This window comes from Rhodopseudomonas infernalis, assembly GCF_022271405.1.
In the GTDB taxonomy this organism is placed as follows: Bacteria; Pseudomonadota; Alphaproteobacteria; order Rhizobiales; family Xanthobacteraceae; genus Rhodopseudomonas; species Rhodopseudomonas infernalis.
On sequence record NZ_JAJNAL010000037.1, the window covers coordinates 1 to 50899 of the forward strand.

At 65.4% G+C, this 50899-nt stretch carries 51 protein-coding genes; 31 read left to right on the forward strand and 20 right to left on the reverse strand.

Features of this window, described 5'->3' with window-relative positions; all coding sequences use genetic code 11:
* Window positions 1–14: 14 nt before the first annotated feature.
* The 3 genes from LPW26_RS20265 to LPW26_RS20275 form a co-directional block, all read right to left on the reverse strand.
* Window positions 15–539, reverse strand: coding sequence for a hypothetical protein (locus LPW26_RS20265; RefSeq protein WP_238737434.1), 525 nt, complete (start codon window positions 537–539; stop codon window positions 15–17).
* A 39-nt stretch (window positions 540–578) separates the two neighbouring features.
* A complete protein-coding gene (locus LPW26_RS20270) occupies window positions 579–1088 on the reverse strand; it encodes a PaaI family thioesterase (RefSeq protein WP_238737435.1) in 510 nt (169 codons plus the stop codon).
* A gap of 72 nt (window positions 1089–1160) precedes the next feature.
* Window positions 1161–1850 (reverse strand): HAD family hydrolase, encoded by a 690-nt coding sequence (locus LPW26_RS20275; RefSeq protein WP_319942186.1) that lies wholly within the window; start codon window positions 1848–1850, stop codon window positions 1161–1163.
* A 1317-nt stretch (window positions 1851–3167) separates the two neighbouring features.
* Between LPW26_RS20275 and LPW26_RS20285 the strand changes: the two genes are divergently transcribed.
* Window positions 3168–3500 carry a hypothetical protein gene (locus LPW26_RS20285; RefSeq protein ID WP_238737437.1) on the forward strand — a complete coding sequence of 111 codons (333 nt, stop codon included), beginning with the start codon at window positions 3168–3170 and terminating at the stop codon, window positions 3498–3500.
* Between the two features lie 353 nt (window positions 3501–3853).
* Here the strand turns inward: LPW26_RS20285 and LPW26_RS20290 are convergent, their stop codons facing one another.
* From LPW26_RS20290 to LPW26_RS20300, 3 genes are all read right to left on the reverse strand, one after another.
* Window positions 3854–4795, reverse strand: a complete 942-nt coding sequence (locus LPW26_RS20290; RefSeq protein WP_238737438.1) for an aldo/keto reductase — start codon at window positions 4793–4795, stop codon at window positions 3854–3856.
* Window positions 4796–4900: 105 nt separating this feature from the next.
* Window positions 4901–5743, reverse strand: a complete 843-nt coding sequence (locus LPW26_RS20295) for a lysophospholipid acyltransferase family protein (protein WP_238737439.1) — start codon at window positions 5741–5743, stop codon at window positions 4901–4903.
* A gap of 218 nt (window positions 5744–5961) precedes the next feature.
* A complete protein-coding gene (locus LPW26_RS20300) occupies window positions 5962–6825 on the reverse strand; it encodes an AraC family transcriptional regulator (protein ID WP_238737440.1) in 864 nt (287 codons plus the stop codon).
* A 229-nt stretch (window positions 6826–7054) separates the two neighbouring features.
* On the opposite strand from LPW26_RS20300, the gene LPW26_RS20305 reads away from it, so the two are divergent.
* The 6 genes from LPW26_RS20305 (at window position 7055) to LPW26_RS20330 (ending at window position 14135) form a co-directional block, all read left to right on the forward strand.
* Complete coding sequence (locus LPW26_RS20305; protein ID WP_238737441.1) at window positions 7055–9181, forward strand: molybdopterin-containing oxidoreductase family protein; 2127 nt, start codon at window positions 7055–7057, stop codon at window positions 9179–9181.
* A 73-nt stretch (window positions 9182–9254) separates the two neighbouring features.
* The gene (locus LPW26_RS20310) at window positions 9255–9560 is read left to right on the forward strand and encodes a ferredoxin family protein (RefSeq protein ID WP_238737442.1); all 306 of its coding nucleotides are present in this window, start codon (window positions 9255–9257) and stop codon (window positions 9558–9560) included.
* Entirely contained in the window at window positions 9557–10900 is a 1344-nt protein-coding gene (locus LPW26_RS20315) for an FAD-dependent oxidoreductase (RefSeq protein WP_238737443.1), read from the forward strand. The genes LPW26_RS20310 and LPW26_RS20315 overlap by 4 nt, the downstream gene beginning before the upstream one ends.
* Window positions 10901–11082: 182 nt before the next feature.
* Window positions 11083–12123 carry a TRAP transporter substrate-binding protein DctP gene (dctP, locus tag LPW26_RS20320; RefSeq protein WP_238737444.1) on the forward strand — a complete coding sequence of 347 codons (1041 nt, stop codon included), beginning with the start codon at window positions 11083–11085 and terminating at the stop codon, window positions 12121–12123.
* A 134-nt stretch (window positions 12124–12257) separates the two neighbouring features.
* Window positions 12258–12800: a TRAP transporter small permease subunit gene (locus LPW26_RS20325; RefSeq protein ID WP_238737445.1), complete on the forward strand. Its 543-nt coding sequence runs from the start codon at window positions 12258–12260 to the stop codon at window positions 12798–12800.
* A 12-nt stretch (window positions 12801–12812) separates the two neighbouring features.
* Window positions 12813–14135, forward strand: coding sequence for a TRAP transporter large permease (locus tag LPW26_RS20330; protein ID WP_238737446.1), 1323 nt, complete (start codon window positions 12813–12815; stop codon window positions 14133–14135).
* A 6-nt stretch (window positions 14136–14141) separates the two neighbouring features.
* Here the strand turns inward: LPW26_RS20330 and LPW26_RS20335 are convergent, their stop codons facing one another.
* The 4 genes from LPW26_RS20335 to LPW26_RS20350 all read right to left on the reverse strand — a co-directional run bounded on the left by LPW26_RS20335 (window position 14142) and on the right by LPW26_RS20350 (window position 17778).
* Window positions 14142–15317, reverse strand: coding sequence for a PQQ-dependent sugar dehydrogenase (locus LPW26_RS20335; RefSeq protein WP_238737447.1), 1176 nt, complete (start codon window positions 15315–15317; stop codon window positions 14142–14144).
* Between the two features lie 85 nt (window positions 15318–15402).
* Window positions 15403–15744, reverse strand: coding sequence for a hypothetical protein (locus LPW26_RS20340; protein WP_238737448.1), 342 nt, complete (start codon window positions 15742–15744; stop codon window positions 15403–15405).
* The gene (locus tag LPW26_RS20345; protein ID WP_238737449.1) at window positions 15713–16366 is read right to left on the reverse strand and encodes a glutathione S-transferase family protein; all 654 of its coding nucleotides are present in this window, start codon (window positions 16364–16366) and stop codon (window positions 15713–15715) included. Before LPW26_RS20345 ends, LPW26_RS20340 begins: the two co-directional genes overlap by 32 nt.
* Window positions 16367–16530: 164 nt before the next feature.
* The gene (locus LPW26_RS20350) at window positions 16531–17778 is read right to left on the reverse strand and encodes a glycosyltransferase family 87 protein (protein ID WP_238737450.1); all 1248 of its coding nucleotides are present in this window, start codon (window positions 17776–17778) and stop codon (window positions 16531–16533) included.
* 195 nt (window positions 17779–17973) lie between these two features.
* Here LPW26_RS20350 and LPW26_RS20355 point away from each other — a divergent pair, with 195 nt between their 5' ends.
* From LPW26_RS20355 to LPW26_RS20385, 7 genes are all read left to right on the forward strand, one after another.
* Complete coding sequence (locus tag LPW26_RS20355; protein ID WP_238737451.1) at window positions 17974–19176, forward strand: pyridoxal phosphate-dependent aminotransferase; 1203 nt, start codon at window positions 17974–17976, stop codon at window positions 19174–19176.
* Window positions 19177–19316: 140 nt separating this feature from the next.
* A complete protein-coding gene (locus LPW26_RS20360; protein ID WP_238737452.1) occupies window positions 19317–19838 on the forward strand; it encodes a DUF992 domain-containing protein in 522 nt (173 codons plus the stop codon).
* 264 nt (window positions 19839–20102) lie between these two features.
* A complete protein-coding gene (locus tag LPW26_RS20365; protein ID WP_238737453.1) occupies window positions 20103–20570 on the forward strand; it encodes a DUF992 domain-containing protein in 468 nt (155 codons plus the stop codon).
* Between the two features lie 184 nt (window positions 20571–20754).
* Window positions 20755–22821: an elongation factor G gene (locus tag LPW26_RS20370; RefSeq protein WP_238737454.1), complete on the forward strand. Its 2067-nt coding sequence runs from the start codon at window positions 20755–20757 to the stop codon at window positions 22819–22821.
* Between the two features lie 104 nt (window positions 22822–22925).
* Complete coding sequence (locus LPW26_RS20375) at window positions 22926–23204, forward strand: helix-turn-helix domain-containing protein (RefSeq protein ID WP_238737455.1); 279 nt, start codon at window positions 22926–22928, stop codon at window positions 23202–23204.
* On the forward strand, window positions 23201–24058 hold the full coding sequence (locus LPW26_RS20380; protein WP_238737456.1) for a shikimate dehydrogenase: 858 nt from the start codon (window positions 23201–23203) through the stop codon (window positions 24056–24058). Before LPW26_RS20375 ends, LPW26_RS20380 begins: the two co-directional genes overlap by 4 nt.
* 57 nt (window positions 24059–24115) lie before the next feature.
* Window positions 24116–24739 carry a single stranded DNA-binding domain-containing protein gene (locus LPW26_RS20385; protein ID WP_238737457.1) on the forward strand — a complete coding sequence of 208 codons (624 nt, stop codon included), beginning with the start codon at window positions 24116–24118 and terminating at the stop codon, window positions 24737–24739.
* Window positions 24740–24749: 10 nt separating this feature from the next.
* Here the strand turns inward: LPW26_RS20385 and LPW26_RS20390 are convergent, their stop codons facing one another.
* From LPW26_RS20390 to LPW26_RS20400, 3 genes are all read right to left on the reverse strand, one after another.
* A complete protein-coding gene (locus tag LPW26_RS20390; protein ID WP_238737458.1) occupies window positions 24750–25379 on the reverse strand; it encodes a trimeric intracellular cation channel family protein in 630 nt (209 codons plus the stop codon).
* A 28-nt stretch (window positions 25380–25407) separates the two neighbouring features.
* Window positions 25408–26223: an enoyl-CoA hydratase/isomerase family protein gene (locus LPW26_RS20395; RefSeq protein ID WP_238737459.1), complete on the reverse strand. Its 816-nt coding sequence runs from the start codon at window positions 26221–26223 to the stop codon at window positions 25408–25410.
* A 155-nt stretch (window positions 26224–26378) separates the two neighbouring features.
* Entirely contained in the window at window positions 26379–27518 is a 1140-nt protein-coding gene (locus tag LPW26_RS20400) for an alpha-hydroxy acid oxidase (RefSeq protein ID WP_238737460.1), read from the reverse strand.
* Between the two features lie 160 nt (window positions 27519–27678).
* Here LPW26_RS20400 and LPW26_RS20405 point away from each other — a divergent pair, with 160 nt between their 5' ends.
* The 14 genes from LPW26_RS20405 to LPW26_RS20470 all read left to right on the forward strand — a co-directional run bounded on the left by LPW26_RS20405 (window position 27679) and on the right by LPW26_RS20470 (window position 40481).
* Complete coding sequence (locus LPW26_RS20405; RefSeq protein ID WP_238737484.1) at window positions 27679–27888, forward strand: hypothetical protein; 210 nt, start codon at window positions 27679–27681, stop codon at window positions 27886–27888.
* Between the two features lie 203 nt (window positions 27889–28091).
* On the forward strand, window positions 28092–29444 hold the full coding sequence (gene glmM, locus LPW26_RS20410) for a phosphoglucosamine mutase (RefSeq protein ID WP_238737461.1): 1353 nt from the start codon (window positions 28092–28094) through the stop codon (window positions 29442–29444).
* Window positions 29445–29642: 198 nt separating this feature from the next.
* Window positions 29643–30905, forward strand: coding sequence for an MFS transporter (locus LPW26_RS20415; protein ID WP_238737462.1), 1263 nt, complete (start codon window positions 29643–29645; stop codon window positions 30903–30905).
* A 218-nt stretch (window positions 30906–31123) separates the two neighbouring features.
* A complete protein-coding gene (locus tag LPW26_RS20420) occupies window positions 31124–31969 on the forward strand; it encodes an outer membrane protein (protein ID WP_238737463.1) in 846 nt (281 codons plus the stop codon).
* Window positions 31970–32110: 141 nt separating this feature from the next.
* Window positions 32111–32899 carry an outer membrane protein gene (locus LPW26_RS20425; protein ID WP_238737464.1) on the forward strand — a complete coding sequence of 263 codons (789 nt, stop codon included), beginning with the start codon at window positions 32111–32113 and terminating at the stop codon, window positions 32897–32899.
* Between the two features lie 79 nt (window positions 32900–32978).
* A complete protein-coding gene (locus tag LPW26_RS20430; protein ID WP_238737465.1) occupies window positions 32979–33578 on the forward strand; it encodes a glutathione S-transferase family protein in 600 nt (199 codons plus the stop codon).
* 285 nt (window positions 33579–33863) lie between these two features.
* On the forward strand, window positions 33864–34388 hold the full coding sequence (locus LPW26_RS20435; protein WP_238737466.1) for a PAS domain-containing protein: 525 nt from the start codon (window positions 33864–33866) through the stop codon (window positions 34386–34388).
* Window positions 34363–35667, forward strand: coding sequence for a methyl-accepting chemotaxis protein (locus LPW26_RS20440; protein ID WP_238737467.1), 1305 nt, complete (start codon window positions 34363–34365; stop codon window positions 35665–35667). Before LPW26_RS20435 ends, LPW26_RS20440 begins: the two co-directional genes overlap by 26 nt.
* 94 nt (window positions 35668–35761) lie before the next feature.
* A complete protein-coding gene (locus LPW26_RS20445; protein ID WP_238737468.1) occupies window positions 35762–36109 on the forward strand; it encodes a hypothetical protein in 348 nt (115 codons plus the stop codon).
* A gap of 189 nt (window positions 36110–36298) precedes the next feature.
* Window positions 36299–36592, forward strand: a complete 294-nt coding sequence (locus LPW26_RS20450; RefSeq protein WP_238737469.1) for a hypothetical protein — start codon at window positions 36299–36301, stop codon at window positions 36590–36592.
* A 207-nt stretch (window positions 36593–36799) separates the two neighbouring features.
* Window positions 36800–37972, forward strand: a complete 1173-nt coding sequence (locus LPW26_RS20455; protein WP_238737470.1) for a phosphoserine transaminase — start codon at window positions 36800–36802, stop codon at window positions 37970–37972.
* Between the two features lie 169 nt (window positions 37973–38141).
* Complete coding sequence (gene serA / locus LPW26_RS20460; RefSeq protein WP_238737471.1) at window positions 38142–39731, forward strand: phosphoglycerate dehydrogenase; 1590 nt, start codon at window positions 38142–38144, stop codon at window positions 39729–39731.
* Window positions 39732–39836: 105 nt separating this feature from the next.
* Window positions 39837–39992, forward strand: coding sequence for a hypothetical protein (locus LPW26_RS20465; protein WP_238737485.1), 156 nt, complete (start codon window positions 39837–39839; stop codon window positions 39990–39992).
* A 147-nt stretch (window positions 39993–40139) separates the two neighbouring features.
* Entirely contained in the window at window positions 40140–40481 is a 342-nt protein-coding gene (locus LPW26_RS20470) for a hypothetical protein (RefSeq protein ID WP_238737472.1), read from the forward strand.
* Window positions 40482–40618: 137 nt separating this feature from the next.
* Here LPW26_RS20470 and LPW26_RS20475 read toward each other — a convergent pair whose 3' ends face one another.
* Window positions 40619–41974 carry an esterase-like activity of phytase family protein gene (locus LPW26_RS20475; RefSeq protein WP_238737473.1) on the reverse strand — a complete coding sequence of 452 codons (1356 nt, stop codon included), beginning with the start codon at window positions 41972–41974 and terminating at the stop codon, window positions 40619–40621.
* Window positions 41975–42150: 176 nt separating this feature from the next.
* Here LPW26_RS20475 and mbfA point away from each other — a divergent pair, with 176 nt between their 5' ends.
* Complete coding sequence (gene mbfA, locus LPW26_RS20480; RefSeq protein WP_238737474.1) at window positions 42151–43122, forward strand: iron exporter MbfA; 972 nt, start codon at window positions 42151–42153, stop codon at window positions 43120–43122.
* A 41-nt stretch (window positions 43123–43163) separates the two neighbouring features.
* A complete protein-coding gene (locus LPW26_RS20485; RefSeq protein ID WP_238737475.1) occupies window positions 43164–43838 on the forward strand; it encodes a hypothetical protein in 675 nt (224 codons plus the stop codon).
* 76 nt (window positions 43839–43914) lie between these two features.
* On the opposite strand, the gene LPW26_RS20490 is transcribed toward LPW26_RS20485, so the two are convergent.
* The 6 genes from LPW26_RS20490 to ybaK all read right to left on the reverse strand — a co-directional run bounded on the left by LPW26_RS20490 (window position 43915) and on the right by ybaK (window position 49936).
* The gene (locus LPW26_RS20490) at window positions 43915–44886 is read right to left on the reverse strand and encodes a Bug family tripartite tricarboxylate transporter substrate binding protein (RefSeq protein ID WP_238737476.1); all 972 of its coding nucleotides are present in this window, start codon (window positions 44884–44886) and stop codon (window positions 43915–43917) included.
* A gap of 207 nt (window positions 44887–45093) precedes the next feature.
* Window positions 45094–45999: a DMT family transporter gene (locus LPW26_RS20495; RefSeq protein WP_238737477.1), complete on the reverse strand. Its 906-nt coding sequence runs from the start codon at window positions 45997–45999 to the stop codon at window positions 45094–45096.
* 112 nt (window positions 46000–46111) lie between these two features.
* Complete coding sequence (locus LPW26_RS20500) at window positions 46112–47035, reverse strand: DMT family transporter (protein ID WP_406677999.1); 924 nt, start codon at window positions 47033–47035, stop codon at window positions 46112–46114.
* A 208-nt stretch (window positions 47036–47243) separates the two neighbouring features.
* Complete coding sequence (locus LPW26_RS20505; protein ID WP_238737479.1) at window positions 47244–48530, reverse strand: NAD(P)/FAD-dependent oxidoreductase; 1287 nt, start codon at window positions 48528–48530, stop codon at window positions 47244–47246.
* A 223-nt stretch (window positions 48531–48753) separates the two neighbouring features.
* Window positions 48754–49242: a GNAT family N-acetyltransferase gene (locus LPW26_RS20510; protein ID WP_238737480.1), complete on the reverse strand. Its 489-nt coding sequence runs from the start codon at window positions 49240–49242 to the stop codon at window positions 48754–48756.
* Between the two features lie 214 nt (window positions 49243–49456).
* On the reverse strand, window positions 49457–49936 hold the full coding sequence (ybaK, locus tag LPW26_RS20515) for a Cys-tRNA(Pro) deacylase (protein WP_238737481.1): 480 nt from the start codon (window positions 49934–49936) through the stop codon (window positions 49457–49459).
* Window positions 49937–50239: 303 nt separating this feature from the next.
* Here ybaK and LPW26_RS20520 point away from each other — a divergent pair, with 303 nt between their 5' ends.
* Window positions 50240–50863, forward strand: a complete 624-nt coding sequence (locus LPW26_RS20520; RefSeq protein ID WP_238737482.1) for a class I SAM-dependent methyltransferase — start codon at window positions 50240–50242, stop codon at window positions 50861–50863.
* The last annotated feature ends 36 nt before the right edge of the window (window positions 50864–50899 follow it).

The window sequence follows — 50899 nt, forward strand, 5'->3', positions numbered from 1 at the left end:
GAGCAGTGAGCCTGCTACTTCCACAACCCGAGCAGCGGTCCATCCTTGCCGACGACCGGATCACTCTCCGGCAGCGCCACGTCCGGAATGCTCTTCAGCGCGCGGCGATAATTCGCCGGCGTCGGCCGCGTCACCTGCATTTCAGCGCCGGGCGGATAGCCGCCGACGACTTCGAAATCATGCGACGCGAACAGCCGCTGGTGACCCATTCCGGCAGGCAGCACCGCGACATCGCCGGGCTTCAGCTCGATCGCTTCGCCCTGCTCGCCGCCGAACAGCACCAACGCATGGCCGCGCGCGACGCCGAGCGCCTCGTGAACCGTCGCGTGATAATGCGTGTAGTCGAAGATGCCGTTGCGCCACATCTGATGGCCCCAGCCGTTGCGCGCGAACAGCTGCTCGATCGCCGCCGCCGGATCCGGCCGCGCGACGTCGACCGCGCGCTTGTAGATCAGCAGCGGCAGCTCATTGTTCGGAACCAGCCCGTCGTCGTCGAAACGATAGGCGTGCGGCATTGTCCGGTCGCGGGCGAGCGACATGATCACTCCGGCAATTGTTGTGATGTACCGGGGACAACGTCACGACGCCGCGGCGGTTCCGGTCGGCAGCTCGAACACCAGGCAGGTCGTGGTGGCGTGCGCCAGCAGTCGGCCGCTGCTGTCGGTGATCCGCGCTTCCGCGGTGGCCGCGCGGCGGCCGACATTCAGCGTGCGGCCCTCGGTCCGAACCACGCCGCTGTCCTGGCTCATGCCGCGGATGAAGCTGATCTTGAATTCCAGCGTGGTGTAGCCCTGACCCGGCTTCAGCATGCTCTGCACCGCGAGACCCATCGCCGAATCCAGCAGCGTCGCCGCGTAGCCGCCATGGACCGAACCGATCGGATTGTAGTGCCGCAGTCCCGGCGCCGAATGCATCACGATCAGGCCCAGCTCGGCGACTTCGTCGAACGGCTCGATCGTCTGCATGATCGGCGGTGCCGGCAGCTCGCCGGCGAACATCGCGCGAATGAAGTCGAGTCCCGACATCGACGCCATCACGTCGATCGGCGTCACGCCGTAGTCCCGTTTCCGTCCGCCGCCCGCGTCCATGCCGCTCCTCCGGTTTGAATGATAGTAATCATATCAAACTCGGCGGCCGGACTCCAGTGGCGCGTCCGCGCGTCAGGTGAGCGCGGGCGCCGGCACGAAACGGCCACGCTGCTGCATCGCCGTCAGCACCGCGTGCAGGTCCGGCAGCACCGCGGCGCATTTGCCGCGCGTCGCGGCGTCGGGCTGCAGCATGTCGGGCACCATCAGGGTGATGGCGCCGGCGCTCGACGCGGCCGCGACGCCGACGCTGGAATCCTCGACCGCGACGCAATTTCCCGGCGCGCTGCCGATCCGCTCCGCGGCCAGCAGATACAGATCCGGCGCCGGCTTGCCGTGCGCGACGTCGTCGCGCGTGAGCACGGTGTCGAAGCGGTCGCGGATGCCCGCCAGCGTCAGATGCATGTCGGCCGTCTTGCGCGTCGACGAGGTCACCACCGCCACGCGGCAGCGGGCCTCGCGCAGCGTGTCGAGCAGTTCCAGCGTGCCGGGCTTCACCGGCAGGCCGGTGGCGAAGCGGGCGTCGCGCTTGCGCACGAAGGATCGATTGATGTCGGCGAGCGGCAGGGCGTCGCCGTAGCGCGCGACCAGCAGCGCCTGGCATTCCGGGCCGGGCAGGCCGATCATGCTGTGACAGGTGGCGATCGCATCGGGCAGGCCGAATTCGTTCAGCACTTCGCTGAGGCTGTCGAGATAGACGCGCTCGGTGTCGACCAGCGTGCCGTCCATGTCGAGCAGCACCGCCTCGATGATCCAGTCCGTCACGCGCTCACCTGTCACCCGCTGGCCGGCTGGCTCTGGCCAGCTCGCGCAGGCAGTCCGGGCACAAACAATCCACCGCATCCGACGGCATCGGCAAACTCACCGGCGCCGCCGCACACCAGCACTGCGCATCCATCGTGCACCCAAACTCCACCCCGCACCCGGCGCAGATCAGCCGGCGGGGCTGGGGAGGGGAAGAAGGAAGGCTCGATACCGGCTTCATAGGCTCAGCTTAGCCCCGGGCATCCGTCGGCGTAAGGGTCTTTGGCGTCGGCGACGGAAGCCAGCGTCCTGCCCGGCCCCACCCCCCGTCATTCCGGGGCGCGCGAAGCGCGAACCCGGAATCCCGAAATTCGGACGACGGCCGGCGCCGCAGAACGCTGGGGGATTCCGGGTTCGCTCGCTTTCGCGAGCGCCCCGGAATGACGTGCGTTGGGGTTGGGCGAAGCAGCCTCGACTCTGCCAGCCCCACCCCCCGTCATTCCGGGGCGCGCGTAGCGCGAACCCGGAATCTCGAAATTTGGACGACGGCCGGCGCCGCAGAACACTGCGAGATTCCGGGTTCGCTCGCTGGCGCGAGCGCCCCGGAATGACGTGCGTTGGGGTTGGGCGAAGCAGCGGCGACTCTGCCAGCCCCACACGCCGTCATTCCGGGGCGCGACCGCAGGTCGCGAACCCGGAATCCGGAGCTGATGGGCACCGGGAGGACCAACAACTCGGTACGACTGCCGCCTTGGTTGCACGGCGCTCACCGGGGAAAGGTTGCACGGCGCTCAGGCGGGGAAAGCTTCATTGTCGCGTCAGCCGGCTCTTGACATTCCCATCAACTTCTGAATATATTCCTATAACCTCATCCCATCGAGGGGCGTTTCCTGGGACGCTTGGAGATGTGGGGTGAGGCGGTGGCGCCTGCGGGCGTGGGGCAGACGTTGCCTCGCGTACTCGGGAGCCCCGGGTCGCCGTCCGGGCCCACTACGGGGCTCTGCCGCTGATGCCGGCTGGACGCGGCGCAGGTGAAGGCGGAGAAATCCGCCGGAGGCGGACCTTCGGGTCCGATGCTGCGCCCGGAAGAACGGCCCCGGGGTCAAAAATCGCCACGGTGGAGCGTCGAAAGGCGTTTCCGCGGCCTCTGATCGCCGGCGATCCGGCGAGCATGCTGCGGCACTACTCAAGGTCGCGCCTTTCGGCGCTCCGCCTCCCTCGGCCTGGCGGCCGGCGCGGAGGTCCTCCGAGCCGGCCGCTCTCGCGATCCACCACGCGGGCGAGGATCGCGCATGCCCGCTCCATTTCGTTTCATCACAGACCGAAGGAGATCGCATCATGACGAAGATCGTCGAATGGGACGACGCGTATCTGAAGCAATGCGAGGCAAACGAGCGTCGCGGTGCCGTCGAAGCGCTGACTGATGCCGACTGGCTGGAGGCGAGGCGGCAGCTGTTCCAGGAATTGTCAGACACCTATGCCGGCTACGCTTCTTGCCCGAGCGCCAAATGCCGGCGCGCACGGCGGTGCGTCGGCGATGGCCCGGAATGCTGCGCACAACTGCAGGTCGGAATTCCCGCGGATGTCGAACGGGATTTGTGCGACGAAATTTATCACGAGATTCAGCAGCACCGCCGTGATGCCGCGTGCAGCGGGGACGCCTCACGATGAGGTCCGATGTCGTGCCGACGGCCGGCCGCAGAACCCCCGTCATTCCGGGGCGCGCGCAGCGCGAACCCGGAATCTCGAGATTGGGACGGAGGCTGGTGCCGCAGAACGCTGCGAGATTCCGGGTTCGCTCGCTGGCGCGAGCGCCCCGGAATGACGGGCGTTGTGGTTCGGCGAAGCAACCTCGGCTCTGCCCGTCCCCATCCCCCGTCATTCCGGGGCGCGCGCAGCGCGAACCCGGAATCTCGAAATTGGGACGAAGGCCTTTGCCGCAGAACGCTTCGAGATTCCGGGTTCGCGAGCTGCGCTCGCGCCCCGGAATGACGGTGCTTGGGGCGATGGAGGGCGCCGCGATGCTACGCGTTGGTGATGGTGTCGATCTCCGCCATCTCCTCGGCGCTGAGCTGCCAGCTCGCGGCTTTGACGTTCTGTTCGATCTGTTCGGGGCTGGTCGCGCCGGCGATCACGCTGGAGACTTGCGGGCGGCAGGCGAGCCAGGAGAAGGCGAGGTCGAGCAGCGACTTGCCGCGCGCCTCCGCGAAGGCTTTCAGCTTGTCGACGATGTCGAGATTGGCCTCGGTGAAATAACGGTCGCGGATCGCCGGCATCTTGGCGAAGCGCGTGTTGCCGGCGATCTCGGCGCCGCGTTGATACTTCCCGGTGAGAAGACCGCTCGCCAGCGGGAAGAACGGCAGCAGGCCGAGTCTGTACTCCTGCGCGGCGGGCAGCAGGTCCTTCTCGATGTCGCGGACCACGAGGCTGTATTCGTCCTGGCACGACACGTAGCGATGGGTGCCGAGCGCGCGGGCGACGTATTCGGCCTCGGCGATGCGCCACGCCGGGAAATTGGAATTGCCGATGTAGCGCACCTTGCCGGCGCGGATCAGATCGTCGAGCGCGCGCAGCGTCTCGTCGATCGGCGTCAGCGGGTCGTAATCGTGCTGCTGATACAGGTCGATGTAGTCGGTCTTCAGCCGCGTCAGGCTGGCCTCGACGGCGGCGATGATGTAGCGCCGCGCGGCGCCCTGCTTGGTGCCGTCGGCGGCCATCGGCTTGGAAAACTTCGTCGCCAGTACGATGTCTTTGCGGCGGTCGCCGAGCACGTTGCCCAGCACGGTCTCGGAACCGCCCTGGCCCGCATAGATGTCGGCGGTGTCGAACAGCGTGACGCCGAGATCGATCGCCTTGTGGATCACCTTGCGCGAGGTGTCGGGATCGGTGCGCTGGCCGAAATTATTGCAGCCGAGGCCGACCAGCGACACGCGCAGGCCGCTGCCGCCGAGATTGCGAAGTTGCATGATAAGTCCTGTGCGAAACCCGGAAGCCGTGATTGTGGCCCGCGTCGCGTGCCGGAGCAAGGCGGCAGGCGCTCGCCAGCTCTGCGCGGCGCAGATCGGCGCGCGTCAGGCCGGCTCGAATTGCGGCTCGCTCTGCGGTGCCGCGGTCGTCTCTGGACGCGGCGCCATCGCGCCCTGCACGCCGGCGCGGCGGGCGGCTTCGCTCATCCGCCGCACCGAGGCCTCGGCCTGGCGCGTGATCGCCTTGCGGTCGCTGGCGCGGATCGGTTCGCCCCAGCTCACCGTGACGTCGATCGCGCCAGCCGACAGCAGGCCGATGAAGTGCGGGATCAGTTCGGCGTCGCCGTACCAGGCCACGCGCTCGCGCAGTTCGCGGCCGATCGGCAGGCCGCCGAAGCCGGTGTAGGTCACGGCCATCGGCTGCACGCCGACCGGCATACTGGTGTCGTCGCCGAGCGTGTGATGCACCGCGCCGACCAGCGCCGAGCGGAACGGCAGCACGCGGCTGCCGTCGCTCGAGGTGCCTTCGGCGAACAGCACGATGGCCTCGCCGCTCGCGAGCCGCGCGCCGATCTCGGCGGTGGCCTCACCGGTGCGCTGCCGCGCCTGGCGATCGATGAACACCGTGCGCTGCAGCTTCGCCAGCCAGCCGAACACCGGCCAAGTCGCGACCTCGCTCTTGGCGACGAACGACACCGGCGCCATCGCGGAGATCACGCAGATGTCCAGCCACGAGACGTGATTGGAGAGGATCAGCACCGCGCCGGTGTTGTCGCGCCGGCCGACCTGCCGGATGCGCACGCCGATCAGTCGGCAGGCGATGCGGTGATACATCTGCGGGATACTACGCTGAATGCGCCAGCCGTAGCGCAGCGCCAGCAGATGGACGGGAAGCAGCGCCAGCGTTAGCGGCACGATGCAGGCAATTACCAGGACGAAACGGATCATCGTAATATCGCCAGCTCAAAAAAGGTGCGGCCCCGGTCAGACGCGGCGACTGACGGGGACCGCTGGGGGACGCTGATCGGCGACGGGGGGTCTCGATCAAACGCAACGCTAACCTATCGGTAGTTTGTTACATGGTGGTGACGCAGCAAAACGATCGCGCATCCTGTTCGGTCGCGAAGCCGCGGAATGTCGCCGCGGAACGTTGCCGCCTGACTGCGCTACGTGATCGTAATGGTGCGATGCTGCGCGCGATACAGCCGCGGCGTAGTGCCGACCGCCTTGCGGAAGGCGCGGTTGAAATTCGCCTGAGACGAGAACCCGGTCGCATAGGCGATCTCGGCCAGCGACTGGCGATCCGTCGCCAAGAGGCGCTTGGCGAGGTCGAGCCGCTGCCGGCTGACGTATTCGTGGGGCGTGCAGCCCGTCGCGGCCTTGAAGCTGCGCGAAAAATGCGCCGGGCTCATGCAGGCGATCGAGGCGAGATCGCTGACGGTGAAGTCGCGCTCCGCCGACGTGCTGATGAAGTCGGTGACGCGCGACAATCGCCGTGCGTCGAGCGGGCGGTTCGCCGCCTGCGTCTGCTTCAGGCGAATCGCCGTGTCTGCGTAAGTGTGGACCAGATGCGCCGACAGCGCGCGGCCGAGGCTCTCGATCAGCAGGCGACCGGTCGAGGATTCATGCGCAAGCTCCTGCAGGATACGCTCCGCGACGTGCTCGATGAAGATGTCGTGGTCGATCGCCTCGTAGCGGATCGCGATGCCGGCCGGATCGATGTCCATGTCCTGCAGCATGGTATCTTCGAACGGCCGGCCGGGCAGGAAGATGTGCAGACATTCGTGGATTTCGCTCTCGACCCGAATGAAATCCTCGCGGATTCCGGCCGGGCAGAGCCAGACCGTTCCGCGCCGGCCAAAGGTCCGCTGCCGCATGCCGGCGCCTTCGCGGTCGACCACGGACCTGCCGCGCAACAGCACGGCGATCTCGGTGTCGCGCGGCAGCAGCGACGGCAGGTCGCCGCATTCGTGGCTCCACCGCTCCGCGAGCAGGTGAGACCACCGGCGGTCGTTCGAAGTCTGGAGCATTCTGCCGGTAACATATTTATCGACAGAATTGCCGAGCATCCCCATCGTGAATCTCCACAGATTGACGCGAGTGCAGGCAAGGACAGTCCAGGTAAGCAATTACCATGCCACGAAGCGGGCGTCCGGTCCAGCGCAGTTTTGGAATACAACCAAGCAGGTTTGGAAAAGCCACGCCGCTCCGGCTGCCGCATCCTTGCGCATGTTTTGAATGTGCACATGGAGGAGCCATATGGCCCGGACCACCGTCGTAGGCGCCTGCCCCCACGATTGCCCCGACACCTGCTCGATCCTCACCACCGTCGAGGACGGCAAGGCGATCGCCGTGCGCGGCAATCCCGATCACCCATTCACGCGCGGCCGGCTCTGCGTGAAGGTCAACAACTACGAGGAGCGCGTCTACAGCGACAAGCGCGTGCTGTATCCGATGAAGCGCGTCGGCCCGAAGGGCACCAAGCAGTTTCAGCGCATCAGCTGGGACGAAGCGATCGACACCATCGCGACGCGCTGGAAGGCGATCATCGCCGAGCACGGCGCGCAGGCGATCCTGCCTTACAGCTATCTCGGCACCCAGGGCGTCATCAACGGTCTCAACGTCGGCGATCCGCTGTTCAACAAGCTCGGCGCCACCGTGCTGGAGCGCACCTTCTGCGATTCCGGCTCCTGCACGGCCTATCTGCTGACGATCGGGCACACGCCGGGCGTCGATCCGGAAAGCTTCGTGCACTCGAAGTACATCATTCTTTGGGCCTGCAACACGCTCAGCACCAATTCGCATCACTGGCCGTTCATCGAGCAGGCCAAGAAGAACGGCGCCAAGCTGGTGGTGATCGATCCGGTCAGGACGCGCACGGCGCGGCTGGCCGACTGGCATATTCAGATCCGGCCCGGCACCGATGCGGCCTTGGCGCTGGCGATGATGCACGTGATCATCAAGGAAGACCTGGTCGACCGCGACTACATCGACAAGCACACGGTCGGCTACGACGAATTGGCGCAGCGCGTCGCGACCTACACGCCGGAATTCGCCTCGCAGGAGACCGGCATCCCGGTCGAGGACATCCTCAAGCTCGCGCGCGAATACGCCACGACGCCGCCCGCGGTGGTGCGGATCGGCGTGGCGGTGGAACGGCACGCCGGCGGTGGCCAGACGGTGCGAGCGATCGCCTGCCTGCCGGCCCTGATCGGCGCCTGGAAGCATGTCGGCGGCGGTCTGTTGCAACTGCCGATCTGGGCCTTCCCGGTGAAGTGGGAAGTCTTGATGCGGCCTGAACTCGCGCCGGAGAAGATGCGCGTGCTGAACTCCTGGCGGCTCGGCGCGGCGCTGACCGGCGAGCTCGGCTTCGATCCGCCCATCAAGGCGATGTTCGTCTACAACGCCAATCCGATGGCGATGGTGACCGAGCAGGACAAGATCGAGAAGGGGCTCGAACGCGAGGATCTGTTCACCGTCGTCAGCGAACATTTCATCACCGACACGGCGAAGTACGCCGACATCGTGTTGCCGGCGACCACCCAGCTCGAGCAGAAGGACATCATGTTCTCCTGGGGACATCTCTATCTGTCCTACAACAATCAGGCGATCGAGCCGCTCGGCGAAGCGGTCCCGAACACCGAGTTGTTCCGCCGTCTCGCCAAGGCGATGGGGATCACCGACCCGACCTTCTTCCGCAGCGATGACGAGATGATCGAGGCGTCGCTGGATTGGACCAATCCGGTACTGCAAGGGATCACGCTGGAGGACGTCAAGGCCAAGGGCTTTTCGCGTCTCAACATGCCGGCACCGGCCGATTGGGCGCCGCATCGCGACGGCAATTTCCCGACCGCCACCGGCAAAGTCGAGTTCAAGTCGACCATCGCTGAGGGCGGCAATTTCGTCGCGCCGCTGTTCCGGCAGGGCTATGGCGGCGATCAGGACGGCTCGCCGATCGATCCGTTGCCGCACTATATTTCGCCGAACGAGAGCGCCCGCACCGCGCCGCAGCTGGCCGAGCGCTATCCGCTCAGCCTGATCTCGCCGAAGAGCCACGCCTTCCTCAACTCGAACTACGGCAACCTGCCGGCGCAGACCGCGCAGGCCGGCGAGGAGCAGGCGGTGATCCTCAACCCCGACGACGCCGCGCATCGCGGCATCGAAGCCGGCGCGCCGATCCGCGTGTTCAACGATCGCGGCTCGTTCGAAGCCTATGCGACGGTGTCGGCCGACGTGATGGCCGGCGTCGTGGTGGCGCCGTCCGGATATTGGCAGCGCTCCAACCGCAAGGGCGCGACCGTGCACGCGCTGACGCCGCCGGCCTTCGCCGATCTCGGCCGCGCGCCGACGTTTTCGGATGTGCTCGTGCAAGTCGGGAGGCTGTAGCCGCGACAGCTCTTCACTGGGCCGACGCCGCGCGGTGTCGGCCGTCTCCTCGTCTCACACTGGATTTCCGACGATGACCCACGTCGTGACTGATAACTGCAAGGGCTGCCGCTACACCGAATGCGTGACGGTGTGCCCGGTCGAGTGCTTCCATCTCGACGGCGCCATGACCTATATCGATCCGGAAAACTGCATCGATTGCGGCGGCTGCGTGCCGGCCTGTCCGGTCGGCGCGATCGAGCCCGACTATCGGCTGGCCGCGGACAAAAAATTCTGGATCGCCGTCAACCGCAAGCGTGTTGCCGAGACGCCGGTGATCACAGCACGTCTGCCGCCATTGCCTGGCGCGGATGAACGCAGGCAAGCGCTGGGACGATGACGGTGCCGTTTCACGTCGCGGTCGTCGGTGCCGGGCCGAGCGGGTTCTACGCCGCCGAAGCATTGTTGCGGTCCGGCGTGCCGGTCGCCGTCGATCTGTTCGAGCAGTTGCCGGTGCCGTACGGACTGGTGCGATACGGCGTGGCGCCGGATCATCCCAAGCTCAAGCTGGTCAGTCTGACCTTCGACAAGATCGCGGCGCTTCCCGGTTTCCGTTTCATCGGCGGCGTCACGGTCGGCAAGGATGTCGCGATCGATGAGCTACGCGCCGCCTATGGCGCCGTCGTGCTCGCAACCGGCGCCGATCTCAGCCGACCGCTCGGCATTCCGGGCGAAACGCTGCCCGGATGTCATTCCGCCGGCGCTTTCGTGGGTTGGTACAACGGCCATCCAGACTATCGCGATTTCAGCTTCGATCTGGGCCACGAGGTTGCGACCGTCATCGGCCACGGCAACGTCGCGCTCGACGTCGCACGCATCCTGTCGAAGACCGCCGACGAATTGCGGCAGACCGACATCGCCACGCACGCGCTCGAGGTCCTCGCGGAAAGCCGTGTGCGCGAAGTGCATGTGGTGGGGCGAGGCAATCCGGCGCAGGCGAAGTTCGGGGCCAAGGAGCTGCGCGACTTCCTCAGCCTGGCCGGTTGCGACGCTTGGGTCGATCCGCGCGACCTTGCCTCGGTGCCTGCGATGCCTGACGATCCGGAGCAAAGCGAGAAGCTGTCGTTGCTGCGCAGCTTCGCCCAGCAGGAGCCGTCCAGGCGACGGCGCTGCGTCTTTCGCTTCGGCTTATCGCCGCTCGAGGTCATCGGCGATCGGCGCGTCGCGGCGATCCGGTTCGCGCGCCATGCAGGTGAGACCGAAGACGTGGCGTGTGGCATGATGTTCAGCAGCATCGGCCGCCGCACTGCGCCGCTGCCGGGCGTGCCTTATGACGTCGATCGCGGTGTGCACGACAACAGCGACGGCCGCATCGTGGACAATGGCTCATTGGTCCGAGGCCTCTATGTCTGCGGTTGGAGCAAGCGCGGCCCGAGCGGCACGATCGGAACGAATCGAGCCTGCAGCATCGCGACGGCCGAGGCGGTGCTGATGGACTTCGCGACCGGTGTATTGTCAGGGCCGGGCAAGGAGCCCGACGAGCTGCTTTCGCACCTGCACGCGCGCGTTCCGCGGCTGCTGAGTTATCAGGATTGGGCGGCGATCGACGCCGCCGAGAAGCGGCGAGGGGCCGCCGATGGACGGCCGCGCGATAAATTCGTTCGTACTTCCGAGATGTTTGCTGCGCTGGATGGCGTGTCGCAAAGCGACGTCGCGATCAGCTTCGCGCATCAGCGCTGATTTGCCGCGACTCGGTCAAACGCCGCGCGAGGCGGCCCGCGCGCGTGCGTCTGCGTGTCCGCTAGCGAACTAACAAGCGGCAGGCTGCGACATCATCGCTTCTCCCGAACCTCGCCGATGCGTTGACTGGTGCGTTTACGCCATGGTCAGATCATCAAAACAAATTAACAAGGGAGAAGCGCGTGTCAGGCTCGATCAGCAAGACCAACCGTCGCAGCCTCATGAAAGGCGCGCTCGCCGCTGTAGCGGCTCCGGCTTTGATCGGTCCCGCTCTGGCGCAACAGAAGGTCAACTGGAAGGTTCAGGCACATTGGCCGAAGGCGTCGGGCTCGTTCAACGACAGTCTCGGCGTGCTCGCCAAGGAGCTCGCCGCGCGTACCGACGGCCGCTTCACGCTGGAGACGTTCGGGGCCGGCGAAATCGCCAAGGACCGCGAGATCTACAACGTCGTCCGCCGCGGCGTCGTGCAGATGGGCACGATCTCGCCGGCCTATATGCTCGGCGAGGCGCAGGCGCTGGGGCTGCTCTACGGCGTTCCCGGCACGTTGCGCGAGCCTTGGGAGATGATGCACTTCACCAAGAACCTCGGCGCCGAGAAGCTGGTCAACGACGAACTGCGGCCCAAAGGCGTGGTGATGTTCGCCGAGAAGGCGTACCCGACCGAAGTCGTGCTGAAGCGCAAGATCAGTTCGGCCGCCGAACTCGGCTCTTTGAAGATCCGCTCGACAGGCGCGATGCTGGAGTATTTCGCCGCGGCCGGCGCTTCGCCGCAGCAGATTGCCGGGCCGGAGATTTATCAGGCGATCTCGACCGGCGTGGTCGATGGCGCGCATTGGGGCGCCGCGGTCGGCGCGCTGTCGATGAAGTTCTGGGAGGTGGCGCCGTTCCACATGAAGCCGGCGCTCGGGATCACCAACGACGCATGGATCATCAACACCGCGGCGCTCGACAAGCTGCCGCCGGACCTGCGGTTGCAATTGCTGTCGCTGATCGAGGAACGCTACTTTCTGCGTTCGGTCGAGTATCAGCATCAGGAAGCAGTCGCGCTCGCCACCGGCCGGGCCAAGATGAACGTCGAGGTCGTGCAGTTTCCGGAAGACGTGATGGCGAAATTCGCCGCGGCTTCGAAAACGATCCTGCAAAAGGAAACCGCGAAGGGCGAGCATGCGGCCAAAGGCGGCGCCGCGCTGTCGAAGTTGATGTCCGACCTCGGCTACGTCTGAGTTGCCGACGCAAGCCGTGAGGCCGTCGCCGCATCGGTCGATACGCCGCCAACAGCCGAGCGACCGGATTGGCTCGAGTGGAGCGTCGCGCGCGCTCGGCTCGGCTGCGCGGGCCGAACCATGAAAGTCATCGCATGTTGAGGATCGCCGCCGCCATCACCCAGCTGAATTACTGGGTCGCCAGGATCGCTGCGTGGTTGATCCTCCCGATTTTCGTGTTGCTGATGGCCGACGTCATCATGCGCTACGTGGTCGGTAGCGCAGCGATCTGGACGTCCGAATTCGCGCAGTTGATCTTCGGGGTCTACGCGGTCGTCGCTGGCGGCTATCTGCTGGCCGAACGGGCGCACGTCAATGTCGACATCTTCTACGGCAAGTTCAGCCGCGTGCAGAAGGCGAGAGTGGATCTCGCCACCTCGTTCCTGTTCTTGCTGTTCATGGGGGTGCTGATCTGGCAGAGCGCCGACATGGCATGGGAGTCCGTCGCCAAGCTCGAAAGCTCGTACAGCCTCTGGAATCCATACATCTGGCCGGTCAAGCTGGCGATTCCGGTCGCCGGCGTGCTGCTGTTGCTGCAAGGCCTGGTGCGGATCGCCTCGGACATCCGCACGCTTGCCGGCCACGACAACGATCCCGCCGTGTTCGGCAAGCAGGCCGGCGACGCTTCCTCTCACTGATCGGGCGATCTCGTGTCTGTCGAGCTTCTGACCTTCCTGTTCTTCGGTTCGCTGCTGGTGTTTCTGTTCATCGGCACGCCGCTGGTGTTCACGCTCGGCGGCATCTCGGTGATCTTCCTGTATTTCGCCATGGGGCCGGTCGGCTTCTACATCGTCGCGTCCAAATTCTGGGACTCGATGACGAACTTCACGCTGATCGCCATCCCGATGTATGTCTACATGGCGATGCTGCTGGAAAAGTCCGGCGTCGCGCAGAATCTCTACCGGATGATGCACGTCTGGTTCGGTGCGATGCGCGGCGGGCTGGCGATCGGCACCGTGCTGATCTGTGCGATTTTCGCAGCGATGAGCGGCATCAGCGGCGCCGCTGTAGTGACGATGGGGGCGATCGCGCTGCCGCGCATGCTGGAGCGCGGCTACGACAAGCGGCTCGCGATTGGCGCGATCAATGCCGGCGGTGGTTGGGGCGTGCTGGTGCCGCCCTCGATCCTGATGGTGCTGTACGCGATGCTGACCGAAGTCTCGGTCGGCCGGCTGTTCGCCTCGGGCATCGGCCCCGGCATGCTGCTGGTCGTGCTGGTGACGGTCTACATCGTGGTGCGCGCCTGGCTGCAGCCGTCTCTGGCGCCTGCGCTGCCGCCGGAGGAGCGCGGCGACTGGCGCCTGAAGCTGAGCACGTTGAAGGCCGTGGCGCTGCCGATCCTGATCGTGCTGCTGGTGCTGGGCTCGATCTTCGGCGGGTTCGCGACACCGACCGAAGCGGCGGCGCTCGGCGTGTTCGGCGCGCTGATCGCGTCGGCGGTGCATCGCAAGCTGTCGTTCGCCGTGCTGTCGGATTCCGCGACGCAGACGTTGCGGCTCACCGCGCTGATCATGTGGATCCTGTTCGCCGCGCACGCCTTCTCGACCGCGTATACGACGCTCGGCGCCAACGAACTGATGAACCATTTGGTTTCGCAGGTCCCGGGTGGCGAGTGGGGTGCGCTGATCTTCATCCTGGCCGTGCTGCTGCTGCTCGGCATGGTGCTGGATCCGGTCGGCATCATGCTGATCACGCTGCCGGTGTTCATGCCGGTGGTGCAGCTCTATGGCTGGGATCCGGTCTGGTTCGGCGTGGTCTTCATCATGATGATGGAGATCGGCTACATGACGCCGCCGTTCGGCTTCAACCTGTTCTATCTGAAAGCGGTGGCGCCGCCGGAAGTCAGCATGGGCGACATCTACTGGTCGGTCATCCCGTACGCGCTGGTGACGTTCCTCGGCGTGCTGATCGTGATCATGCTGCCGCAGATCGCGCTGTTCTTCCCGAACCTGTTCTTCGGGATGCCGCGCTGATACGCGTTACTGGCTCGCTGGCGTGACGCGCAGGATGCGGCCGGCGGCGTTGTCGGTGAGCAGCCACAGCGCGCCGTCGGGTCCCTGGCGAACGTCGCGGATACGTTCGTTCAGCGGCTGCAGCAGCCGCTCTTCGGCGGTGACCTTGTCGCCGGACAGCGACAGCCGCACCAGCATCTTGCCGGCAAGCGCGCCGGCAAACAGGCTGCCGTTCCACTTCGGAAACAGCTTGCCGGTGTAGAACGCCAATCCGGACGGCGCGATCGACGGCACCCAGTATTTGACCGGCTGCTCCATGCCGGGCTTCGCCGTCGCTTCGTGGATCTTGGCGCCCGAGTAGTCGATGCCGTAGCCGATCACAGGCCAGCCGTAGTTCTTGCCGGCCGCGATGATGTTGACCTCGTCGCCGCCGCGCGGGCCGTGCTCGATCTCCCACAGCTTGCCGTCGGCGGGGTTGAAGGCGAGCGCCTGCGGATTGCGGTGGCCAAAGCTCCAGATCTCCGGCTTTGCGCCGTCGCGGCCGACCAATGGATTGTCGCTCGGCACGCTGCCATCGGGGGCGATCCGGACGATCTTGCCGAGGTGATTGCCGAGATTTTGCGCCTCGTCGCGACCGCTGAAATGCTCGCCGAGAGTGACGTACAGATTGCCGCCGGCACCTTGCGCGATCCGGCAGCCATAGTGGTTGCCGCTCGACAACGGCCCGTCCTGGCGGAAGATGACTTTGACGGCGTCGAGCGCCGGCGCGTTGCCGTCCACCAAAGCCGCCCGCGCCACGGCGGTGCGTCCGCCGCTGCGTCCTGCTTCAGTGGCACGCTCCGAATAGCAGAAGTAGATGGTGCGGTTGGCGGCGAACTCCTTGTCGGTGACGACGTCGAGCAGGCCGCCTTGTCCGGCGGCCCAGACTTTCGGCACGCCCATGACAGGCGGCGACAGCGCGCCCTGCGACGACACAATGCGCATTCGTCCGGGCCGCTCGGTTACCAGTAGACGGCCTTCCGGCAAAAACGCCAAGGCCCACGGATAGGACAGATTCTCGGCGAAAGTCCTCACCGCCAGCGGCCCAGCGGAGGAGGTAAACGAGGTCGGCTCGCCGCTGCTCTTGGTGGCGATCAGGAACGACGCAATGATCACGGTAGCCGCGGTCAGCGAACCGGAGACCCAGACCAGCAGCGCTTTCATCGCAGCCCCTCCACGCATCATTAAAGCAGATGCAGCACGAGCGCTGCCGTTCCCGGCCGGCTGTACGGTTGTTCGAGAGCGGAGCTCAGATTGCGAACGGCATCGCCATGCTCGACTGGGTCGAGACGACGGCCAGCAACAACATGACGCCGAGCACGACCACGGCAGCGGCGAGCGACGCCGCAACGGCGCGCATCAACCGAAGTGAGCCAAATGGCGTCGTACGCGGAACAAAGCCGGCCTCGTGACCGGATGACCGAGACATGACCAAATCCTCGCAATCGCGGCGAATCACCGCGCAAGCGGAATTTTTCAGCGATTGCAGGCGTTTATGCGGCGCCTGCAAGCCGATCATGTCGAAAAGACGGCAAAATGAGCGTCTGCAGCGGCTTCCGTTACGCTTCGGCGGCGAAATTCGCGTGGTCATGCGGCGCCGGGGCGGGCGTCCAGTCCATTGTGACGAACCCTGGAGTCTGTTCCACCCGCCTCAGCCAGGCGTTGACCGACGGGAAGGTCGACAGGTCGAAGTCGCATTGGTCGGCCACATGGGTGTAGCCGTACAATGCGATGTCGGCGATCGTGAGCTGACCGGCGGCGAAGTAATCGTGGGTCTTCAGGTGATTTTCCATGACCTGCAGCGCGGCGTAGCCGCGCTCGAGCCAGTCTTCCAGCGCGTGGGTCTGCAGATCGCGGCCGCCCTTTACCAGGCAAAGCCAGAAATACGCCGAGCCGATATTCGGCTCCAGCGCGTGCTGCTCGAAGAACATCCACTGCAGCGCTTCGGCGCGGTCCATCCGCGTGTCCGGCGCCAGCGAGGTGCCGACGGCCAGATACCAGAGGATCGCGTTGGACTCCGCCAGATAGCGGCCCTGTGCGACTTCCAATAGCGGCACCTGACCGCTGGGGTTCTTGGCGAGAAAGTCCGGCGTCCGGCTTTCGCCGCGCAGGATATCGACCTCGATACAGCGATACGGAGCGTCCAGGAACGCCAGAGCGAGGCGGGCCTTGTAGCTGTTGCCGGAGCGCTGCATCGAAAAGAGCTTGTACATCTCGGTCGTTTCGCTCGCCTTCGTCGTCCGGGCATCTGCCGACCCGAACGCGGCCAAACAATGATGCCGATGACGGCGGCTCGCAAGACCCCGGGGCTGGAAAAACTCCAGCATCCTGCTGCGTTGCATCAATTGCGGCGCTTGCAACAGCGATCTCGACCCGGTCACACCTCCGCGATGTGGTGGTGAACTTCGTTCGTCTCGGCGGGCCGTTGGATCGCTCGGCGGATGACCAGCGCGAACAGCGCGAGCGTCATCAGTAGCCCCAGCGGGACGTCGATCGCACCGGCGACACTTCGCGCCAGTAACGGTGTGACCCAGGCCGCGGCCAGCAGCGAGATCTCGTACGATCGGAAGCCGCCCGTGAGCCCGGCGCTCACCATGAAGGCGATGGCGGGGCCGAGCAGCATCAGATCGTAATCGAGCACATGGGGCGAGGCCAGCAGGGTGGCGAGCACCAGCACGGCCGCCTTGACGGCGGCATCGCCGGACGTGCGCCACACCCACATGGCGCCGACGATCACCGTGATCGAGAGCGTGGTTTGCACGCCATAAGCGAGCGAAACGCTGCCTCCCCACATCCGCACCGCTGCGAAGGCGCTCTGCAGCTTCTCGAAGCCGACCTCGCCCTGCTCCAGCAGTACCTTGCGGGAGATGTCGGCCGAGGCCGCAAACGCCGGCCAGATCTCGAAGCCGAACGTCAGCGTGGTCACCGCGACAAGACCCGCGACCGCGGCGGCCGCGGCCGCGATGGTTCGCCATCGTCCGCCGGCCAGCAACGCCAGCGGAATGACCAGGGCGAATTGCGGTTTGTACGCCAGCATGGCGAACATCACCCCGGACAGGAGCGGTTGTCCGCGCAGCAGGCACAGCGCCGCGCCGAACAGGCCTGCGGTGAGGAATCCGTTCTGGCCATGGCCCAGATTGACGAACACCGCCGGAAACGCCGCCGCGGCTGGCAGCCATAACGAGGCGGCCACTCCGGCGCGGACACGGCGCAGGATCGTGCCGATGACCGTCAAATACAGCGCGAAGCTGGCCGCCTGCCAGACCATGAGCGCAAGCCAGTAGGGCAGCAGCGCCAGCGGTGCCGCGATGAACAGGAAGAACGGCGGATACGGCCAGGCGTAATAGGGCGTCGCGGCGCCGAACAGCTGCTGCTGGCGGGCGTAATGGGCGGCGGCGTCGTAGGCCTCGGTGGCTTTGCCATCGAGCACCATCGAGCCGGCCGCGTAGAAGCTTGAGAAGTCGGTGCCGAGCGGCTTGCCGTTGCGGTCGATCAGCCCGTCCGACAGCGCAACCCAGCCAATCATCCCGGCCACGCACATGCTACCCATCAGCAGGCTGTACACCCGAAGCCGCTCGCGGGTCAGCCAGCGGCCGGTGGCAAAGTGCTGCCAGAGTTGAGACATTTGGGCTCGCGCGGGTGGGAGGCAGGCTCACCCTAGCGGTGGCGCTTTAAGCCTTCCTGAACCTGCCGGCATCTTGGCCAGTCCGGCGCAAGCTTCTTGCGATGCAACGTGCCGCCCCTTAGTGTAGGACCATCCCCGTCAGAAATCGAAGAGTCGCGCCTTCCGCCGGCTCATGACGGCTGCAAGGAGAAAACGATGTCGTTCCTGTCGACCGCGCTCGATCGTGTGAAGCCGTCCGCGACCATCGCGGTCACGGACAAGGCACGTGAGCTCAAAGCGGCGGGCCGCAACGTCATCGGGCTCGGCTCCGGCGAGCCGGATTTCGACACGCCGGCCAACATCAAGCTTGCAGCGATCCATGCGATCGAAGCCGGCAAGACCAAGTACACCGCGGTCGACGGCATTCCCGAGCTGAAGCAGGCGATCATCGACAAGTTTCAGCGCGAGAACGGCCTGACCTACAAGCCGAACCAGATCATCGTCGGCACCGGCGGCAAGCAGGTGCTGTACAACGCGCTGATAGCGACCATCAATCCGGGCGACGAGGTGATCATCCCGGCACCGTATTGGGTCAGCTATCCGGAGATGGTGGCGCTCGCCGGTGGCGAGAGCGTGCCGGTGGTCTGCACCGCCGAGTTCGGCTTCAAGCTGCAGCCCGGTGCGCTGGAAGCCGCGATCACGCCGAAGACCAAGTGGATCATCCTCAACTCGCCGTCGAACCCGACCGGCGCCGCCTATTCGCGCGAAGAGCTGAAGGCTCTCACCGACGTGCTGGTCAAGCATCCCCACGTCTGGGTGATGACCGACGACATGTACGAGCACCTCGTCTATGACGACTTCAAGTTCACCACGCCGGCGCAGATCGAGCCCAAGCTGTTCGATCGCACCCTGACAGTGAACGGCGTGTCGAAGTCGTATTGCATGACCGGCTGGCGCATCGGCTATGCGGGCGGCCCGGCGGAACTGATCAAGGCGATGGCGACGATCCAGTCGCAGTCGACCTCGAACCCGTCGTCGATCGCGCAGTGGGCAGCCGTCGAGGCGCTCAACGGTCCGCAGGAATTCATCGCCGCGCACAACAAGATCTTCAAGGAGCGCCGCGATCTCGTGGTGTCGATGCTCAACCAGGCGGCCGGCATCGATTGCCCGCGTCCGGAAGGCGCGTTCTACGTGTATCCGTCCTGCGCCGGCGCGATCGGCAAGACGGCGCCGTCCGGCAACAAGATCGAGAACGACCAGGACTTCGTCACCGAGCTACTCGAGGCCGAAGGCGTCGCGGTGGTGCAAGGTTCGGCGTTCGGCCTCGGCCCGGCGTTCCGCATCTCCTATGCGACCAAGACGTCGGATCTCGAAGACGCCTGCAAGCGCATCCAGCGCTTCTGCGGCAACCTGCGCTGAACGCACCAACCGCGCGTTCATTACAAATCGGCAAGATTCACTGGATTCATTCCGGTGTGTTGCAACTGCCTTGTTTTGGCCAAGACAGTTCCTTCTTGTCGCCTCGCATCTTTAATCCTGGAAATGCGGAGTTGCTTTCAATGTCCATCTCAAGACTGTTCGGTGTCGCGGCCCTCGGCCTGATCGCGTCCGTCGCGAGCGCGAACGCGCAGCAGCGGCTGCAGGTCGGCGTGCTCGAATGCGCAGGCGGCCCGAACGTCGGCTACGTCGTCGGTTCGACCACCCAGCTTCAGTGCGTGTTCAAGAGCGAAGGCCGTCGGCCCGAGCCCTACGTCGCCACGCTTCAGCGCATCGGCGTCGACCTCGGCTTCACCCAGAACACCGGCCTCGCCTGGGCGGTCTATGCGCCGACCTACCGGCTCGGCCGTGGTGACCTCGCCGGCAGCTTCGGCGGCGTCGGCGCCAACGCCTCGTTCGGCGTCGGCTTCGGCGGCAATCTGCTGGTCGGCGGCTCGGGCAATGCCTACGCGCTGCAGCCCCTCAGCCTGCAGGGCCAGACCGGCCTGAACGCAACCGCAGGTATCGTCGACGTTCAGCTCCGTCCGGTCGACATGCCGCGCAAGTATCGCAAGCACAAGCGTCACCATCGGCATCATCGCTGATCAGTTCGGCGCAACAGCGCTGTGACGAAGGGCCCGCCTCGTGCGGGCCCTTTTTGTTTCAGTCGCGTGCGGTTTAGACGCACGGGAACTGTCATTGAAGACTCGCCGATGCTGTGACTAGATGCACAGCGCTGCGCTCTGCGCGCGGCTGGCCCGCGCCGGCTGCATCGTGTCGATCTGCGGCACTGTCGAAGCGCGATCTCGGAAAACTATCCGAAAATCATCTGCAATCTGTCTGTATCTCGCTAACCGGAGAAAACTCTTATGAGCCGCTTTTCGCTTCTGCTCGCTGTCGCCGCCTCCCTGATTGCCAGCGCTGCTCACGCTCAGAGTCGCGTGCAGGTCGGCGTGCTGGAATGCCGCGGCGGCGCCAGCATGGGCTTCATCGTCGGCTCGGTCACCAATCTGGGCTGCGTGCTGCGCGTCAACGGCCGGCCCGATACGCCGTATGTCGCGACCGTCCGCAAGATCGGTCTCGATATCGGCATCACCGAGCAGACCGCGCTCGCCTGGGCCGTGTTCGCGCCGGTCGAGCGCTTCGGCGCCGGCGATCTCGCCGGCAACTACGCGGGCGCTCAGGGCTCGGCGGCGATCGGCGTCGGCGCCGGCGCCAACGTGCTGGTCGGCGGCTCGTCGAATTCGATCGCGCTGCAGCCGCTCAGCCTGCAGGGCCAGACCGGCGTCAACGTCGCGGTCGGCCTGCAGGAGCTCGAGCTGCGCCCCGGCCGCTAACTAATCGCATCGCTGCGGCGCAACGAAACTGCGCCGCAGCGATGATTTGTGGCTGTCCTTGATCCTGCTCAAGCCGATGCTGCAAGCACCGTAATTTTTCGGCCTTGCCAAGCGTCGTATGTTGCGGAAGCATCCCGTCTTGCCGACCCAATCACGGGCCGAGCTCCAGAAGAAGGAGGCGGCGATGGGACAAGACGTCAAAAGTTCCCCAAATACTAAACAATCGGGTCCCCGGTGCATCGCGCTGGTGGGCCCCTTCCAAAGCGGAAAAACCACACTGCTCGAAGCGATCCTGGCGCGCACCGGCGCGGTGCCGCGTGTCGGTTCGGTCGACGCGGGCACCTCGGTGGGCGACTCCACGCCCGAGGCGCGACAACACAGGATGGGGCTCAGCCTCACCGCGGCGACTACGCAGTTCATGGGAGAGAGCTACACATTCCTCGATTGTCCGGGCTCCGTCGAATTCGCGCACGACATGCGCGCCGCGCTGCCCGCTGTCGACGCCGCCATCGTGGTATGTGAGGCTGACGAACGCAAGCTGCCGCAGTTGCAACTGATCCTGCGCGAACTCGAAGACCTCGGCATTCCGCGCTTCCTGTTCTTGAACAAGATCGATCGCGCGACCAAACGCATCCGCGAAGTTCTCGACAGCCTGCAGCCGGCTTCGCGCATTCCTTTGGTGCTGCGCCAGATCCCGATCTGGAATGGCGATCTGATCGCCGGCTACGTCGACCTCGCACTGGAGCGAGCCTTCGTTTATCGCGAGCATAAACCGTCCGAAGTGATGGCGCTCGAAGGCGGCGATCTCGATCGCGAGAAGGAAGCCCGCTTCTCGATGCTGGAAAAGCTGGCCGATCACGATGACGCGCTGATGGAGCAATTGCTCGAAGATATCCCGCCGCCGCGCGACGCCGTGTTCGACGACCTCGCCCGCGAGCTACGCGACGGGCTGATCTGTCCGGTGCTGCTCGGCTCGGCATTACGCGAGAACGGCGTGATGCGTCTTCTCAAGGCGCTCCGCCATGAGGCGCCCGACGTCACTGAGACGGCGACGCGATTGGGAGTCGCGACCGCCAAGGAGGCGGTCGGCTACGTGTTCAAGACCAACCACCTGCAACACGGCGGCAAGCTGTCGCTCGCCCGCGTGTTTGCCGGAACGCTGAACGACGGCGACACCGTGCTGTCGTCGAACGGCGAATCGGCGCGTGTCTCCGGCATCCACGCCGTCAATGGCGGGGCGGACAGCAAGCGCTCGACCGCCGGTGCCGGCGATGTCGTGGCACTCGGCAAGCTCGATGCGATCAGGACCGGCGACACCTTCGCCACCGGCAAGGCCGCGCCGGCGTCGCTCGCCGATGTCAGTGCGGCGCCGCCGGTGCTGGCGATGGCGCTTGCCGCCGCCGATCGCAAGGACGACGTCAAGCTCGGCCAGTCGCTGCAGCGCCTGAGCGAGGAGGATCCGTCGCTCACCGTGATCCACGATCCGCAGACCCACGACATCGTGCTGTGGGGGCAGGGCGAGATGCATCTGCGCGTCGCGCTGGAGCGGCTCAAGGAGCGCTACGGCGTCAGCGTCAAGTCGCATCCGCCTGCGATCGGCTATCGCGAGACCATCCGCAAAGCCGTTACTCAGCGAGGACGGCACAAGAAGCAGTCCGGCGGCCACGGCCAGTTCGGCGACGTCGTGCTCGACGTCAAGCCGCTGCAACGCGGAGAAGGTTTCGTGTTCGCCGAGACGGTGGTGGGTGGCGCGGTGCCGCGCAACTACATCGGCGCGGTCGAGGAGGGCGCCGCCGACGGGCTGCGGATGGGGCCGCTCGGCTTCCCGGTGGTCGACGTCCACGTCACGCTGACCGACGGCTCGTATCACAGCGTGGACTCCTCGGATCAGGCGTTCCGCACCGCGGCGCGGATCGGGATCACCGAGGCGCTGCCGCAGTGCCAGCCGGTGCTGCTGGAGCCGATCCACACGGTCGAGATCGTCTGCCCGACCGACGCCACCGCCAAGGTCAACGCCATCCTGTCCGGACGGCGCGGTCAGATTCTCGGCTTCGACACCCGCGAAGGCTGGCAGGGCTGGGACATGGTCCGCGCCACCATGCCAGAGGCGGAGATCGGTGACCTGATCGTGGAATTGCGCTCGGCGACCGCCGGGGCCGGCAGTTTCACCCGCAGTTTCGACCATATGGCCGAAGTCACCGGTCGGACTGCCGACCAGATCATCGCGGCGCACCGCCAGGTCGCCGCCTGATCCATTTGCGACGAGACGAAACGGCTTCAATGATGTGCCAAGCATCATTGAAGCCGTTTCATATTTAGGGTAGCCGATAAGCGGACCGGAATTGGAAGGCTCACTTGATCACTTCGGCTCAAATGCGTGCGGCGCGGGCGCTGCTCGGGATCGATCAGCGCGAGCTGGCGAAGCTCGCCGGCGTGTCGGTGCCGACCATCCAGCGTATGGAGGCCAGTGGCGGCAACGTCCGCGGCATCGTCGAGTCGCTGACCCGGGTGGTCGACGCGCTCAACCGCGCTGGCGTCGAGCTGATCGGCGAACACGCCCGCAGCGAAGACGGCGGCCGCGGCGTGCGGATGAAGCACGCGACGCCAGCGCCGGCTGGAAGGGACGAGCCGTGACGCCGCCCGAGCATCCGGGCGAGGGCCACACCGCGGCCTGCCTGATCGGTTGGCCGGCGGCGCATTCGCGATCGCCGCTGATCCATCATTACTGGCTGCGCACGCTCGGCATTCCGGGCGGCTACTCGATCGAATCCGTGCCGCCCGAGGGCTTTGCCGAATTCGTGCTGAACCTGCGCTCGCACGGCTACAGCGGCGCCAACGTCACCATCCCGCACAAGGAGCGCGCGCTGCAGCTGACGCAGCCGGACGAGCGCGCCCGCGCGGTCGGCGCCGCCAACACGCTGTACTACGACGGCGACGTGCTGCGCTCCACCAACACCGACGTCGAGGGCTTCATCGGCAATCTCGACGCCAGCGCGCCGGGCTGGGACCGCACCGAGCAGGCACTGGTGCTCGGCGCCGGCGGCTCGTCGCGCGCCGTGCTGTTCGGCCTGCTGGAGCGTGGCATCAAGCGAATCGCGCTCGCCAATCGCTCGATCGAACGGGCGCAGGCTCTGGCCGAGCTGTTCGGCGACCGCGTCGCGCCGATCGCCTGGACCGAGGCCGCCGCGGCGCTGCCGGGCGCCGGCCTTCTGGTAAACACCACGTCGCTCGGCATGAAGGGCCAACCGTCGCTCGATCTCGACCTCGAGCCGCTGCCGGCCGACGCGGTCGTCGCCGACCTGGTCTATGTGCCGCTGCAAACCGAGCTGCTCACCGAGGCGCGTGGCCGCGGCCTGCGCACCGCCGACGGCCTCGGCATGTTGCTGCATCAGGCGGTGCGCGGCTTCGAACTCTGGTTTGGCGCACGGCCCCACGTCAGCGCCGAGCTGCGCGAATTGATTGAGGCCGATCTGCTCGCGCACACGTGAATGAATAAGACGCGGTCGACAGCATTTCCATCACGGGGCTTGCTGGAGAACTCGTCGATGTCGTTCCGTTTTTCTGTCACCCGTCCGCTCGTCGCCATGGCTCTGCTCGGACTGTCCGTTTCCTCCGCCCTGGCCCAACAATCGCCGACGCCCACCAAGGTGCGCGGCGAGATCGAGCGCGTCGACGGCGATAGCCTCGCGGTGAAGTCGCGCAGCGGGCAGGACGTCAAGCTGACTTTGCAGCCCGACCTGCGCGTCGCCGGCATCGCGCCGGTCGCGCTGTCCGATGTGAAGCCCGGCTCGTTCATCGGCGCCACCACCGTGCCCGGTCCGAACGGCGCCCACAACGCGGTCGAAATTCACATCTTCCCGGAATCGATGCGCGGCACCGGCGAAGGCTCGCGGGCCTGGGACCTCGGCCCGAACAGCACGATGACCAATGCCACCGTCGATCAGTCGGTCGCCAGCAACGACGGCAGCACCGTGACGGTGAAATACAAAGGCGGCGAGAAGGTCATCACCGTCACGACCAAGACCCAGGTCGTGACCTACGTGCCGGCCGACAAGTCCGATCTTAAGCAGGGCGCCAAAATCATCGCGTTCGGCAAGACACTTCCCGACGGCTCGTTCCAGACCAGCCGCATCGCGGTCGGCCGCGACGGCCTCACGCCGCCGATGTAAACGGGCGCGGTCAGTTATCACCCTGACCCGGCCGCGGCCGGTAGCGTGGCAATGACCAGCCGCGCTGCAAGGCCGCGGCGCGGACGAGCAGCGCGATGATGAACCCCGCGCCGGTGCTGAGTTCGCGTGATACGCCGAACGCCATCGAGATCACGAACGTCGCGGCGCCGAGCAGGGCCGCCGTGACGTAGATCTCGCGGCGCAGGATCACCGGGATTTCGCCGCCGAGCAGATCGCGGATGATGCCGCCGAAGGTGGCGGTGACGACGCCCATCGCGACCGCCACGATGCCGTTGACGCCGGCGAGCAGGGCCTTTTCGGCGCCGATCACCGCGAACAGCGCCATCCCGACGGCATCGAGCCACAACAGCGCCCGGTAGCGGGAGTGCGGAATGTGCGCGGTGAAGAACACGACGCCGGAGACCAGCACGCAGGCAACCAGATACGCCGGCTCGCCAATCCAGAACACCGGCAGCCCGAGCAGCACATCGCGCAGCGTGCCGCCGCCGATGCCGGTCGCGGTGCCGAGCAGCGCGAAGCCGACGATGTCCATCTGCTTGCGCGATGCCACCAGCGCGCCGGTGACGGCGAACACCACGACGCCGAGCCAGTCGAGCAGCGTCGTGACGGTCTCGAACATGCCGGCGTCTCCGATTGGTCGCCGGCCGCTACCTGCCGACGAACTTCGCCTCGCGCTTTTCCATGAAGGCCGCGATACCTTCCTTCATGTCCTGCGTCTTGAACAGCGGCAGCAGCTGCAAGTACACGTGGTGGACGTGGTCCGGGAAGGTTTCGTTGAGTCCGATGCGCATCATCCGCTTGGCGGCCTGCACGGCGAGCGGCGCGTTGCCGGCAATTTCCTTCGCCACGGCGCGGGCGCGGCCGATCAGCTCGGCGTCGGGCACCACCTCGTTGGCGAGGCCCCAGTCGAGGCTCTCGCGCGCCGACAGGGTGCGGCCGGTGAAGATCAGTTCGGCCGCCTTGGCCCAGCCGATCATCCGCGGCAGAAACCACGTCCCACCGGATTCCGGCACGACGCCGCGCTTGACGAAAGCCGCCGCGAGCTTGGCGGATTCCGCCATGATGCGGATGTCGCATCCGAGCGCGGTGTCCATGCCGTAGCCGGCCGCGCCGCCGTTGACGGCGCAGATTGTCGGCTTGTCCATGCCCTGCAGCACGGTCGGCGGAGTGTTGCGCAGATCCAGCGTGGTCGGCGACGACGCCGCGCTGAGGCCCTCGTCGCCGCGCTCCTTGGTGAGGTCGAGCCCGGCGCAGAACGCCCGGCCGTTGCCGGTGAGGATCACACAGCGCACCTCGGGGTCCTGATTGGCCTCGAGCAGCACCGCCGCCAGCCGGTTGAGCATCGGCCCGGAGATCGTATTCATCCGCTCCGGCGCGTTCAGCGTGATCGTCGCGATGTGGTCCTCGACGGCGTACAGCACTTCGCTGGTCGCGGCCTGCGTTGCGCGCTGGGTGTCGGTCATTGGGGTGTCCTCCGATTATTTTTCTTTGTTTTTGCCGCTGTTCTCTCCCCGTCATTGCGAGGAGCGAAGCGACGAAGCAATCCAGCTCGGTGCACGGAGCTGGATTGCTTCGCTGCGCTCGCAATGACGGATGGCGAGCGTTGTTTGCTGGCCGCTTACTCCGCCAGCACCTTCTCGTCGATCTGGTTGATCGAATTGACGCCGCACAGGCCCATCGTGGTCGACAGCTCCCTGCTGATGATGTCGATCGCCTTGGCGACGCCCGGGCCGCCGAACGCGCCGAGGCCGTAGATGTAGGCGCGGCCGATCATGCAACTGCGGGCGCCGAGCGCCAGCGCGCGCATCACGTCCTGGCCGGAGCGGATGCCGCCGTCGAACATCACTTCGATATGCGAGCCGACGGTGTGGACGATCTCCGGCAGCACCTCGATCGACGACGGTGCGCCGTCGAGCTGGCGGCCGCCATGGTTCGACACCACCAGCGCCTCGGCGCCGACCTTGACCGCCTCGCGGGCGTCCTCGACGTCGAGGATGCCCTTGATGATCAGCTTGCCCGGCCAGATCGAGCGGATCCAGTCGATGTCCTTCCAGTTCAGCGACGGATCGAATTGCGACGCGACCCAGGCGGACACCGATTCCAGGTCCTTCGAGCCGGGCAGATGGCCGGCGATGTTGCCGAAGTTACGCTGCTTGCCGCCGAGGATGCCCTTCACCCAGCCGGGCTTGGTGGCGATGTCGATCAGGTTCTTCGGCCGGAAGATTTCCGGCGGCACCGTCATGCCGTTCTTGATGTCCTGATGGCGCTGGCCGATCACCTGCAGGTCGACCGTCAGAACCAGCGCGCTGCACTTGGCGGCGATCGCGCGCTCGATCAGCGCTTTGACGAAGCCGCGGTCGCGCATCACGTAGAGCTGAAACCAGAACGGCTTGTCGACATTCGCCGCGACGTCCTCGATCGAGCAGATCGACATCGTCGACAGCGTGTAGGGGATGCCGGCGGCATGGGCGGCGCGGCAGGCGTGGATCTCGCCGTCGCCATATTGCATGCCGGTCGAGCCGACCGGGGCGAGGATCAGCGGCATCGCCGCCTTCTCGCCGATGATGGTGGTCGAGAGGTCCCGCTTGGAGATGTCGACCAGAATGCGCTGCCGGAATTTGATCCGCTTGAGGTCGTCGACATTGGCGCGGAGCGTCTCCTCCGCGTAGGAGCCGTGGTCGACATAGTCGAAGAACATCTTCGGCACCTTGCGCTTGTGAATCTGGCGAAGGTCCTCGATGCAGGTGATGTATTTCATGAACGTTGCCGCCCCTGGTCCGTTTCTGCGCGTCGCGTCCTCTAGCACGCCGCAGCGGCGCGCAACATGGGCGGGAACGCTGCGCCGGTCCGCCGCTGGAACAGCGCGGGTTCCCATGCGTTTCCTCCCCAAGATCCCCCCATGGAGCAGGAGCCACAACATGGCCGACACCAAAATTATCGAAAAGACCGAGAAGACGACCGTCGAGAAAACCGCCGGCGCCCCGATTAAGCACAGCACCACCGAGAAGACCGAAAAGGACGCCGAGCTGAACGAGGCGCTGGAAGAGTCTTTTCCGGGGTCCGATCCAATCAGCGCGACCCAGCCCGCCCCCTCGAAGCCGGACGGCGACAGCAAGCGCAAGTCCTAAGGCCCTCGATTCGTCATCGTCCCGGGGCGGAAATCGATCGTTTTCAACAGCTTGCGCTGCGGACCCGGGTCCGCAGCGCGTAATCATTCTTTATATTTTTTGAAGGGCCGGCCGCTAGATTGGCCCTATAAGCGGGGTTTCGCCACGTGGCGCCGGCCGGACATCGGCTGCGGACGCCAATCGTGGCCTGGCGGGGGACATCAATGAGCCGCAGATATTTCGGGACGGACGGGATCCGGGGCCGCGCCAATGGCCTGATCACGCCGGAGCTCGCTTTGAAAGTGGGGCAGGCTGCCGGGCTGGTGTTTCAGCGCGGCGATCATCGCCATCGCGTCGTGATCGGCAAGGACACGCGGTTGTCCGGCTACATGATCGAGAACGCGATGGTGGCCGGCTTCACCTCGGTCGGCATGGACGTGATGCTGGTCGGCCCGATGCCGACGCCGGCGGTGGCGATGCTGACCAAGTCGATGCGCGCCGATCTCGGTGTGATGATTTCCGCATCGCACAACATGTTCGAGGACAACGGCATCAAGCTGTTCGGGCCGCTCGGCTACAAGCTGAGTGACGACGTCGAGAAGCAGATCGAGCAGTTGATCGACGAGTCGCTCGACAAGAAGCTGTCGGAGAGCGCCGGCCTCGGCCGCGCCCGCCGTATCGACGGCGTCCGCGACCGCTACATCGAATTCGCCAAGCGCACGCTGCCGCGGGACCTGTCGCTCGACGGGCTGCGCGTCGTGGTCGATTGCGCCAACGGTGCCGCCTACAAGGTGGTGCCCGAGGCGCTGTGGGAGCTCGGCGCCGACGTGATCTCGATCGGGGTCGAGCCGGACGGCTTCAACATCAACAAGGAATGCGGCTCGACCGCCCCCGAAGCGCTGTGCCGCAAGGTTCGCGAGATGCGCGCCGACATCGGCATTGCGCTCGACGGCGATGCCGATCGAGTCATCATGGTCGACGAGCGCGGCCATGTGGTCGACGGCGATCAGTTGCTGGCGGTGATTGCCCAGAGCTGGAAGGAAGATGGCCGCCTCGCCAAGCCAGGCGTCGCCGCGACCGTGATGTCCAATCTCGGCCTCGAGCGCTTCCTGGCCTCCGAAGGCATCGAACTGGTCCGCACATCGGTCGGCGACCGCTACGTGCTCGAGGCGATGCTGAAGGGCGGCTACAATGTCGGCGGCGAGTCCTCGGGCCACATCATCCTGTCCGATTACAACACCACGGGCGACGGCTTCGTTGCCGCGCTGCAGGTGCTGGCGGTGGTGCAGAAGTCGGGCCGGCCGGTGTCCGAGGTTTGCCATCGTTTCGATCCGCTGCCTCAGATCCTGAAAAACGTCCGTTATCGCGCCGGCCGTCCGCTCGACGATGCCGGTGTGCAGTCGGCGATCCATGCCGGTGAAACCAAGCTCAACGGCCATGGCCGGCTGCTGATCCGGGCGTCGGGGACCGAGCCGGTGATCCGGGTGATGGGCGAGGGCGAAGATCGCGAGCTGGTCGAGGACGTCGTCGACAGCATCGTCGACGCGGTCGGCAACGCCGCGGCCGCCGCCGCGTAGTAATCGCTGCGGCGCACGCGTAGTCCGCGTCGCATCGTCGCCTGTCGTATCTCGGCCTGGTTGCATCTCAGCCATGGCGAATCATGGCTGGCGTACGAATGCCGGGAGTTCTAGTTTGCGGACGGTCGGCAGCTTTGCCGGCCGTCTTTTTGTTTGTCGGCGCCTGATGGCTCCGCTCGTTGCTCAGGAAACTCCGCCGTGAACAAGCCGGTCGACGTCGACGTGGATCACGCTGCCCCGGTGGCGGCGCCTGACACGGCACTGCCCGAAAATACGTCGGCCGCACCGCCGTCGGCGGGGCCTGCCTATGTGGTGCTCGGCGGCATCAGCTTTTCGCATTTCCTCAACGACACCATGCAGTCGCTGATTCCGTCGGTGTACCCGATCCTGAAGGCGAACTACGCGCTGGATTTCGGCCAGATCGGCATGATCACGCTGGCGTTCCAGTTCACCGCGTCGCTGCTGCAGCCGGTGGTCGGGCACATGACCGACAAGAAGGCGCAGCCGTTCTCGCTGGCGATCGGCATGGGCTCGACCTTCCTGGGGCTGCTGCTGCTCAGCGTCGCGCATTCCTACGCGGTGATCCTGGTCGCTGCGGCGATGATCGGCCTCGGCTCCGCGGTGTTTCACCCCGAGTCGGCGCGGATCGCGCGGCTCGCCTCCGGCGGCCGGCACGGTATGGCGCAATCGGTGTTCCAGGTCGGCGGCAATGCCGGCACGGCGCTCGGCCCGGTGCTGGCGGCGCTGATCGTGGTGCCGTTCGGCCAGCCGTCGATCGCCTGGTTCTCGTCGATCGCGTTCGTCGCCATCCTCGTGCTGTGGCGGATCGGCATGTGGTACAAGCCGCAGGTCGCCGGCAAGAAGAGGATGGTGGTGAGCCCGCATCCGCATGCGCCGGGGCGCCGCCGGGTGATGGTCGCGCTGGTGGTGCTGGTGGCGCTGCTGTTTTCCAAGCAGCTCTATCTGTCGAGCCTGTCGAGCTACTACACGTTCTACCTGATCGGGAAATTCCACGTCTCGACCCAGACCGCGCAGATGTTCCTGTTCATCTTCCTCGCCGCCACCGCGGCCGGGGTGTTCTTCGGCGGCCCGCTCGGCGACCGGTTCGGCCGGCGCTATGTGATCTGGTTCTCGATCCTCGGCATCCTGCCCTTCACGCTGGCGCTGCCTTACGCCGGGCTGTACGCAAGTGCAGTGCTGACCGTGTTCATCGGCTTCATCCTGGCGTCCGCAACGCCCGCGATCATCGTGTTCGCGCAGGAATTGATGCCCCACCGGTTCGGCATGATCTCGGGGGTGTTCTTCGGCTTCGCCTTCGGCATCGGGGGCCTCGGCGCGGCGGCGCTGGGCGAGGTGGCCGACCACTATGGCATCGACTTCGTGTACCAGGTCTGCTCGTTCCTGCCCGCACTCGGCCTGCTCGCGGTGCTGCTGCCGAAGATGCCGCGCCACGCGCACTAGCTCGGCGCCCTGGCGGTCCAACAGAAGACATCACCCATCCTAACGTTTTGTGAGTCATCGGGCGATGACTCATCGTCCCAAGACCGGATTGATACCAAATATCAACCTTAAGAATTAGGGTTAAGTGGCGCTTAAGGAATTGCTGGCATCGTCTATTCAAAGGTTTCCGGGTGCGGGGGCCTTCCGTTGATCATCATTGGACCAAAGGGACGAAGCCAATGCGTAGCGTGACGAAGATTTTGGCCGCCGGAGCGGCTTCGATGATGTGCTCGGCGGCCTTCGCGGCAGATATGCCCATTGCCCCGCCGCCGGCTTACGCACCGCCGCCGGTGGAAGACTTCGGCGGCTGGTATCTCCGCGGCGATATCGGCTTCAGCAACCAGCAGGTCAAGGATCTGCGCTACGGTCGTGACTCGGCCTATTCGCAGCTCACCTCGTTCGACCAGCAGACCAGCTTCGACGCCGCCGGCATCTACGGCATCGGTGTCGGTTATCAGTTCAACAACTGGTTCCGCGCGGACGTCGTCGGCCAGTATCGCGGCAATTCGAATTTCAAGGGCACCGACCGATTCACCGGCACGTCGTTCGGCACGCCTTACAGCGGTATCGACAACTACGGCGCCAGCAAGTCCGAATGGCTGGTGATGGCCAACGGTTACGTCGATCTCGGTACTTGGTGGTGCGTGACGCCGTTCATCGGCGCCGGCGTCGGCGCCGCGCGCGTCACGATGGCGGGCTTCACCGACACCGGCATCAATAACCTGCCGTTCTCGACCACCAGCTTCGCCAGCGCTCCGACCGCGTCGAAATGGAATCTGGCCTGGGCGCTGCACACCGGTCTGGCCTACAAGGTCAATCCGAACCTGACGCTCGAACTCGCCTACAGCTACCTCAACCTCGGCGACGGCTACACCGGTGCGCTGTCTGACTACGTGGGCAACACCACCAACAACAGCTTCAAGTTCAAGGACATCACCTCGCACGATGTGAAGCTCGGCGTGCGCTGGAATCTGGACTCGGCGCCGATGTACGCGCCGCCGCCGCCGCTGATGCGCAAGGGCTGAGCGCCCCTCGTTTCTTAAGACTGATTAACGGCGCGGGAGCTTCCCGCGCCGTTTTTGTTTGGCGAGAAGCTGTACTGACAAGGATTGATTAAGGTTAACAGGCGATGATCGCTTCGTACCCGGTGGTCGAGGAGCGTTGCGATGCGTGGAGTGTGGGTTGCTGCGGCGATGATCATGGTGGCGCACGGCGCTCAGGCGGCCGACCTGCCCGAGTTCGGCGCACTGCGCGGCGCGGTGGTCGATACGCCCGGCGTCGTCAACTGGCAGGGTTTCTATGTCGGTGGCCAGGCCGGCTACGGCACCTCGGATATGGACTTCACGAATTCGACGCAGGGCGTTGCTGCCAATCTGCTGACGAATACCGCAGTGGAGAGCGTTCTCGGGGTATCGTCGTGGCCGGTGCTCGGCAAGGCTTCATCGCACGGCCAGGGCTGGGGCGGCTTCGTCGGCTATAACGCGCAGTGGGACGACGTCGTGCTCGGCATCGAAGCCAACTACATGCACGGAACGTTCGGCGGTTCGATGTCCGGATCGATGGGCCGGCAGATGGCCTCTAACGGTGTGACCTACGGCGCGATCTACGGCGCCAACGCAGGCATCAAAGTCCACGACGTCGGGTCTGCCCGTCTGCGCGCCGGCTGGGCGTTCGGCGGCTTTCTGCCCTACGCGTTCGGCGGCGTGGCTCTCGGACAGGCGGACATCGTTCAATCGGCGAGCATTATCGGTACGGATTCCGGGGGCACCTGGATGCTCAGCGGAGGCCAGGTTCAGAACAGCCACTTCATCTACGGCTATTCGGCGGGTCTCGGTGTCGACATGATGGTGTATCGCGGCCTGTTCGTGCGCGCCGAGTGGGAGTATCAGAAGTTCGCCGCGCCGATCAACACCGCGGTCTCCACGGTGCGCGGCGGCGTCGGCTACAAGTTCTGATCACGACCGGCATCGATCCGTGGATTGACGGAGCGCGCTGCTGCTGTTCGACTACGCCGCAAACCAAAAAGGGGCGGCGATGCGAATTTATGGCGATCTCAATTCGGGCAATTGTCTGAAGGTGAAGTGGGTGTGCGATGCGCTGTCGCTGCCCTACGAATGGATCGCCGTGGATACGATGCAGGGCGAGACGCGGTCGCCGGAGTTTCTCGCCCTCAATCCCGCCGGGCAGGTGCCCGTGGTGGTGCTGAGCGACGGCCGGCCGCTGGCGCAGTCCAACGCGATCATCCGCTTTCTCGCGCGCGACAGTGCATTGGTGCCGGCTGAGCATTATCTCGCCGCCAAGATGGACGAGTGGCTGTTCTGGGAGCAGTACAGCCACGAGCCTTATATCGCGGTATGCCGTTATCAGATGGTGTATCTCGGCAAGCCGGCGTCCGCGCTCGATCCCGATCGGGTCAAGCGTGGGCATGCGGCACTTGCTTTGATGGAGCGGCAGCTCGCGGGCTCCATGTTCCTCACCGGCGCGCGGCCCACGCTGGCGGACGTGGCGCTGCTGGCCTATACGCGGCTCGCCCCCGAAGGCGGCTTCTCGCTGCACGACTATCCCGCTGTGCGGCGCTGGATCGGCGATGCCGAAAGCACGCTCCGCCTTGCGCCCGTCGGCGGCACCGGGTGAGCATGGGCCCTGACGCCATCGCGATCCGGCCGCGCGGCGCGAGGATGTGTCCGGCGATCGTCACGTCGCCATGACGGTCCGATTTTGAATTGTCCTGCAGGGGCTTGCAGTGCGCGACCTCAGCGCGGCGCGTTCAATCCTGGACACTGGTAATCGTACGGGACGCGCTCTTTAAGTCTCGGGTAATCAGATGGAAGCATCTTCCGATTTGTCGCCGACTGTCAGTGACATCGAAATCGATGCGCGAGTCGAATCGTGCATCCGCCTGCTGAGGAACTACGCGCAATGGCCAGGCCGCAGATCAAGCCGACGGGCGTCGAATGCCCGTTTGGCGAGGAAGAATTGATCGTCTCCAAGACTAATCTCAAAGGTCACATCACCTACGCCAACGACGTCTTTATCAGGCTGTCGAAGTATCCGCGGGGTGAAGTGATCGGTGCGCCGCACAGCATGATCCGGCATCCGGACATGCCGCGCACCATCTTCAAGCTGCTCTGGGACACCATCCAGGAGAAGAAGGAAATCTTCGCCTATGTGGTGAACATGGCCTGCGACGGCGATCACTACTGGGTGTTCGCCCACGTCACGCCGACTCTGGATGCGCAGCGCAACGTCGTCGGATTCCACTCCAATCGCCGCAAGCCAACGCGCGATCAACTCGCCAAGATCGAGCCGCTCTATGCGCGGATCCGCGAGGAGGAGAACCGCCATCGCAACGCCAAGGACGGTATGATGAGCGGCTACGCGATGCTGACGGATATGCTGAAAAAGCAGGGTGTGGGTTATGACGAATTCATCTTCTCTGTCTAAAGCGCTGATCGCCCTGTTCGGCGCGCTGATCGCCACCGTCGCGCTCGGCGGGTTGCGGTTCGCGTTCGGCCCGTTCGGCTATGTGGTCGAAGCAATCGGGATGATGCCGGCGTTGCTGGCGATCGGAGCCGCGATCTGGTGGACGCTGCGCGCGTCCGCCGCTGTCCGCGAGGTCGCGGACATCTGCGAGGGCGCCAAGCGCGGCGATCTCGAAGGTCGTGTCATGGGCCCCCGCGATGGCGGCGAGGTCGGCCGAGCGCAGGCCGGCATCAACGACGCGCTGGATATCGTGGACGCATTCGTTCGCGAGGCTTCGGCGTCGATGGAATATGCCTCGCACGGCAAGTGCTTCCGCAAGGTGCTGACGCGCGGTCTGCCCGGCTCCTTCCGCATCGCCGCCGACGTCATCAACAGCGGCACCGACTCGATGGATCGCCGCGTGCGCAGCACCGCCCAGCAGGCGCAGAGTTTCGCCGCCAACATGGACCGCGTCGCCGAGGCGCTGGCCGGCGCCGCGGTGGAGCTGCGGTCGGACTCGTCGGCGATGGCTGCGGCCGCGGAAGAAACCAGCCGGCAGTCCAGCGGCGTCGCCACAGGGTCTTCGGAAGCCTCCGCCAATGTGCAGAGCGTCGCGAGCGCTACCGAAGAATTATCAGCCTCGATCGTGGAGATCACCCGTCAGGTGACGCTGTCGTCGGCGGCCACTCATCACGCGGTCGACGAAGCGCAGCAGACTAACGAGAAGATCCGTGCGCTCGCCGATGCGGCGCAGCGGATCGGCGACGTCGTCAAGCTGATCAACGCGGTCGCGGCGCAGACCAATCTTCTGGCCCTGAACGCCACGATCGAAGCGGCGCGCGCCGGCGAGTCCGGCAAGGGATTTGCGGTCGTCGCCTCCGAGGTCAAAACGCTGGCCAGCCAGACCGCCAAGGCGACCGAGGAAATCGCCGCCGCGATCACCGAGGTGCAGCAGATCACCGAACAATCGGTGCAGGCGGTGGAGGCGATCGGCCGACGCATCGCCGAGATCAGCGAAGTGTCCAACACCATCGCGGCCGCGATGGAACAGCAGGGCGCGGCCACACGCGAGATCGCCCGCAACGTCCAGCAGGCGTCGAACGGCACCAACGAAGTCTCGGGCAACATATCCGGCATCAGCCAGGCGGCCGACGATACCGGGCGGATCGCCTCGCGTGTCAGCGATGCGTCCGGCAAGATCGCTCACGAAGTCGAGACGTTGCGCAGCGAAGTCCGGCAGTTCATCGCCAAAGTGGCATAGCTGCCGAGCGCGTCGCGACAACGCGACTGCGCGGCCACGCGGAACGGCATCGGTAGGCGCCGGTTTCTCCCGCCTGGCAAACGGGAGATCTACCATGCGCCTGCTATCAACAACCACGCTCATCGTCGCTCTGCTGTCGGTCTCGGCCGCTCGCGCCCAGGCGCCAATGCCGGGCTCGGGCGTCGCGGTGGATCCGATGACGGGAGCGCAGAGCCCGGGCAGCGCGGGGATCAGTTCGGCTCCGGGCGGCTCGAGCACATCGGCGACGGGAACCGGTCTGACCGGAACCACGACCGGCTCGAACCTCAACAGCCCGGGTATCAATCAGCCGGGTGTGCCGAACACATCCTCTCCGGGCACGATCGGCAGCGGCGCCTCGCCCAGCGGATTGCCGGGCGACAGCCCGACGTCACCTGGTTTCCCAAGCCCGGTCGGTCGCTGACGTTTCATCGTCCGAAGAGCGAACTAACAGACGCTGACTGCTACGGCGCGGCATTGCTTCGCGCTGGATCACGTTTGCGTTCCGCTGCTGATCAGTTGTGACGTGTGATGCATTGACGCTGCGCGCGTGAGGAACGGGTCGTTCTGCCTGGGATTGAACAACCACGTCACACAGGGAAGGAAGCTCACGATGCAATCCAAGTTTCGCATGACTGCCGTCGTCGCCGCCGCGTTGCTGGCCTCGACCGCACTTGCCTCGGCGCAGACCAGCACCACCATGTCGCCCGCCAACTCGGCCAGCAAGGCGGGCGGTGAGGCCGCTTCGCAAGGCTCGACGGGCGGCGAGTCCAACGTCGGCTCGGTCACCGCCGTGCCGAACTCGACGTCGAGCGGCGCTGCAGCCGCCGGCACTTCGACCGGCGCCGGCGCGGCCGAAGCCACCACGGGCAGTTCTGGCGCAGCCGGCTCCGGCACAGGCCGATAACAACCCATCCGATACCAAGCGAGCGGTGAGTCTCTCACCGCTCGCTTTTCATGTGTGGAGCTCCCGGTCCGCGCCGGACAGGGGGCAACTTTTGCTTGTCCGGAATCTTCCGGAACTGCGACATCCTTGACATTCGGCCCCAAAGGACTATCCCCAGCGGCGGGAAACCTCTCCCCACCGAGAGGCAGCTATCTGGAAGGATAGATGATGACTGCTACGAAGCCCGCATTGCGGCCCACTACGCCTAATTTCTCCTCCGGCCCCTGCGCCAAGCGCCCCGGCTGGTCCCCCGAAAATCTCAAGGACGCCCCGCTCGGCCGCTCGCATCGCGCGAAGGTCGGCAAGGCCAAGCTCAAGCTCGCGATCGATCTGACGCGCGAAGTGCTTGAAGTTCCTGCCGACTACAAGATCGGCATTGTCCCTGCATCCGACACCGGCGCCGTCGAGATGGCGCTTTGGTCGCTTCTCGGGCCGCGTCCCGTCACCACGCTCGCCTGGGAATCCTTCGGCGACGGCTGGGTCGGCGACGTCACCAAGGAGCTGAAGCTCCCGAACGTCACCAAGCTCAAGGCGGGCTACGGCGAAATTCCCGACCTCTCCAAGGTCGATTGCAACACCGACGTCATCTTCACCTGGAACGGCACCACCTCCGGCGTTCGCGTCCCGAACGCCGACTGGATCGCGGCCGACCGTGAAGGCCTGACGATCTGCGACGCCACCTCGGCCGCCTTCGCGCAGCCGCTGGATTGGGCCAAGCTCGATGTCGTGACCTTCTCCTGGCAGAAGGCGCTCGGCGGCGAAGCCGCGCACGGCATGCTGATCCTGTCGCCGCGCGCTGTGGAGCGTCTCGAGAGCTACACGCCGACGTGGCCGATGCCGAAGATCTTCCGCATGACCAAGGGCGGCAAGCTGATCGAGGGCATCTTCCAGGGCGAGACCATCAACACCCCGTCGATGCTGTGCGTCGAGGACTATCTCGATGCGCTCAACTGGGCGAAGTCGGTCGGCGGCCTCAACGGCCTGATCGCCCGCGCCGACGCCAACACCAAGGTGCTGACCGACTGGCAGGCGAAGGCCAAGTGGGCCGACTTCCTGGCCGCCGATCCGGCGATCCGCTCGAACACCTCGGTCTGCCTCAAGGTCGTCGATCCGGCGATCACCGCGCTGCCCGCCGAAGCCCAGGCCGACTTCGCCAAGAAGCTGGTCGCGGTCGTCGAGAAGGAAGGCGCCGGTTACGATCTCGGCGCTTATCGCGACGCGCCGGCCGGTCTGCGCATCTGGTGCGGCGCCACGGTGGAAGCCGCCGACGTCGCCACGCTGACGCAGTGGCTGGACTACGCGTTCGAGACCACCAAGGCCGGTCTGTCGCAAGCGGCCTAGTTCTTCACCCTCCCCTGGAGGGGGAGGGTCGACGCACCGTAGGTGCGGCGGGGTGGGGTGACAGACTCTCCCCGCCCTCGGACTCCAGTTTCCATTCTCGACGCTTTCACCCCACCCCGGCGCTACGCGCCGACCCTCCCCCTCGAGGGGAGGGTGAAGGAGAAATCCCATGACCGCTCCCAAAGTCCTCATTTCCGACGCGCTGTCGGAAGCCGCCGTGCAGATCTTCAAGGATCGCGGCATCGACGTCGATTTCCAGCCGGCGCTTGGCAAAGACAAAGAGAAGCTCGCCGAGATCATCGGCAACTATGACGGCCTCGCGATCCGCTCCGCCACCAAGGCGACCGCGAAGATCCTGGAGAAGGCCGCCAAGCTCAAGGTGATCGGCCGCGCCGGCATCGGCGTCGACAACGTCGAGATTCCCGCGGCGACCGCCAAGGGCATCATCGTGATGAACACGCCGTTCGGCAATTCGATCACCACCGCCGAGCACGCCATCACCATGATGCTGTCGCTGGCCCGCGAGATCCCCGCCGCCGACGCCTCGACCCAGGCCGGCAAGTGGGAGAAGAACCGCTTCATGGGCGTCGAGATCACCGCCAAGACGCTCGGCGTGATCGGCTGCGGCAACATCGGCTCGATCGTCGCCGACCGTGCGCTCGGCCTCAAGATGAAGGTGATCGCGTTCGATCCGTTCCTGTCGCCTGAGCGCGCCAAGGACATCGGCGTCGAGAAGGTCGAGCTCGAAGACATCTTCAAGCGCGCCGACTTCATCACGCTGCACACCCCGCTGACCGAGAAGACCAAGAACATCATCGACGCGGCCGCCATTGCGAAGATGAAGAAGGGCGTCCGCATCATCAATTGCGCCCGCGGTGGTCTGGTCGACGAGGCCGCGCTCGCCGAAGCGCTGAAGTCCGGCCAGGTTGCCGGCGCTGCCTTCGACGTGTTCTCCGAAGAGCCCGCGACCAGCAACGTGCTGTTCGGTCTGCCCAACGTGATCTGCACCCCGCATCTCGGCGCCTCGACCACCGAAGCGCAGGAGAACGTCGCCCTGCAGGTCGCCGAGCAGATGAGCGACTACCTGCTCAACGGCGCCATCACCAACGCCGTCAACTTCCCGTCGATCACCGCCGAAGAAGCGCCGAAGCTGAAGCCGTTCATCGAACTCGCCGAGAAGCTCGGCTCGTTCGCCGGCCAGCTCACTGAGACCGGCATCACCAAGGTGACGATCACCTACGAGGGCCAGGTCGCCGAGATGAAGATCAAGGCGCTGACCTCCGCGGTGCTGTCGGGCCTGCTGCGGCCGATGCTGGGCGACATCAACGTCGTCTCGGCGCCGGTGATCGCCAAGGAGCGCGGCATGGTGGTGGACGAAGTCGTCCGCGCCGCCGAGAGCGACTACGAGAGCCTGATCACGCTGACGGTCGCGACCGAAAAGCAGGAACGTTCGGTGTCCGGTACGGTCTATGCCGACGGCAAGCCGCGGCTGGTCGACATCAAGGGCATCCGCGTCGACGCCGAATTCGGCAAGTCGATGATCTACGTCACCAACGAGGACAAGCCGGGCTTCATCGGCAAGTTCGCCAGCCTGCTCGGCGACGCCAAGGTCAACATCGCGACCTTCAACCTCGGCCGCCACAGCCAGGGTGGCGACGCCATCGCGCTGGTCACCATCGACAACCCGGCGCCGGACGACGTCATCGCCAAGGTGCAGGCGCTGCCGCAGGTCAAGCAGGCCAAAGCGCTGGTGTTCTGAGCCAGTTCATCAGTCAACCCCCTCATGCCCGGCCTTGTGCCGGGCATGTTCGTTTTTGGGGGGCGAGGTTGCACGAACGACCTTGTGTCCGGGACCAGCCCCACCATGATCAGCCAGCACATCGGCGGCGTCAGCGCCGCGGCGTCCGCCACCGGCGACGCCGCCTCTCAGGTGCTGTCCCACGCCCGAGGCCTCGACGGCCAGTCCGGCGCGCTGCAGTCGGCGGTCGATGACTTCCTGAACAAGGTGAGGGCGGCCTGACCGATCAGCTCAGCGATGCTGCGCTGCGGCATCGCATTGTCTTCGCGCAGACGTGACCGGCGCCGTCCAACGCCGGCTTGAACCGGCGACGAGGTTGGGGCGACTATCCGGATGCTGGGGCATGACTGCGGCACCGAAAGGGAGCGCATGCCGATATCGTTGCGAGGAACCGTTGCGTTCGAGCCGGAGTTCGTCGGCAATCTGAACATGCTGACCCGCACGATGATCGCCCGCGGGCTCGATCCCGATGAGTATGTGATCAGCAAGGACATCGCCAGCGCCCCGACGCTGCCATTCGTGGGGCCTATGGCCTATGATTACGTCGTGATCGGCGCCGCCGACGACGAACTCATCGTCACCGACAGTTGTGATCAGCGCTTCCTCGAACACTTCCTCCGCCACATCGGCTCCACCGTCGACCAAACGCCGCCGCCGGTGGAGCCCGGCATGTTCGCCCGCCTGTCGCGCTGGATGTCGCCGGCGGTTTGAGCGGAGCACTTAGCTATCCCCGCGTCATGGCCGGGCTTGTCCCGGCCATCCACGCCTTTTCTGCATTTCCAGCAGCAAGCCGTGGATGCCCGGCACAAGGCCGGGCATGACGTGTGGTGAGGACGCGATGCTCGCGCTTACTTCGCCTTCAGGAAGTCGGCGACTTCGAGCAGCACGAACTCGTTATCGTCGGCCTTGTTGGGATCGCGGCTCGACGAGAACGGCAGGTTGTTGTCGTTGCCGACGATGATGTGGCGATCGTCGACCTTGTCGACGTTCTCGATGGTGAAGAACGGGAACGCCAGCGCGCCGTCGGTCAGCGGCTTCTTCGCCTTCTTGTCCGGATCGCGGATCTTCATCAGGTCGATGTAGGCGATCTTCTTCACCGCCTTGCCGGCGTCGGCATCGGTCAGCTCGATCTTGTAGACGCGCTTGAACTTGGCGAGGTCGTTGAAGCAGTCGGTGCCGGTCTTGCCATCGGCGCAGGCCTTGTCCTTGGTGCCTTCGCCGTTGTCGCGCTCGATCACCAGGCCGTGGGTGGCGTCGATCATGTTGAAGTCGCCGATCGCGTTGCCGTTCTGCTCGAACACATAGGTCCAGGAGCGGCCGGTGAACTTCTTCTGCGCGACGTCGAATTCGAGAATGCGCGACGCTTCCTTGCCGTCGACCTTTTCCCAATCCTTCTTGTCTGCGTCCCACAGCGGGCCTTCGAGCAGGCCGTACAGGAATTTGCCGTCCTTGGAGGCGGCGAAGCCCTCATAGCCCTTGGAGCGGCGCAGGTTGACGCCCGTGTAGCTCGCGCCCGGCGCGCCCGGCGACTGCACCGACCAATGGTCGGGCGACTTCACCGGCTTGCCGCCGGCCACCGTCTCGGTGACGCTCAGCACCTTGCCGCTCATGTCGGTCTCGATGATGTAGGGGCCGAACTCCTCGCCGATCCAGATCCGGTCGCCGATGATCTGAAAACCTTCGAGATCGAAATCGGCGCCGGTGAGATAGCGCTTGTCGGTGTCCTCATGGACGATGCGGAACGGCACCTTCTTGTCGGGATCGTGCAGGAACACGGTGGCGACGCGCTCGACCTTGCTGGCGGCCCAGTCCATCTTCAGATGGCTCAGAAACAGCATGACGTCGGCCGAGTTGTAGCGCGAGCCGAAGCCGTTGTCGGTCAGCACCCAGAAGCTGCCGTCGTCCATCTTCTTGATACCGGAATGGCCCTGCAGCGGCTGGCCCTTGAACGGCAGCGACACGCCGGTCGGGCGGCCGTTGGACTTGCCCTCGATGCTGCCGGTTTCGGTGACGCGCTTGCCGGTGGTGTACTTGCCCGAGGTCTTGAGGTCGGCCGGCGCATCCGCCGGGGCGTCGATCAACGAGGCGGCCGGCATCACCGCGTGGCCTGCCAGCGTCGCCGGGAATTCGCCTTCGGATTGCGCCAGCGCGGCGGACGTCGTCAGCGCAAGGATTGCGACCGAGCCGAGTAGTAGTTTTCGCATGAGCAGCCTCCTGTTGTTGGTCCGCGGACTTTTGGCGGTGGCGGATCACAGGCGCCTGACGGATCGGTGACGCGGAGATGACGAGCCCTGCGGCCAAATGCGCAGGCCGGTTTTGACTCCCGGCGGTCGGCGGCGTACAGATTAGAATCATTCTAAAATACCATGGGCTGTCACAGATGAAGGCGTTTTCCGACCTGAGCGAACGCGAAATCCTGGCCGTGGCGATTTCGGGCGAGGAGGAGGACAGCCGGATCTATCTGGCCTTCGCCGAGGACCTCACCGAGCGCTATCCGGATTCCGCCCGCGTCTTCACCGAGATGGCCCAGCAGGAGAAGGGCCATCGCCACATGCTGCTGCGGATGTACGAGCAGCGCTTCGGCCCCGACCTGCCGCCGATCCGGCGCCAGGACGTCAAGGGGTTCATCCGCCGTCGCCCGATCTGGCTGACGCGCAATCTGCCGCTCGAGCGCATCCGCAAGGAAGCCGAGACCATGGAGTACGAGGCGCAGCGCTTCTATGAGCGCGCCGCCGAGCGTGCCACCGACGTCGGCATCCGCAAACTGCTCACCGACCTCGCCGAGTTCGAGAGGCGCCACGAGCAGCGCGCCAACCAGCTGACCGACCGCATCCTCACGCCCGACGCGCGCAGCGCCGAGGACCACACCGCGCGGCGGATGTTCGTGCTGCAATACGTCCAGCCGGGCCTCGCCGGCCTGATGGATGGTTCCGTGTCGACGCTGGCGCCGCTGTTCGCCGCCGCGTTCGCCACCCACCAGAACTGGCCGACCTTTCTGGTCGGCCTCGCGGCGTCGATCGGCGCCGGCATCTCGATGGGCTTCGCCGAAGCGCTGTCCGACGACGGCTCGATGACCGGCCGCGGCTCGCCCTGGCTGCGCGGCGGCATCTGCGGCTTGATGACCACGATCGGCGGCCTCGGCCACACGCTGCCGTATCTCGTGCCCGACACCTGGGCCAACGCGTTCTGGATCGCCACCGCGATCGCCGGCGTCGTAGTGTTCATCGAACTCTGGGCGATCGCCTACATCCGCGCCAAGTACATGGATACCCCGTTCATGCAGGCGGTGTTCCAGATCGTGCTCGGCGGCGTCATCGTGCTGGCCGTGGGGATATTGATCGGCGGGGCGTAGTTTTACTCACTTCTTAGGTCGGTTCGTAGATGACAAATAGAATGATTTTAGGCCATCGGCGCCGTCAGATCTTTGATATGTCAACTAATTATTTGCGATTTGTGGATTCAGATTATTCGCTCAAGCCGATAGCTACGTATCTCACATCCCTTCATTCCTTCGCTACTACAGCCGAGGTCTATAACAACCACGGGAAAGGTGCATTCCCATGGGGGCTGGGTGATGTGGCGCTCTTTGATGGTGCAGCATGTGATGTCCGACTTAGATGGTCGCCGCACGAAACAATCCTACCAATGGTCTGCAATTGTTGGCCGCGGGAGGTCGTTTTGGAGTGCTTTGCTGCCGATCCAATTGCTCCAGACTCGTATCTGAATTTAGGCGTTCTGGAGCATTTCATATTTAGTCTAGGGCAATCATTGCTGACGACCTTCGTAGAAGATAAAAAGCCCCTGCTAAAGACCGTCTTTGGTAAGCCAGCAGCATGGCCTCCTATCTGGAATTTTGCTCGTGTCGTTCGAAATGCCATGTCGCACGGCGGAAAAATTCGTATCGATGATGGTGCCACCGTCCGATGGCGCAGACTGGAATATTCCGAATTGGACAATGGGCGAGAGATAGTGAACGTTGACCTTTGGCCGGCCGATCTATTCGTTTTGATAAGAGAGATGGAAGACGCCTTGCCTTCCGGAGCACAGTCGACTGAAACGAAAGACTAGCGTCTGGAAATATAAGATTCGCTATCCTCTCCCTCTCCAAAAATGAGGAGAAGGAGAGGAATTTGTCGGAGCCTGTCTACTGCTTCTCGATCCCCGCCTCGCGCACCAGCTTCTCCCACAGCACCAGCTGATCGCCGACGAATTTGCCGAGGTCTTCGGGCGTGCCGGAGAACGCGTCCATGCCGAGCGTGGCGAGCTTGGCCTTGGTGGCGGGATCTTCGACGATCTTGCGGATCTCGGTGTTGAGCCTGGTCACCACCTCCTTCGGCGTGCCGGCCGGCGCGAAGTAAGCTTGCCACGAGGTGATGTCGAAATCCGGCACGCCGGCTTCCTGCATGGACGGCAGATCCGGCACCAGCGGCGAGCGGTCCTTGGTGGTGACGGCCAGCGCACGCAGCGCGCCGCCCTGGACGTGCGGCAGACCGGTGAGCACGTCGGTGAACATCATGGTGATGCGGCCGCCGATGACGTCGTTGAGGGCGGGCGGCGAACTCTTGTAGGGCACGTGCAGCAAGTCGATCCCGGCTTTGCGGGCGAAGGTCGCGCCGGACACGATCGCCGACGACGAGCCCGACGCGTAGGTCAGCTTGCCCGGATTGGCCTTGGCGTAGGCGATCAGTTCGCCGACCGTCTTGGCCGGCACGTCGGGATGCACCACCAGCATGAACGGCAGGTCGCCGGTGCGCGCCACCGGAACGAAGTCCTTCACCGGATCGTAGCTGAGATTTTTCAGCAGATACGGATTGGCCGAATGCGTGGTGTTGGTGGTGACGAACAGCGTGTAGCCGTCGGGCTGCGCGCGGGCCACATAGGTCGCGGCGATCATGCCGTTGGCGCCGGCCTTGTTCTCGATCACCATGCCGACGCCGAGCGCTTGGCCGAGCTTCTGTGAAATGATCCGCGTCGTGGTGTCGGTGCCGCTGCCCGCCGCGAACGGCAGCACCAGCGTGATGTTGCGGGTGGGATAGGTGGTGTCGGCCCGCGCCGGCCCCGAGGCAGCATTGGACAACAATACGGCAGCCGCAATCGCGGCGCAGATCGATCGCATCAGAATCCTCCCGGATGGTCTTGTTCTTGGACCGACAGACTGCGCGAAACGCCGTGAAAAGGCGAGGCCCCAGGCAACGTCATTCCGGAGCGCCGCGCAGCGGCGAACCCGGAATCTCGATAAGTTCTGCGACTGCGGCGTTTCCACAACTTCTGGATTCCGGGTTCGCGCGCGAAGGGCGCGCGCTCCGGAATGACGCTGTGATTCTCACCGCCTCGCTGCGATGAAAACGCCGGCGACCACCATGGCGTAGCCGGCCAGATGGAACAGTTCCGGCTTTTCGCCGAGCAGCACGATCGCCATCACCGAGCCGAACACCGGCATCAGATGCAGGAACGGCGCGGCGCGGTTGGGGCCGATCAGGGCGACGCCGCGGTTGAAGCACAGATAGGCCAGCGCCGAGGGAAAGATCACCACATAGGCCAGTGACGTGATCGTCGCCACATCGGCGCTTGGCCGCACCCCGGCGGCGAATTCGGCGATCGCGAAGGGTAGCAGCAGCAGCGCGCCGCCGGCGGTGGTGACGGTGATCAGCGACAGCGGATGCGTCGCCGGGCGCTTCGGCATCAGCGCCGAATACAGCCCGAAGGCGCACAGCGCACCCGCGACCATCAGGTCGCCGCGGTTGAGTTCGACCTGCGCCAGCGCGGCGAAATCACCACGCAGGATGATGGTGAGCACGCCCAGCAGCGACAGCCCGATGCCGATCGCCTGGGTGAAGGTCAGCCTCACGCCGAACAGCAGCAGCGACCAAAGCGCGACGAACAGCGGCCCCGACGATTGCATCAGCAGCGCGTTCAGCGCCTGGGTGTACTGCAGCCCCCAATAGGACAGCACGTTGTTGACCGCGAAGCCGGTCGCCGACAGCACCACCATCAGCCGCCAGTGCAGCAGCAGCCTTCGCCAGTCGCGGCGCAGATGCGGCCAGGCCACCGGCAGCATCAGCAGCAGCGCGCCGACCCAGCGCACGCAGGACAGCGTCACCGGCGGGATGTGGCCGGCGACGGCGCGGCCGAGCACGATGTTGCCGGCCCAGAACAGCGAGGTCAGGCTGAGCAGCAGATAGGGCTGGTTGGAGATCCAGCCGAAAGCCTTGCGGAGCGGGGCGATCAAGCGTCACGGGCGGTTGGAGTGAGTGCCAGCCATGCCCGAATTCGGCAGGGCCGCAAAGCCCTCCGGCGGAATGCCGTCATGCGCAATACGGCCGCGGCCGGCGGCGCTGCCCTCAGGCCGCGGCGGTCTTCTGCCTGCGCGCCGCGACGATCACGCCGGCTAGCACCAGGGCGTAGCCGACCGCGTGATACAGATGCGGCCGTTCGCCGAGAAACAGGATCGCCATCGCCGAGCCGAACACGGGAACGAGATGGAAGAACGGCGCCGAGCGATTGGCGCCGATCAGCCGGACGCCGCGGTTGTAGCAGAGATAGGCCAGGATCGACGGGAAGATCGAGACGTAACCGACCGCCGCGACGTTGGTGACATCGAACGCCGGCGCTGATTTCACCGAGAGTTCCCAGATCAGCAGCGGGATCAGAAACAGCGCGCCGCAGCCGAACGTGAAGGCGAGGAACGACAGCCCGTGGATCGCCGGCCGCTTCTGCGACAGCGCGGTGAACAGGCCGAACGCCGCCATCGCGCCGAGAAACAGCAGGTCGCCGTAGTTCAGATCGATCGCGGCGAGTTCGGCGATGTTGCCGTGCAGGATGATCACCGACACGCCGATCATCGAGGCGAACGCGCCGATCGCCTGGGCCAGAGTCATCCGGACGCGCAGCACGATTAGCGCCCAGATCGCCACGAACAGCGGCCCGGTCGATTGCAGCAGCAGCACGTTCAGGGCCGTGGTGTATTGCAGCGAGGTGTACTGCAGCGTGTTGAAGGTGCTGATCCCGATCACCGACACGGCCACCATCAGTATGATGTGGCGGCGGATCATCATCCGGTCGGCGACGAGGTGGCGCCAGGCGAACGGAATCACGATCAGGAACGCGACGCTCCAGCGCAGGAACGACAGCGTCACCGGCGGGAAGTGGCCGGCGATGAAGCGGCCGACGATGGCATTGCCGGCCCAGAACAGCGAGGTGAGGCTGAGCAGGAGGTAGGGCTGGTCGGCGAGACGCGCGAGCGGGCGGGGGGCGGTGGTCACGATCGGCTGCTTTGCTATGGGAACGGCGGCTGTCGCGCTCTCCGGCGGTTGCACAGCGGTTCGCCTGGAGAACGCGTCATTTCGACAATCGAAAGCGCAGGTTCCGAGCGATCAGAACCTGTGCTGTTGTGACCAATTCCGCCGTTTTCGCAACCCCGCCGCGAGCATCCGCCCCATGCAGCGGCCGGGTTCCGCCCGGCCGCGTGGCTGCCTACACCGACTCGGTTGTCTTCTTCAGCTTGCCGATGCCCAGAATGTCGAGCATCGCCTTCTCGTAGAACGGCTCGGTTTCGCCGCGGCTCATCTTGCGCAGGAAGTACTTCTCGAACGCGATCTTGGCGTTGTGCACCCACACGCCCGACGCCGACCAGTTGACGTTGCGCGGCGGCAATTGCGGCTGCGCCACGAAGGCCACGCCGCTGTCACCGAAGTCCGCGAGGCAGACGGCATTCCAGGTCGCCTGATGGGTCGGCTGCTGGCCGTCGAGGATCTGGCGGATATTGTGCGCCGTGGCCGTCACCATCGACTCGATCATGAAGCCGGTCTTCGGCACGCCGCAGGCCACCGGCGTCGGCCCGGTCGGCGGGATCGCGACGCAGACGCCGACCGCAAATACGTTGCCGTAGGTCGGGTTGCGCTGATGCTTGTCGATCAGGACGAAGCCGCGCGGATTGACCAGCCCCTCGATGCCGCGCAGCGGTGCGATGCCGCGAAAGCCGGGGATCAGCATCGAGAAGCCGAACGGCAGCTCGACCGTCTTCTTCACCGAGCCGTCCTCGGCGATTTCCTCGGCCACCATCTTGCCGTCCTCGACCTTGGCGAGGCGCGTATTGGTCATGAACTTGATGTGGTGCTGGCGCATCTCGGCTTCGAGCAGGCCCTTGGTGTCGCCGACGCCGTCGAGGCCGAGATGGCCGATATACGGCTCCGGCGTGATGAAGGTCATTGGCACCCGGTCGCGGATCTTGCGGCGACGCAGCTCGGTGTCGAGGATGAAGGTGAACTCGTAGGCCGGGCCGAAGCACGACGCGCCCTGCACCGCGCCGGTGACGATCGGGCCGGGGTTCTTGCAGAACTGCTCGAACCGCTCCGAAGCTTCGACTGCGTGATCGACATGGCAGATCGACGCGGTGTAGCCGTCCGGACCAAGCCCGGGAATCTCGTCGAAGGCGAGTTCGGGGCCGGTGGCGATGATCAGGAAGTCGTAGTCGATCGTGCTGCCGTCGGCGAGCGCGACGCGGTTCTGCTCCGGCTCGACCTTGGTCACCGGCACCGCCTTGTAGTCGATGCCGCGGCGCGCGAAGGTCGGCGCGAGATCGACCTGGATCGCCTCGCGCGTCCGCCATTTCACCGCGACCCACGGATTCGACGGCACGAAGTGATAGATCGGATCCTTGGTGACGACGGTGAGCTTGTCGTCGTTGCCGAGCAGGTCCTTCATCTCATAGGCCATCACGACGCCGCCGAGGCCGGCGCCCATGATCAGGATGTGGGCCATCTGCCTTCTCCTTTGCCGCTGTGCGCGGCTTTGCGTTTCCTGGGGTCCGGCCGCAGTTTGCCGATGCTTGTTGTGTCTGCGCGCGGGTCCGGCCGTATCGGCAGGACGTTATTATATTCATAAATTCGAATGTAAGAATATAATGGGCGGGCTGGCAAGAGGCTTTTGGTCGAAGGGCTGTTGCTCGTAGGGGCGGCCGTTCGGGTGGCGCCGTGGCCGCGCCTCAGCCGGCAGCGGCCGCGCTGTTGTCCAGCACGGCCAGCGTGGTGTCGCCGATCTGGCGCAGGTCCGACGTGAAGCGCGCCGCCAGCGCCTGCATCGGCACGTTGGTCTTCAGGCACTGCAGCTCGATCCGCTGCACGCCGCGCTGCCGCGCCGCGTCGATCATCGCGGTCATCAGCACGCCGCCGATGCCGGCGCGGCGCCAGTCGTGCTCGACGCTGAACGCCGCCTCGGCGCCATGCGGATCCTCGCCGCTGGCGAGCAACTCGCAAGCGCCGCGGATCTCGTCGTCCTCGACATAGCCGATCACCACGCGTCCGTCGGACAGCGCCACGCCGGCGTGAAACAGCACGTGGAAATCCGAGACGTCGGCGAAGAACCGCATTCGCCGCGCCTCGGGGTCGAGCCGCGACAGGTGATTGCAGTAGCGATCGGTGTCGGCCGGGCCGAGCACCCGAATCTCGCCGCGCTGTGCGACCGTATCGATCATGGCGAGCCCCCTGCGATGGTCACGCAAGCATAGAGCGCCATCGCGCCGAAGCAATCGGCGACAACAAGGGAGTGTCGCGATTAGGAGTGATGAGCGTCTTGATCAGGAGTGATTTGTTCAGGAACAACTGTGCCCCGGACGCAGCGCAATGCGCTGCGCGCTGCACCTTGTCCGGGACACGGGAGTTTTGGTGAATAAGGACCTGACGGAGTTGTTAGTCGCCCGCCGCCAGCGGTTTCGTCACCGCACCCAGCGCCTTGACGGCCTCGCGCGGGTCGATCTCGATCTGCAGTCCGCGTTGGCCGCCATTGAGATACACGGTGGCCTCGGCGAGCGCGGCCTCGTCGATCGCCACCGGCACGCGCTTCTTCTGGCCGAACGGCGAGATGCCGCCGACGTGATAGCCGGTCAGCCGTTCGGCGTCGGCCGGCTTCATCATCTTCGCACTCTTGCCGCCGAGCGCGCTCGCCAGCTTCTTCATGCTGACTTCGCAATCGGAAGCGATCACCGCGCAGACCGGCTTGCCGTCGAGCTCGGCCATCAGCGATTTCAACATCCGCCGCGGCTCCACCCCAAGCGCCGCCGCCGCCGCCAGCCCGATCGCATCGGCATTCGGATCGTACTCGTAGCTGTGCAGCTTGAACGCAACGCCCAGCTTCTCCAGCATCTGCGTCGCACGGGTGGATTTGGACATGAGCGTCGACCGGATTTTTGGCGCGGCTTTATACGGTGGCGGTGATGTAGCAGGGCAGGCACACGAGGGGCAATCGCCTGCCTTTCCCAGCCCCACCCCCCGTCATTCCGGGGCGCGCGCAGCGCGAACCCGGAATCCCGAACTGTTCTGCGACCGGCCGTTGCCACAACATCGAGATTCCGGGTTCGCTCGCCAAGAGCGAGCGCCCCGGAATGACGGTGGTTGGGCCTTCGTCCTTCGCCGTGGTTCTCGCGCGCATCCGGGCGGGCTACACCCAAGCCGGGGGCCAAAGGAGCGCACGTGGTGACCGATCGCAGCACGCAGTTCTGGGACAGGGTGGCAGAGCGCTATGCGGCGCGGCCGATCAAGGACGTCGCTGCCTACGATGCGATGCTGGCCGACGCTGCCACGCGATTGTCGCCGACGGACCGCGTCCTGGAAATCGGCTGCGGCACCGGCGGCACGGCGATCCGCCTCGCGCCGCATGTCGCGCACTACAGGGCGACCGATGGCTCCGCCGAAATGATCCGGATCGCCAAGGCCAAGCCGGCGCCGGCGAATCTGGACTTCGTTGTGGCGGACGCCGGGCAGGCCTTCGACGGCGCGCCGTTCGACGCCATCTGCGCCTTGCTGGTGCTGCACCTCGTGCCGGACATGGCGGCGACGCTGCGCGCGATCCACCAGCACCTCGTGCCGGGCGGGCTGCTGATCAGCAAGACATACTGCTTCCGCGACATGAATTTTGTGATGCGCCGCCTCGCGATCCCTGCGCTGCAGCTGGCCGGCCTCATCCCCCGCTTCGCCGTGCTGCGCGCCGAGCAACTCCGTCACGCCATCGCCGCGGCCGGCTTCGCCATCGAAGATGGCCGGACCTTCGGCACCAACCGCCACGCGCACTACATCGTGGCGCGCAAGCTCGCCCAGTAACTCCCACCCACGGTCATTCCGGGGCGCGCGCAGCGC

Coding starts and splice junctions, on each gene's coding strand:
- LPW26_RS20265 (WP_238737434.1), bottom strand. CDS start 539: ATGTCGCTCGCCCGCGACCGGACAATGCCGCACGCCTATCGTTTCGAC.
- LPW26_RS20270 (WP_238737435.1), bottom strand. CDS start 1,088: ATGGACGCGGGCGGCGGACGGAAACGGGACTACGGCGTGACGCCGATC.
- LPW26_RS20285 (WP_238737437.1), top strand. CDS start 3,168: ATGACGAAGATCGTCGAATGGGACGACGCGTATCTGAAGCAATGCGAG.
- LPW26_RS20290 (WP_238737438.1), bottom strand. CDS start 4,795: ATGCAACTTCGCAATCTCGGCGGCAGCGGCCTGCGCGTGTCGCTGGTC.
- LPW26_RS20295 (WP_238737439.1), bottom strand. CDS start 5,743: ATGATCCGTTTCGTCCTGGTAATTGCCTGCATCGTGCCGCTAACGCTG.
- LPW26_RS20300 (WP_238737440.1), bottom strand. CDS start 6,825: ATGCTCCAGACTTCGAACGACCGCCGGTGGTCTCACCTGCTCGCGGAG.
- LPW26_RS20305 (WP_238737441.1), top strand. CDS start 7,055: ATGGCCCGGACCACCGTCGTAGGCGCCTGCCCCCACGATTGCCCCGAC.
- LPW26_RS20310 (WP_238737442.1), top strand. CDS start 9,255: ATGACCCACGTCGTGACTGATAACTGCAAGGGCTGCCGCTACACCGAA.
- LPW26_RS20315 (WP_238737443.1), top strand. CDS start 9,557: ATGACGGTGCCGTTTCACGTCGCGGTCGTCGGTGCCGGGCCGAGCGGG.
- LPW26_RS20325 (WP_238737445.1), top strand. CDS start 12,258: ATGTTGAGGATCGCCGCCGCCATCACCCAGCTGAATTACTGGGTCGCC.
- LPW26_RS20335 (WP_238737447.1), bottom strand. CDS start 15,317: ATGAAAGCGCTGCTGGTCTGGGTCTCCGGTTCGCTGACCGCGGCTACC.
- LPW26_RS20340 (WP_238737448.1), bottom strand. CDS start 15,744: ATGACCACGCGAATTTCGCCGCCGAAGCGTAACGGAAGCCGCTGCAGA.
- LPW26_RS20345 (WP_238737449.1), bottom strand. CDS start 16,366: ATGTACAAGCTCTTTTCGATGCAGCGCTCCGGCAACAGCTACAAGGCC.
- LPW26_RS20350 (WP_238737450.1), bottom strand. CDS start 17,778: ATGTCTCAACTCTGGCAGCACTTTGCCACCGGCCGCTGGCTGACCCGC.
- LPW26_RS20355 (WP_238737451.1), top strand. CDS start 17,974: ATGTCGTTCCTGTCGACCGCGCTCGATCGTGTGAAGCCGTCCGCGACC.
- LPW26_RS20360 (WP_238737452.1), top strand. CDS start 19,317: ATGTCCATCTCAAGACTGTTCGGTGTCGCGGCCCTCGGCCTGATCGCG.
- LPW26_RS20365 (WP_238737453.1), top strand. CDS start 20,103: ATGAGCCGCTTTTCGCTTCTGCTCGCTGTCGCCGCCTCCCTGATTGCC.
- LPW26_RS20370 (WP_238737454.1), top strand. CDS start 20,755: ATGGGACAAGACGTCAAAAGTTCCCCAAATACTAAACAATCGGGTCCC.
- LPW26_RS20385 (WP_238737457.1), top strand. CDS start 24,116: ATGTCGTTCCGTTTTTCTGTCACCCGTCCGCTCGTCGCCATGGCTCTG.
- LPW26_RS20390 (WP_238737458.1), bottom strand. CDS start 25,379: ATGTTCGAGACCGTCACGACGCTGCTCGACTGGCTCGGCGTCGTGGTG.
- LPW26_RS20395 (WP_238737459.1), bottom strand. CDS start 26,223: ATGACCGACACCCAGCGCGCAACGCAGGCCGCGACCAGCGAAGTGCTG.
- LPW26_RS20400 (WP_238737460.1), bottom strand. CDS start 27,518: ATGAAATACATCACCTGCATCGAGGACCTTCGCCAGATTCACAAGCGC.
- LPW26_RS20405 (WP_238737484.1), top strand. CDS start 27,679: ATGGCCGACACCAAAATTATCGAAAAGACCGAGAAGACGACCGTCGAG.
- glmM (WP_238737461.1), top strand. CDS start 28,092: ATGAGCCGCAGATATTTCGGGACGGACGGGATCCGGGGCCGCGCCAAT.
- LPW26_RS20420 (WP_238737463.1), top strand. CDS start 31,124: ATGCGTAGCGTGACGAAGATTTTGGCCGCCGGAGCGGCTTCGATGATG.
- LPW26_RS20425 (WP_238737464.1), top strand. CDS start 32,111: ATGCGTGGAGTGTGGGTTGCTGCGGCGATGATCATGGTGGCGCACGGC.
- LPW26_RS20430 (WP_238737465.1), top strand. CDS start 32,979: ATGCGAATTTATGGCGATCTCAATTCGGGCAATTGTCTGAAGGTGAAG.
- LPW26_RS20435 (WP_238737466.1), top strand. CDS start 33,864: ATGGCCAGGCCGCAGATCAAGCCGACGGGCGTCGAATGCCCGTTTGGC.
- LPW26_RS20440 (WP_238737467.1), top strand. CDS start 34,363: ATGACGAATTCATCTTCTCTGTCTAAAGCGCTGATCGCCCTGTTCGGC.
- LPW26_RS20445 (WP_238737468.1), top strand. CDS start 35,762: ATGCGCCTGCTATCAACAACCACGCTCATCGTCGCTCTGCTGTCGGTC.
- LPW26_RS20450 (WP_238737469.1), top strand. CDS start 36,299: ATGCAATCCAAGTTTCGCATGACTGCCGTCGTCGCCGCCGCGTTGCTG.
- LPW26_RS20455 (WP_238737470.1), top strand. CDS start 36,800: ATGACTGCTACGAAGCCCGCATTGCGGCCCACTACGCCTAATTTCTCC.
- serA (WP_238737471.1), top strand. CDS start 38,142: ATGACCGCTCCCAAAGTCCTCATTTCCGACGCGCTGTCGGAAGCCGCC.
- LPW26_RS20465 (WP_238737485.1), top strand. CDS start 39,837: ATGATCAGCCAGCACATCGGCGGCGTCAGCGCCGCGGCGTCCGCCACC.
- LPW26_RS20470 (WP_238737472.1), top strand. CDS start 40,140: ATGCCGATATCGTTGCGAGGAACCGTTGCGTTCGAGCCGGAGTTCGTC.
- LPW26_RS20475 (WP_238737473.1), bottom strand. CDS start 41,974: ATGCGAAAACTACTACTCGGCTCGGTCGCAATCCTTGCGCTGACGACG.
- mbfA (WP_238737474.1), top strand. CDS start 42,151: ATGAAGGCGTTTTCCGACCTGAGCGAACGCGAAATCCTGGCCGTGGCG.
- LPW26_RS20485 (WP_238737475.1), top strand. CDS start 43,164: ATGATTTTAGGCCATCGGCGCCGTCAGATCTTTGATATGTCAACTAAT.
- LPW26_RS20490 (WP_238737476.1), bottom strand. CDS start 44,886: ATGCGATCGATCTGCGCCGCGATTGCGGCTGCCGTATTGTTGTCCAAT.
- LPW26_RS20505 (WP_238737479.1), bottom strand. CDS start 48,530: ATGGCCCACATCCTGATCATGGGCGCCGGCCTCGGCGGCGTCGTGATG.
- LPW26_RS20510 (WP_238737480.1), bottom strand. CDS start 49,242: ATGATCGATACGGTCGCACAGCGCGGCGAGATTCGGGTGCTCGGCCCG.
- ybaK (WP_238737481.1), bottom strand. CDS start 49,936: ATGTCCAAATCCACCCGTGCGACGCAGATGCTGGAGAAGCTGGGCGTT.